49 protein-coding genes and 1 tRNA gene (2 of these 50 cut by a window edge) are annotated in these 55,623 nt (G+C 64.9%); 21 read left to right on the forward strand and 29 right to left on the reverse strand.

Translation table 11 applies throughout. The features are described 5' to 3' along the window. The 4 genes from ACQ5BL_RS02445 to ACQ5BL_RS02460 all read left to right on the forward strand — a co-directional run. Nucleotides 1–259, forward strand: the end of a protein-coding gene (locus ACQ5BL_RS02445; protein WP_243808884.1) for a DUF1302 domain-containing protein. 1,709 nt of this gene lie to the left of the window's left edge; the window shows 259 of its 1,968 coding nt (coding positions 1,710–1,968); its start codon lies beyond the left edge, outside the window; its stop codon occupies nt 257–259. A 59-nt stretch (nt 260–318) separates the two neighbouring features. Further along, on the forward strand, nt 319–1,686 hold the full coding sequence (locus ACQ5BL_RS02450; protein ID WP_243808883.1) for a DUF1329 domain-containing protein: 1,368 nt from the start codon (nt 319–321) through the stop codon (nt 1,684–1,686). Between the two features lie 274 nt (nt 1,687–1,960). Further along, complete coding sequence (locus ACQ5BL_RS02455; protein WP_243808882.1) at nt 1,961–3,043, forward strand: WD40/YVTN/BNR-like repeat-containing protein; 1,083 nt, start codon at nt 1,961–1,963, stop codon at nt 3,041–3,043. 14 nt (nt 3,044–3,057) lie between these two features. After that, nucleotides 3,058–5,439 (forward strand): efflux RND transporter permease subunit, encoded by a 2,382-nt coding sequence (locus ACQ5BL_RS02460; RefSeq protein ID WP_207884341.1) that lies wholly within the window; start codon nt 3,058–3,060, stop codon nt 5,437–5,439. Between the two features lie 229 nt (nt 5,440–5,668). Here the strand turns inward: ACQ5BL_RS02460 and ACQ5BL_RS02465 are convergent, their stop codons facing one another. After that, complete coding sequence (locus ACQ5BL_RS02465) at nt 5,669–6,475, reverse strand: cyclase family protein (protein ID WP_243808881.1); 807 nt, start codon at nt 6,473–6,475, stop codon at nt 5,669–5,671. A 116-nt stretch (nt 6,476–6,591) separates the two neighbouring features. Here ACQ5BL_RS02465 and ACQ5BL_RS02470 point away from each other — a divergent pair, with 116 nt between their 5' ends. Beyond that, nucleotides 6,592–7,008 carry a carboxymuconolactone decarboxylase family protein gene (locus ACQ5BL_RS02470; protein ID WP_243808880.1) on the forward strand — a complete coding sequence of 139 codons (417 nt, stop codon included), beginning with the start codon at nt 6,592–6,594 and terminating at the stop codon, nt 7,006–7,008. A gap of 92 nt (nt 7,009–7,100) precedes the next feature. On the opposite strand, the gene ACQ5BL_RS02475 is transcribed toward ACQ5BL_RS02470, so the two are convergent. Genes ACQ5BL_RS02475 through ACQ5BL_RS02510 form a run of 8 tightly spaced genes read right to left on the reverse strand, consistent with a single transcriptional unit; the run spans nt 7,101 to nt 16,001 of the window. Continuing rightward, a complete protein-coding gene (locus tag ACQ5BL_RS02475; RefSeq protein WP_243808879.1) occupies nt 7,101–8,180 on the reverse strand; it encodes a chlorophyllase/cutinase-like alpha/beta fold protein in 1,080 nt (359 codons plus the stop codon). A 50-nt stretch (nt 8,181–8,230) separates the two neighbouring features. After that, nucleotides 8,231–9,880, reverse strand: a complete 1,650-nt coding sequence (locus ACQ5BL_RS02480; RefSeq protein ID WP_243808878.1) for a BatD family protein — start codon at nt 9,878–9,880, stop codon at nt 8,231–8,233. Next, nucleotides 9,877–11,640 carry a VWA domain-containing protein gene (locus tag ACQ5BL_RS02485; protein WP_243808877.1) on the reverse strand — a complete coding sequence of 588 codons (1,764 nt, stop codon included), beginning with the start codon at nt 11,638–11,640 and terminating at the stop codon, nt 9,877–9,879. The genes ACQ5BL_RS02480 and ACQ5BL_RS02485 overlap by 4 nt, the downstream gene beginning before the upstream one ends. Next, the gene (locus tag ACQ5BL_RS02490) at nt 11,637–12,680 is read right to left on the reverse strand and encodes a vWA domain-containing protein (protein WP_243808876.1); all 1,044 of its coding nucleotides are present in this window, start codon (nt 12,678–12,680) and stop codon (nt 11,637–11,639) included. Before ACQ5BL_RS02490 ends, ACQ5BL_RS02485 begins: the two co-directional genes overlap by 4 nt. After that, the gene (locus ACQ5BL_RS02495) at nt 12,673–13,170 is read right to left on the reverse strand and encodes a DUF4381 domain-containing protein (protein WP_430292773.1); all 498 of its coding nucleotides are present in this window, start codon (nt 13,168–13,170) and stop codon (nt 12,673–12,675) included. The genes ACQ5BL_RS02490 and ACQ5BL_RS02495 overlap by 8 nt, the downstream gene beginning before the upstream one ends. After that, nucleotides 13,167–14,111 carry a DUF58 domain-containing protein gene (locus ACQ5BL_RS02500; protein ID WP_243808874.1) on the reverse strand — a complete coding sequence of 315 codons (945 nt, stop codon included), beginning with the start codon at nt 14,109–14,111 and terminating at the stop codon, nt 13,167–13,169. The genes ACQ5BL_RS02495 and ACQ5BL_RS02500 overlap by 4 nt, the downstream gene beginning before the upstream one ends. Nucleotide 14,112: 1 nt before the next feature. After that, nucleotides 14,113–15,072, reverse strand: coding sequence for an AAA family ATPase (locus ACQ5BL_RS02505; RefSeq protein WP_207884349.1), 960 nt, complete (start codon nt 15,070–15,072; stop codon nt 14,113–14,115). A gap of 47 nt (nt 15,073–15,119) precedes the next feature. After that, nucleotides 15,120–16,001, reverse strand: coding sequence for a DUF1353 domain-containing protein (locus ACQ5BL_RS02510; RefSeq protein WP_243808873.1), 882 nt, complete (start codon nt 15,999–16,001; stop codon nt 15,120–15,122). Between the two features lie 320 nt (nt 16,002–16,321). On the opposite strand from ACQ5BL_RS02510, the gene ACQ5BL_RS02515 reads away from it, so the two are divergent. Then, on the forward strand, nt 16,322–21,184 hold the full coding sequence (locus ACQ5BL_RS02515) for an NAD-glutamate dehydrogenase (protein ID WP_207884351.1): 4,863 nt from the start codon (nt 16,322–16,324) through the stop codon (nt 21,182–21,184). Nucleotides 21,185–21,507: 323 nt separating this feature from the next. On the opposite strand, the gene ACQ5BL_RS02520 is transcribed toward ACQ5BL_RS02515, so the two are convergent. After that, on the reverse strand, nt 21,508–22,227 hold the full coding sequence (locus ACQ5BL_RS02520) for a TetR/AcrR family transcriptional regulator (protein WP_243808872.1): 720 nt from the start codon (nt 22,225–22,227) through the stop codon (nt 21,508–21,510). A 69-nt stretch (nt 22,228–22,296) separates the two neighbouring features. Between ACQ5BL_RS02520 and ACQ5BL_RS02525 the strand changes: the two genes are divergently transcribed. Continuing rightward, nucleotides 22,297–24,237: an amidohydrolase gene (locus ACQ5BL_RS02525; protein WP_243808871.1), complete on the forward strand. Its 1,941-nt coding sequence runs from the start codon at nt 22,297–22,299 to the stop codon at nt 24,235–24,237. A gap of 159 nt (nt 24,238–24,396) precedes the next feature. On the opposite strand, the gene ACQ5BL_RS02530 is transcribed toward ACQ5BL_RS02525, so the two are convergent. Next, the gene (locus ACQ5BL_RS02530; protein ID WP_207884354.1) at nt 24,397–24,609 is read right to left on the reverse strand and encodes a hypothetical protein; all 213 of its coding nucleotides are present in this window, start codon (nt 24,607–24,609) and stop codon (nt 24,397–24,399) included. A gap of 201 nt (nt 24,610–24,810) precedes the next feature. Here ACQ5BL_RS02530 and ACQ5BL_RS02535 point away from each other — a divergent pair, with 201 nt between their 5' ends. Beyond that, entirely contained in the window at nt 24,811–25,341 is a 531-nt protein-coding gene (locus ACQ5BL_RS02535; RefSeq protein ID WP_207884355.1) for a hypothetical protein, read from the forward strand. On the opposite strand, the gene ACQ5BL_RS02540 is transcribed toward ACQ5BL_RS02535, so the two are convergent. After that, nucleotides 25,332–25,601 carry a hypothetical protein gene (locus ACQ5BL_RS02540; RefSeq protein WP_207884356.1) on the reverse strand — a complete coding sequence of 90 codons (270 nt, stop codon included), beginning with the start codon at nt 25,599–25,601 and terminating at the stop codon, nt 25,332–25,334. The genes ACQ5BL_RS02535 and ACQ5BL_RS02540 overlap by 10 nt on opposite strands. Beyond that, nucleotides 25,598–25,807: a DNA-binding protein gene (locus tag ACQ5BL_RS02545; RefSeq protein WP_243808870.1), complete on the reverse strand. Its 210-nt coding sequence runs from the start codon at nt 25,805–25,807 to the stop codon at nt 25,598–25,600. The genes ACQ5BL_RS02540 and ACQ5BL_RS02545 overlap by 4 nt, the downstream gene beginning before the upstream one ends. Nucleotides 25,808–25,930: 123 nt before the next feature. On the opposite strand from ACQ5BL_RS02545, the gene ACQ5BL_RS02550 reads away from it, so the two are divergent. After that, complete coding sequence (locus ACQ5BL_RS02550) at nt 25,931–26,344, forward strand: helix-turn-helix domain-containing protein (RefSeq protein ID WP_207884358.1); 414 nt, start codon at nt 25,931–25,933, stop codon at nt 26,342–26,344. A gap of 11 nt (nt 26,345–26,355) precedes the next feature. Here the strand turns inward: ACQ5BL_RS02550 and ACQ5BL_RS02555 are convergent, their stop codons facing one another. Next, a complete protein-coding gene (locus ACQ5BL_RS02555; RefSeq protein WP_243808869.1) occupies nt 26,356–27,237 on the reverse strand; it encodes a DUF6685 family protein in 882 nt (293 codons plus the stop codon). A 149-nt stretch (nt 27,238–27,386) separates the two neighbouring features. On the opposite strand from ACQ5BL_RS02555, the gene ACQ5BL_RS02560 reads away from it, so the two are divergent. Continuing rightward, complete coding sequence (locus ACQ5BL_RS02560) at nt 27,387–27,608, forward strand: DUF2835 domain-containing protein (RefSeq protein WP_243808868.1); 222 nt, start codon at nt 27,387–27,389, stop codon at nt 27,606–27,608. A 53-nt stretch (nt 27,609–27,661) separates the two neighbouring features. Beyond that, nucleotides 27,662–28,687: a quinone-dependent dihydroorotate dehydrogenase gene (locus tag ACQ5BL_RS02565; protein WP_243808867.1), complete on the forward strand. Its 1,026-nt coding sequence runs from the start codon at nt 27,662–27,664 to the stop codon at nt 28,685–28,687. 103 nt (nt 28,688–28,790) lie between these two features. Here ACQ5BL_RS02565 and rmf read toward each other — a convergent pair whose 3' ends face one another. After that, the gene (gene rmf / locus ACQ5BL_RS02570) at nt 28,791–29,009 is read right to left on the reverse strand and encodes a ribosome modulation factor (RefSeq protein WP_207884362.1); all 219 of its coding nucleotides are present in this window, start codon (nt 29,007–29,009) and stop codon (nt 28,791–28,793) included. Between the two features lie 486 nt (nt 29,010–29,495). Between rmf and rlmKL the strand changes: the two genes are divergently transcribed. Next, nucleotides 29,496–31,679 carry a bifunctional 23S rRNA (guanine(2069)-N(7))-methyltransferase RlmK/23S rRNA (guanine(2445)-N(2))-methyltransferase RlmL gene (gene rlmKL / locus ACQ5BL_RS02575; protein WP_243808866.1) on the forward strand — a complete coding sequence of 728 codons (2,184 nt, stop codon included), beginning with the start codon at nt 29,496–29,498 and terminating at the stop codon, nt 31,677–31,679. A gap of 113 nt (nt 31,680–31,792) precedes the next feature. Further along, on the forward strand, nt 31,793–34,207 hold the full coding sequence (locus ACQ5BL_RS02580; protein WP_243808865.1) for a sensor domain-containing diguanylate cyclase: 2,415 nt from the start codon (nt 31,793–31,795) through the stop codon (nt 34,205–34,207). Nucleotides 34,208–34,238: 31 nt separating this feature from the next. Here ACQ5BL_RS02580 and dacB read toward each other — a convergent pair whose 3' ends face one another. Then, nucleotides 34,239–35,684, reverse strand: coding sequence for a D-alanyl-D-alanine carboxypeptidase/D-alanyl-D-alanine endopeptidase (gene dacB, locus ACQ5BL_RS02585; protein WP_243808864.1), 1,446 nt, complete (start codon nt 35,682–35,684; stop codon nt 34,239–34,241). Nucleotides 35,685–35,951: 267 nt separating this feature from the next. On the opposite strand from dacB, the gene ACQ5BL_RS02590 reads away from it, so the two are divergent. From ACQ5BL_RS02590 to ACQ5BL_RS02600, 3 genes are all read left to right on the forward strand, one after another. After that, nucleotides 35,952–36,296 carry a YggL family protein gene (locus ACQ5BL_RS02590; RefSeq protein WP_243808863.1) on the forward strand — a complete coding sequence of 115 codons (345 nt, stop codon included), beginning with the start codon at nt 35,952–35,954 and terminating at the stop codon, nt 36,294–36,296. 940 nt (nt 36,297–37,236) lie between these two features. Next, nucleotides 37,237–37,863: a response regulator transcription factor gene (locus ACQ5BL_RS02595; RefSeq protein WP_207884367.1), complete on the forward strand. Its 627-nt coding sequence runs from the start codon at nt 37,237–37,239 to the stop codon at nt 37,861–37,863. A gap of 8 nt (nt 37,864–37,871) precedes the next feature. Further along, nucleotides 37,872–41,519 (forward strand): transporter substrate-binding domain-containing protein, encoded by a 3,648-nt coding sequence (locus ACQ5BL_RS02600; RefSeq protein WP_243808862.1) that lies wholly within the window; start codon nt 37,872–37,874, stop codon nt 41,517–41,519. A 3-nt stretch (nt 41,520–41,522) separates the two neighbouring features. Here ACQ5BL_RS02600 and ACQ5BL_RS02605 read toward each other — a convergent pair whose 3' ends face one another. The 5 genes from ACQ5BL_RS02605 to ACQ5BL_RS02625 all read right to left on the reverse strand — a co-directional run bounded on the left by ACQ5BL_RS02605 (nt 41,523) and on the right by ACQ5BL_RS02625 (nt 45,188). Then, the gene (locus ACQ5BL_RS02605; protein WP_243808861.1) at nt 41,523–42,854 is read right to left on the reverse strand and encodes a deoxyguanosinetriphosphate triphosphohydrolase; all 1,332 of its coding nucleotides are present in this window, start codon (nt 42,852–42,854) and stop codon (nt 41,523–41,525) included. A 70-nt stretch (nt 42,855–42,924) separates the two neighbouring features. Continuing rightward, nucleotides 42,925–44,091 carry an EAL domain-containing protein gene (locus ACQ5BL_RS02610; protein ID WP_243808860.1) on the reverse strand — a complete coding sequence of 389 codons (1,167 nt, stop codon included), beginning with the start codon at nt 44,089–44,091 and terminating at the stop codon, nt 42,925–42,927. A 75-nt stretch (nt 44,092–44,166) separates the two neighbouring features. Beyond that, a complete protein-coding gene (locus tag ACQ5BL_RS02615; RefSeq protein ID WP_207884371.1) occupies nt 44,167–44,487 on the reverse strand; it encodes a hypothetical protein in 321 nt (106 codons plus the stop codon). Further along, entirely contained in the window at nt 44,484–44,867 is a 384-nt protein-coding gene (locus ACQ5BL_RS02620) for a phage holin family protein (RefSeq protein ID WP_207884372.1), read from the reverse strand. The genes ACQ5BL_RS02615 and ACQ5BL_RS02620 overlap by 4 nt, the downstream gene beginning before the upstream one ends. A gap of 3 nt (nt 44,868–44,870) precedes the next feature. Then, nucleotides 44,871–45,188: a DUF883 family protein gene (locus ACQ5BL_RS02625; protein WP_207884373.1), complete on the reverse strand. Its 318-nt coding sequence runs from the start codon at nt 45,186–45,188 to the stop codon at nt 44,871–44,873. A 406-nt stretch (nt 45,189–45,594) separates the two neighbouring features. Here ACQ5BL_RS02625 and ACQ5BL_RS02630 point away from each other — a divergent pair, with 406 nt between their 5' ends. Then, entirely contained in the window at nt 45,595–46,803 is a 1,209-nt protein-coding gene (locus tag ACQ5BL_RS02630; protein WP_207884374.1) for an ammonium transporter, read from the forward strand. A 62-nt stretch (nt 46,804–46,865) separates the two neighbouring features. On the opposite strand, the gene ACQ5BL_RS02635 is transcribed toward ACQ5BL_RS02630, so the two are convergent. From ACQ5BL_RS02635 to ACQ5BL_RS02650, 4 genes are all read right to left on the reverse strand, one after another. Next, nucleotides 46,866–48,149, reverse strand: coding sequence for an OprD family porin (locus ACQ5BL_RS02635; RefSeq protein ID WP_207884375.1), 1,284 nt, complete (start codon nt 48,147–48,149; stop codon nt 46,866–46,868). Nucleotides 48,150–48,264: 115 nt separating this feature from the next. Next, complete coding sequence (locus ACQ5BL_RS02640) at nt 48,265–49,188, reverse strand: MBL fold metallo-hydrolase (RefSeq protein ID WP_207884376.1); 924 nt, start codon at nt 49,186–49,188, stop codon at nt 48,265–48,267. Between the two features lie 15 nt (nt 49,189–49,203). After that, on the reverse strand, nt 49,204–50,118 hold the full coding sequence (locus tag ACQ5BL_RS02645) for a pyridoxamine 5'-phosphate oxidase family protein (RefSeq protein ID WP_243808859.1): 915 nt from the start codon (nt 50,116–50,118) through the stop codon (nt 49,204–49,206). A 16-nt stretch (nt 50,119–50,134) separates the two neighbouring features. Continuing rightward, on the reverse strand, nt 50,135–50,731 hold the full coding sequence (locus ACQ5BL_RS02650; protein WP_207884378.1) for a glutathione S-transferase family protein: 597 nt from the start codon (nt 50,729–50,731) through the stop codon (nt 50,135–50,137). 145 nt (nt 50,732–50,876) lie between these two features. On the opposite strand from ACQ5BL_RS02650, the gene ACQ5BL_RS02655 reads away from it, so the two are divergent. Together ACQ5BL_RS02655 and ACQ5BL_RS02660 are read left to right on the forward strand one after the other, a co-directional pair. Continuing rightward, nucleotides 50,877–51,434, forward strand: coding sequence for a TetR/AcrR family transcriptional regulator (locus ACQ5BL_RS02655; protein ID WP_207884379.1), 558 nt, complete (start codon nt 50,877–50,879; stop codon nt 51,432–51,434). Nucleotides 51,435–51,449: 15 nt separating this feature from the next. Further along, a complete protein-coding gene (locus ACQ5BL_RS02660; RefSeq protein WP_279381555.1) occupies nt 51,450–51,689 on the forward strand; it encodes a glutaredoxin family protein in 240 nt (79 codons plus the stop codon). A gap of 152 nt (nt 51,690–51,841) precedes the next feature. Here ACQ5BL_RS02660 and ACQ5BL_RS02665 read toward each other — a convergent pair. The 3 genes from ACQ5BL_RS02665 to mobA all read right to left on the reverse strand — a co-directional run bounded on the left by ACQ5BL_RS02665 (nt 51,842) and on the right by mobA (nt 52,965). Then, nucleotides 51,842–51,918: transfer RNA gene (locus ACQ5BL_RS02665), tRNA-Pro, on the reverse strand. 145 nt (nt 51,919–52,063) lie between these two features. Continuing rightward, nucleotides 52,064–52,285 (reverse strand): YgdI/YgdR family lipoprotein, encoded by a 222-nt coding sequence (locus tag ACQ5BL_RS02670; protein WP_207884381.1) that lies wholly within the window; start codon nt 52,283–52,285, stop codon nt 52,064–52,066. Between the two features lie 92 nt (nt 52,286–52,377). Next, on the reverse strand, nt 52,378–52,965 hold the full coding sequence (mobA, locus tag ACQ5BL_RS02675) for a molybdenum cofactor guanylyltransferase MobA (RefSeq protein WP_243808858.1): 588 nt from the start codon (nt 52,963–52,965) through the stop codon (nt 52,378–52,380). Between the two features lie 70 nt (nt 52,966–53,035). Between mobA and moaB the strand changes: the two genes are divergently transcribed. Then, nucleotides 53,036–53,575, forward strand: a complete 540-nt coding sequence (gene moaB / locus ACQ5BL_RS02680) for a molybdenum cofactor biosynthesis protein B (RefSeq protein ID WP_207884383.1) — start codon at nt 53,036–53,038, stop codon at nt 53,573–53,575. Continuing rightward, on the forward strand, nt 53,572–54,786 hold the full coding sequence (locus tag ACQ5BL_RS02685) for a molybdopterin molybdotransferase MoeA (protein WP_243808857.1): 1,215 nt from the start codon (nt 53,572–53,574) through the stop codon (nt 54,784–54,786). The genes moaB and ACQ5BL_RS02685 overlap by 4 nt, the downstream gene beginning before the upstream one ends. A 136-nt stretch (nt 54,787–54,922) precedes the next feature. Here the strand turns inward: ACQ5BL_RS02685 and ACQ5BL_RS02690 are convergent. Continuing rightward, nucleotides 54,923–55,623 carry part of the coding region annotated (locus ACQ5BL_RS02690) for a beta strand repeat-containing protein (RefSeq protein ID WP_430292774.1) on the reverse strand (this coding region is incomplete at its 5' end). The annotated region continues 2,554 nt past the right edge of the window, so 701 of the 3,255 annotated nt are shown.

Raw genomic sequence — 55,623 nt, forward strand, 5'->3', positions numbered from 1 at the left:
GCTCTCGGGTACCTGGAACGACGTGTTCGCCGGCGTGAACGTCTCGCCGTACGCCGTCTACAAGGACGACTTCGAAGGCAACTCCTACCAGACCGGCAACTTCATCGAAGGCCGCAAGGCCTACACCCTGGGTGTCAAGGCCACCTACCTGAACGCCCTGGAAACCGAGCTGCAGTACACCGAGTTCTATGGCGCCGGCCAGAACAACGCTGCCCGCGATCGCGACAACGTCGGTTTCAACGTCAAGTACTCCTTCTAACGACAAGCATGCGCCGGACGTTCGAGACGCCCGGCGCGTGAATTTCACGGAGATTCACCATGCGCAACATGCGTACCCTGATCGGCGCGGCGGTGGCCCTTGCCCTGTCCGCTGGCAGTGCCCTGGCAGCGGTTTCCCCGCAGGACGCGGCCAAGCTGCAGTCGACCCTGACCCCGCTGGGCGCGGAAAAGGCCGGCAACGCCGCGGGCACCATCCCGGCCTGGACTGGCGGCATCACCCAGGCGCCGGCCGGCTACAAGCCGGGCCAGCACCACATCGATCCGTTCGCCGCGGACAAGCCGCTGTACACCATCACCAAGGCCAACCTGGACCAGTACAAGGCCAACCTGACGCCGGGCACTCTGGCGCTGTTCGCCACCTACCCGGACACCTTCCAGATGCCGGTGTACCCGAGCCGCCGCAGCGGTTCGGCGCCGCAGTGGGTGTACGACAACACCTTCAAGAACGCCACCAGCGCCAAGCTGGCCGAGGGCGGCAACGGCTTCGTCGATGCCTTCGGTGGCATCCCATTCCCGATTCCGCAGAGCGGCGTGGAAGCGCTGTGGAACCACATCGCCCGCTACCGCGGGACCTTCGTCGTGCGCCGCGCCTCGGAAGTGGCCGTGCAGCGCAACGGTGACTATTCGCTGGTGACCTCGCAGCAGGAAGCGCTGTTCAAGTACTACCTCCAGGGCAAGAGCTTCGCTGACCTGAACAACCTGCTGTTCTACTACCTGTCCTTCACCAAGAGCCCGGCACGCCTGGCCGGTGGCGCCGCGCTGGTGCACGAGACCCTGGACCAGGTGAAGGAACCGCGCCAGGCCTGGGGCTACAACGCTGGCCAGCGCCGCGTGCGCCGCGCGCCGAACCTGGCCTACGACACTCCGATCGCCGCCGCCGACGGCCTGCGTACCGCCGATGACACCGACATGTTCAACGGCTCGCCGGACCGCTACGACTGGAAGCTGATCGGCAAGAAGGAAATGTATATCCCGTACAACAACTACAAGGTCTCCAGCCCGGACGTTACGTACAAGGACCTGCTGACCCCCAGCCACCTCAATCCCAAGTACACCCGCTACGAGCTGCACCGCGTGTGGGTCGTCGAAGGCACCCTGAAGCCGGGGGCGCGCCACATCTATTCCAAGCGCGTGCTGTTCCTCGACGAAGACAGCTGGGGCGCCGCCGAGGTCGACCAGTACGATGGCCGCGGCGAACTGTGGCGCGTCTCGCTGGCCTATCTGAAGAACTACTACGAGTTGCCCACCACCTGGACCGCCCTGGACACCTTCCACGACCTCCAGGCCCGCCGTTACCACGTGCAGAACCTGGACAACGAAGAGCCGACCACCATCGACTTCAGCCAGGCGGTGCCGGACGATTCCTACTTCAGCCCCTCCGCGCTGCGTCGTCGCGGTACCCGCTGAGTTCGTCCCGCGTCTGAAAAAGCCCGCCACCTGGCGGGCTTTTTCTTGCCTGCATCCGACCGGCGGCGGGGCGAAAGTGTTACCACTCTCCCCATTGCAAGCCGCCTGCGACGCGCCTTACAGCGTTGCTGGCCAGCTGCAATCATCCTTTTGGATGAGGCCGCCGCCGCTTAACAAAAGATAACGTGCCGTTAATTGTCAGCCCTGGCAAAGGCTGGCTATATAGCGACCACACTCGATACCGCCTGCAATAAGAACAAAGAGGTAAAGGCATATGCGTGAGCCCCAGTGGCGCACTACGAGCGAGCAGTCCGTGTCGGAGACTTCGCGCTCCGTCCCGATGTCGCGCAAATCGATTTCCCTGCTCGGCGCACTTTCCCTGCTGATGCTGTCCGTCGCCCCCTTGTCCGCCGTCGCGGCGACCGAGGCGGCCAGCGACTCCAGCTCCATTCCCTCGGCCAAGGCCACCAGCAGCCTGTTGCTGGGCGTCGCCCAGGCCGGCAAGCGCCTGGTGGCGGTGGGGGATCACGGACATATCCTTTACTCCGACGACGCCGGCAAGAGCTGGACCCAGGCCAAGGTGCCGACCCGCCAGCTGCTGACCGCGGTGTTCTTCCTCAATGACAAGAAGGGCTGGGCCGTCGGCCACGACGCGCAGATCCTCGTCACCACCGATGGCGGCACCACCTGGACCCGCCAGTTCGAAGACCTCAAGCGCGAAGCGCCGCTGCTGGACATCTGGTTCCAGGACGACAACCACGGCATAGCCGTGGGCGCCTACGGCGCGTTGCTGGAAACCACCGATGGCGGCCAGCACTGGGAAGACGCCAGCGACCGCCTGGACAACGAAGACCAGTACCACCTCAACGCCATCGCGGCGGTGAAGGATTCCGGCCTGCTGGTGGTCGGCGAGGCGGGCAGCATCTTCCGCTCCAAGGACTGGGGCCAGACCTGGGAAAAACTCCAGGGTCCGTACGAAGGCTCGCTGTTCGGCACCATCGGCACCCGTCAGGCCGGCACCGCGCTGGTCTACGGCCTGCGTGGCCACCTGTTCCGCACCACCGACTTCGGCGACAGCTGGCAGCAGGTCAACCTGCCCACCGCCAACGGCGGCGAGCTGGAGTTCGGCCTCTCCGAAGGCAGCCTGCTGGATGAAGGCACCATCGTCATCGTCGGTCATGGCGGCAGCGTGCTGGAAAGCAAGGACGACGGCGCGAGCTTCAGCGTCGTCAACCGTCCGGACCGCCTGTCCCTGGCCGGCGTGAGCGCGGCCGGCAACGGCAACCTGGTGCTGGTCGGCCAGGGCGGTATCCACCTGGCTTCGGCGACCGGCGCCGAGCTGACAGAACAACAATAAGCCGGGGAGCCTGCATGAACGCTCTGAGCAAACACCAACAGGACAAGGCGACTTTCCTGGAACGCATCATCTTCACCCACCGGCCGTTCGTGATCATCGCCTGCCTGCTGGTGACCATCTTCCTCGGCTACCAGGCGACCCAGGTGCGTCCGTCCACCAGCTTCGAGAAGATGATTCCGCTGCAGCACCCGTTCATCCAGAACATGCTGGAGCACCGCAACGACCTGGCCAACCTCGGCAACACCGTGCGCATCTCGGTGGAAGCGGTGAACGGCGACATCTTCACCAAGGAGTACATGGAGACGCTGCAGAAGATCCATGACGAGGTCTTCTACATTCCCGGCGTCGACCGCTCCGGCATGAAGTCGCTGTGGAGCCCGAGCGTGCGCTGGACCGAGGTGACCGAGGAAGGCTTCGCCGGTGGCGAAGTGATCCCGCAGACCTACGACGGTTCGCCCAAGGCGCTGGAGCTGCTGCGCAACAACGTGCTCAAGTCCGGCCAGATCGGCCGCCTGGTAGCCAACAACTTCAAGTCGAGCATCGTCGATGTGCCGCTGCTGGAGGTCTATCCGGACCCGAAGGACCAGGGCAAGCTGATGAAGCTGGACTACCGCCAGTTCTCCCATGAGCTGGAAGAGAAGATCCGCGACAAGTACCAGCTGCAGAACCCCAACGTGAAGGTGCACATCACCGGCTTCGCCAAGAAGGTCGGCGACCTGATCGACGGCCTGCTGCTGGTGGTCGGCTTCTTCGGCATCTGCTTCGTGATCACCCTGGTGCTGCTGCTGTGGTTCACCAAGTGCGTGCGCTCGACCATCGCCGTGCTCTCCACCACCCTGGTGGCGGTGATCTGGCAGCTCGGCCTGCTGCACACCATCGGCTTCGGGCTGGACCCGTACTCGATGCTGGTGCCGTTCCTGATCTTCGCCATCGGTATTTCCCATGGCGTGCAGAAGATCAACGGTATCGCCCTGCAGTCCAGCGATGCGGAAACCCCGCTGCTGGCCGCTCGCCGTACCTTCCGCCAGCTCTTCCTGCCGGGCATGATCGCCATCCTCGCGGACGCCGTCGGCTTCATCACCCTGCTGGTGATCGACATCGGCGTGATCCGTGAGCTGGCCATCGGCGCCTCGGTCGGCGTGGCGGTGATCGTGTTCACCAACCTGATCCTGCTGCCGGTCGCGATCTCCTACATCGGCATCAGCAAGAAGGCGGTGCAGCGCAGCAAGGAAGACGCGGTGCGCGACCATCCCTTCTGGCGCGCGCTGTCCAACTTCGCCAGTCCGAAAGTGGCACCCATTTCCGTGGTCATCGCCCTGGTGATGTTCGCCGGCGGCATGTGGCAGGGCCATCACCTGAAGATCGGCGACCTCGACCAGGGCGCGCCGGAACTGCGTCCGGACTCGCGCTACAACCTGGACAACGACTTCATCATCCGCAACTACTCGACCAGCTCCGACGTGCTGGTGGTGATGGTGGAATCCGCCGCCGAAGGCTGCTCAACCCACAAGACCATGGCGGCCATCGACGAGCTCGCCTGGCGCCTGGAAAACACCGAGGGCGTGCAATCGGCCATCTCCCTGGTCACCGTCTCCAAGCAGATGATCAAGGGCATGAACGAGGGCAACCTGAAGTGGGAGTCGCTGTCGCGCAACCAGGACGTGCTGAACAACTCCATCAGCCGTGCCGAAGGCCTGTTCAACAGCAACTGCTCGCTCGCGCCCCTGCTGGTATTCCTCAACGACCACAAGGCCGAGACCCTCGACCGTGCGGTCGGCGTGGTCCAGGAGTTCGCCAAGGCCAACAACCAGGACGACCTGAAGTTCAAGCTCGCCGCCGGTAACGCGGGTATCGAGGCGGCCACCAACGAGGTGATCAAGCAGTCCGAGCTGACCATCCTGATCCTGGTGTACATCTGCGTGGCGGTGATGTGCCTGATCACCTTCCGCTCCTTCGCCGCCACCCTGTGCATCGTGCTGCCGCTGATCCTCACCTCGGTGCTGGGCAACGCGCTGATGGCCACCCTGGGCATCGGCGTGAAGGTCGCGACCCTGCCGGTGATCGCATTGGGCGTGGGTATCGGCGTGGACTACGGCATCTACATCTACACCCGCCTGGAGTCCTTCCTGCGCCAGGGCCTGTCCCTGCAGGAGGCCTACTACGAGACCCTGAAGTCCACCGGCAAGGCCGTGCTGTTCACCGGCCTGTGCCTGGCCATCGGCGTCGCCACCTGGATCTTCTCGGCGATCAAGTTCCAGGCCGACATGGGCCTGATGCTGACCTTCATGCTCCTCTGGAACATGTTCGGCGCCCTGTGGCTGCTGCCGGCGCTGGCGCGCTTCCTGATCAACCCGGAGAAGGTGCGGCAGAAGAAGGCGTCGATCCTGGTTCACTGATCGGCTCTCAAGCAATAAAAAAACGCGGCCCTCGGGCCGCGTTTTTTTATTGTGCCGGATCAGGGTTCGGAGCCGCCGGGGATCCATCGCGGACGGAGTCCGCTCCTACGATGCATGAGATCGCGTAGGAGCGGACTTCGTCCGCGATTGGCTTCGATCCGCCGGGTTCCCTGGTAGGAGCGGGCCATGCCCGCGATCGCGCGCATGGCGCGCTCCTACAGGTGCCGGATCACGGCAGGATGGCGAACACCCGCGCCGGGAATCCGGTGCCGCGGGCGATCTTCGGGAAGCTCACCACTGCCAGCGCGCCGGCTTCGGGCACCTTGTCGAGGTTGGCGAGCAGTTCGATCTGGTAGTGGTTGGTACCCAGGATGTAGGACTCCAGCGAGTAGTCGTCCTTGGTGGTGGCCAGACCCGGATCGGTGTCGGTGGTCTCATGGCCGGACGCGGTGATCTTGCGCGTCTCGTAGAGGTACACCAGCGCCTCCTTGCTCCAGCCCGGATAGTGGGCCACGCCCTTGGCGTCCTGGTTCTGCATCTTCGCCTGGTCCGGCCAGCGCTGGGACCAGTCGGTGCGCAGCGCGGCGAAGGCGCCCTCGGGCACCGGGCCATGCTTGGCTTCCCAAGCCTTCACATCGGCCAGGGTCAGTACGTAGTCGGGGTTCTTCGCCACCTGCTCATGGACGTCGAACACCACCAGTGGCAGGAACTGTTCCTTCACCTCCAACTGATCGACGCTGCGCAGGCCCTTGTGGAAATGCACCGGCGGGTCGACGTGGGTACCCCACTGGCCGACGTGACTGTACAGCTCCACCTGGAAGCCGTCCTTGTCCACGCTGTAGAGCGTCTTGCGGCCCATGGGCTCGAAGCCTTTCCAGTGCGGCGTGTCGTCGTCGAAGGCGTGGGTCAGGTCAACCCAAGCGTGCTGCTTGAGGCTGGCGTAGGTGTCCCACAGGCCGGGCTGGGCGGCCTGGACGGGAGCAATGAGTACGGGCAGCAGGGCGGCGGCGAAGAGCAGGGCGGGCAAGCGTTGCATGGTGTCTGATTCCTTGACGGGGATGGGATGGCGCGCCTTATCTTTCCCCAGCGCCAACCCCATCTTCCAATTCCGAATCCTGCTTTTCTTATTCCGAAACCGGTCCAGGAGTGCCCATGTCCTTGCAGCTCATCGAATACGCCGACGCCAGCCCCGAGGTCCGTGCCGTCTACGACGACATCATGGCGACCCGCAGGATCGACTGGGTGAACAACTTCTGGAAGGCCCTGGCCAACCATCCGCAGACCCTCAAGCGCACCTGGGAAAGCCTCAAGGAGGTGATGGGGCCGGGGCAACTGGACCCGCTGGTGAAGGAGCTGATCTACGTCGCCGTCAGCGTCACCAACAACTGCAACTACTGCATCGGCTCCCACGGCGCGGCGGCGCGCAAGGCGGGGATGGACGATGCGATGCTCGGCGAGCTGCTGGCGGTGGTGGCCATGGCGAACGAGACCAACCGCCTCGCCATCGGCTATCAGGTTCCGCTGGATGAGGTGTTCAAGGGCGCGGTGATGGAGGCCAATGGCGGCTAGTTGTGGCGTTTTTGTAGGAGCGCGCCATGCGCGCGATCGCGGGCATGGCCCGCTCCTACAGGGGGCGACGCACGTTGCGACGAACCGATCGATCAAGGAGCCGGCGCCGATAACCGCAGGATGGTCTTCACTGGCGTCCCATCGTTCCAGCGCCCCATCGACAACTGTGCCGCGCCACCACCCAGGGCGTAGTCGCGGTCCTGGCTGTAGAAGGCGGCGTCGCACAGGGCGTCGAACAGTTTCCAGGTGCCATACCAGTCCAGTGCGTCGGTGGCCAGCGCGTTGTGGGCCGATGGCTGGCCCTGCTTGAGGCGCTGGCGTACCCGTTCCTGCACGCGATTGAGCAGCCAGCTGGAAGAGTCGCTGGGCGGATAGCGCGGGTCGAAGCGTGGCGCGCTGGGCGCCGCGTGGTTGGCCAGCAGGGGCGGGCTGCCATGGCGGTCGCTGCGCAACAGCAGCAGGTCCTTGTCCCGCGCGGCGACCTGGGTGCTTTCCCGGTAGATGCGCCGTGCGTCGTCGCAGCCGACGCGCTCGTCCTCATCGCCACAGACGGCCAGCAGCAAGGTTCCGGCGGGAATGTTCAGCAGCGGCTCCAACGGCACCTGGCGCCAGCGTGGGCCACTGCTCTTGCCTGGTTCCACCGCCATCAGCGCGTGCGGCTTCGGGATGTCCAGGCGCTGCCAGGAAGCGGCGAGCCCGCTGGCGATCAGGCCGCCGGCGGAGTGTCCGAGGTAGGCCACATGCGCAAGCTCCGGCTTCACTCCGAGCCTTCCTGCCTGCAGGTCGCGGACGGCATGGCGCACCGAGTCGGCGGCATTGGGCAGGAAGTCCGCGGCGGGTGTCTTCAGGTTGGCCTGGTAGCGCGGGTAGATGATGATTGCGCCGCGGCGGACGATGTGTTCGATCCAGGCGCGGTACAGGTCCGGTTGCATCACGCTCCAGCCGTGGGTGAAGACCACCAGCGGCGCGCTTTGCGGCTGCGGGCGGGCCGGGGTGAAGACCCAGTATTCGTTGCCGTCGGCGTTGAAGTGCCATTGGCGAACGTCGGCGTGGCTGTAGGCCGAGCCGCCGGGCCCCTGCAGCGGCTGTGTCGGCGGCAGGGCGGGCTCGGCGCGTGATGTGAGTGTCAGCGAAAGGCCGACGAACAGGGCGCAAAGGCTGGCGCGGGGCATCTGGGTGCCTCTTGGCGGGGCTCGCCAGCAAGCATAGCCCCGCCGTTGCGTCAGCGCGGGTAGAGCGGCGGCAGGCTGCCCGGATCGGCGGCGGGAGCGGCTTCCGGATCGGCGCCCGGCAGGCTGCGCACGGCGCGCCAGAGGTCCTCGCCCTGCCAGTTGCGGCCACCTTCGCTGTCGCTGTACAGCGCGCCATTGAGGCTGTCCAGGGCGTCGGACAGCGGCACGAAGCGCGCCGCCATGTCCGCCAGGGTCTCCGGTTGCTGGCGTGCCCAGGCGTCCAGCGCCTGGCGGGTGGCGTGCGGGTCGTTGGCCTGGCAGGCGCGGCGCAGTTCGTCGAGCAGGGTGCGCGCGCTGGGGCCGGCGACCGCGGCGCGGATCACTGCGGGCAGCCGGCGCGCGCGCCACCACAGGCCGAATCCCAGCAGTGTGGTGAAGGCGAGGATGGCGCAAGCCAGCTGCCAGGGCCACAGGCGGGCCTGGGGTTGCAGCAGGGCGTCGGTGGTGGGGGTGGCGGATGCGTCGGCCGGGGTTTCCAGCTGCGGGTTGGCGGCCACCGTCAGGGTGCGCGCCGGCAGGCTGGTGCGCTCGACGCGATTGTCCCGGGTATTCCACCAGACCACTTCGACGGGCGGCAGTTGTACCTGGCCGGCGTGGTCGGCAATCAGCGCCTCGCGCTCTTCGCGGCTGCCGATCATGCCTTGTTCGGTGCCCTGGTTGGCCAGTTGCGGCTGGTCGGGGTAGTGGCGCAACTCGCCCGGCAAGGTCTGCGGCAGCGGCGGCAACTGGGCGCTGGAGAGCCCCTCCACGCGCAGCATGATATTGCGGGTCAGCGCTTCGCCGGCACGGGCCTGCTCCGGTTGCGGGCTCCAGGTTTCGCTCAGGCTAAGCGACCGGGCCGGCAGCCAGGGGGCGTCGGCGGGGTAATCGGCGGGCTTGGGTTTGATCTGCAGCGGGATGGTCGGCGAGACCACCCGGATCTGCTTGCCCGGCGGCGGCCCGAAGGGACTGTCGTCGGGGCTGCGCTGCTGGGAGGCCTGGGTGGCATTGAAGGTCTGCCCGGGGATTTCCAGGGGACCGCTCTTCTGCGGGAAGATCGCGTAGCGAACTTCGATGACCCCATGGCGCACGCCGTTGATTTCCTTCTCGTAGGTGCGCGCCTCGCCCAGCGGTTCGACGCGGGCGTCGGCGATCTGCAGGGGCGTGAGGCTGCTGTCGTCGTAGAGCGACACCGAATGGTAGATGCGCAGGGTCAGGATCACCTGCGCCTGCACATAGCTTTCCTCCTGGTCCACGCTGGCGTCGATGAACACGGGGGCGAGTTTCTGGCTGCTGGCGCTTTGTTCGGCCTTGAGGACGTGCAGGCTGATCGACTCGGTCGTATTGCCGCCCAGGTGGATCGGCGGAATCACCACCGTGCCTTCATTGCGTGGCTGCAAGGTGACGATCCAGCGGGTGGTGGCCTGGGTCTTGCCGTTCAGGGTGGTGAGACGGTTGACCTGGCGGGTGCCGAGCACCACGAACTGATCGTCCAGGGGCTTCAGGTCCGGCTTGCCGAACAAGGTCGGGTCGTCGGACTCCAGTGTCAGGTCGATGCTTTCGCCTTCGTTCAGGCGCGTGCGGTCGACACTGGCGGTGAAGCTGGCCTCGGCGCGGACGGCGGCGAGGCAGAGCAGGGTCAGGCAGATCAGCCTTTTCATTGCGTGGGTTCCTGGCGCTGCTGCTGTTGCTGGTACCAGAACTTGCGGCGCAGCAGTTCGGAGGGATCGTCGGGAATCTGGCGCAACCATTGTTCCAGGGCCTGGCGGCGCTCGTCACTCAATGGACCGGTGCTCGCCAGGTTGGTTTCGCCTTCTTCGACATGGGAACTTTGCGGCGGGATGCTCTGGCTGGCGGCGGGCTTGTCGGCGTCGCGCTGTTCCGGCGTCTGGGCCGAAGGGGTGGGCTGCGAGGCCTGTTCCTCGGACTGCTCTTCCTTGGGTTTCGACTCCCTGGGCTGTAGCGGCTGGGGTTCGCTGGTTTCGCCCTGGGACGGATTCTGCTGCGGGGAGGACTGGCTTGCTTCGTCGCCGGACGCTTTCTGCCGCTGACGCAGCAGCTCCTCCAGCAACGCCTTGTTGCGTTGCGCGGCGGCCAGGTCGGGTGCGCGCTCCAGGGCCTGGTCGTAGGCGTCGATCGCGGCTTCCAGCTCGTTCTGCCGGGCGAGGGCGTTGCCACGGTTGTAATGGTCGGCGGCGCTGTCCCCCTGGGAGAAGGCCCGCGCGGCGTCGGCATAGTCGCCGGCTTCAAAGAGGGCCAGGCCCCGCCAGCGGAAGTCCTCGAAGCGTTCGGCGGCTTCGGCCGGTTTCTGCGCTTCGAGCAGGCGCTGGCCCTGCTGGTCGGGGGTCAGCCAGAGGTCGGCGAGTTCGAAGGCATTGGCGCTCTGCGGCGTCGACCACAGCAGCGGCAACAGCAGCGGCAGGCTGAACAGCCAGCCCCGGCGACCGGCGCAGGCGGCGAGCAACAAGAGCGGCAGCAGCAGCCAGTAGCCCTGGTCGGCCCAGCGTTGCAGGCGCAGAATGGCGTCGTCCTCGCTGGCCTGCAGGCCCTGGGTGTTGTTCAGGAGGCCTAGCGCGCGCAGGTCGGCGTTGCCCGGACGCAGACGCTGGAAGCGTCCGTCGAGGTCGGTGGCGAACTGGCGAAGGGTGTTTTCGTCCAGCCGCGGCACCAGGATGTTGCCTTGCTCGTCCTTGAGGAAGGTGCCGTCTTCCTGGGCGATCGGCGCGCCGCCGGGGGTGCCGATGGCGAGCAGCAGCAGGTCCTTGCCCTTGCCCTTGAGCGCCTTGCGGATGCCCTGGCGTTCCTGCGCATCCAGGGCGCTGGCGATCAGCAGGATGTGGCCGTTGCCTTCGGCACCGTGGTTCAGCAACTGGCGCGCCTGCTCGACGGCGAGGTCGGCGCGGCGGCCCGGCGCCGGCATGATCGAGGGCTTGAGCGCGTCCAGCAGGTTGCGCGCGGTGCCCAGGTCATTGGACAGCGGCACCAGGGTGTGAGCGCTGCCGGCGTAGACGACGATGGCGGTCTGTGCGTCGCTGCGTGCCCGCAACAGGTCGAGCACCTTGCGCCGTGCCTGCTCCAGGCGGCTGGGCGGCAGGTCGGTGGCGAGCATTTCCGGCGTCAGCTCGAGGACCACCACCAGCGGATCGCTGCGCTCCATCGCCGGTTGTTCCAGGTATTGCCAGCTCGGGCCGAGCAGCGCGAGCACTGCCAGCAGCCAGGCCAGGCCGAGGAATATCCACGGACGTCGTTCGTGGCGGCCGTGACCGCCGGACAGCATCCAGGGGTGGAAGGCCGCCGGCAGCAGCAATTGCCAGCGGCCGGCGCGGCGCTGGCGGTGCCAGAGCTTCCACAGCAGCCAGCCGAGCAGCGGCAGCAGGAGCAGCGACCAGGGGCGCAGCAGGTGGGGCCAGAACGCGCTCATGGCTGCCGCTCCCGGCGCAGGCGTGCCAGCCAGGCCGGGCGGGCCGGCCAGCGCCAGTCCTCCGGCGGCCAGAGTTCGCGGACCACCAGTGTCACGCTGATCAGCAGCGCAAGGAGCAGCGGCCAGCTGTAGAGCGCCAGGGCAGGGCGCGCCTGGGTGGGGTTCTGTTCCACCGGCTCCAGGGCGTCGAGGCTGTCGGAGATGCGTTGCAGCTCCTCGCCGTTGCGGGCGCGGAAATATTCGCCGCCGGTGATTTGCGCGATGGCCTTGAGCGTCGGCTCGTCCAGGTCCAGGCCGGGGTTCAGGCCGAACAAGCCCTTCACTCCACCCTGCTGGGGATCGGCGCCGATGCCGATGGTGTAGACCTTCACCTGCTCCTCGGCGGCGAGGCGGGCAGCGGTCTGCGGATCGATCTCGCCGGCGGTGTTGGCGCCGTCGGTGATCAGCACCAGTACGCGGCTCTGTGCCGGGCGTTGGCGCAGGCGCTTGACCGCCACGCCGATGGCATCGCCCAGCGCGGTATCCTTGCCGGCGATGCCGATCATGGCCTCGTCGAGCCAGACGCGCACGGTGTCGCGGTCGAAGGTCAGTGGCGCCTGCAGGTAGGCGCGGGTGCCGAAGAGGATCAGGCCGACGCGGTCGCCACGGCGTGCCTCGATGAAGCCGCCAAAGAGCTTCTTCACCAGTTCCAGACGGCTGATGTCATCGTCTTCCCAGCGCATGTCGGCGTAGTCCATGGAACCGGAGACATCCACGGCGAGCAGCAGGTCGCGACCGCTGGCGGGAATCGGCAGCGGGTCGCCGACCCACTGCGGGCGCGCCGCCGCCATCAGCAGGCAGAGCCAGAGCAGGGCGAAGGGCGCCTGCTGGCGCCAGGCCGGCAGACGGGCGCGGGCTCGGCGGCCGGCGAGGCCTTCGAGCTCCTGGAGGAAACTGACCTTGAGTGCCGCCTCGCCGCTGTCCGCCGGCGGCAGGATAAGGCGCATCACCCAGGGCAGGGGCGCGAGCAGGAAGACCCAGGGCCAGGCGAGCTCAAACATGCTTGCGTACCCAGGTTTCCACGGCGGCGGCGAGGCCGTTGATGGCCTTGTCGTCGAGCTGGCATTCGGCGCGGTAGCCGCCCTCCACCAGGATCATCCAGCGGGTCAGGCCGGCGGCGGGGCAGCGGTTGTCGAGGAAGGCCAGCCAGGCGCGGCCGCTCAGGGTATGGCTGTGGCTGTCGGGCCAGCGCGCCCGCGACACGCGCTTGAGCAGGCCGTTGATCGCCTGCAGCCAGGGGCCGGCGGGAGCGCGGTCATAGGGTCGCGGCAGACGCGCCAGTTCTTCCAGCGCCGCCTGGCGCAAGGGATCGAGTGGGACTTCGGCGACTTCCTTCGGCTTGCGTCGTGGCTGCCAGTGCTGGCGCGTCAGCCAGAGCCCCCACAGCGCTATCGGAATCAGGGCGGCGACCACCCACCAGCCGGGGGCGGGCGGCCACCAGGCGACGGGCGCTGGGGCGATCAGGGGTTCCAGCTGGTCGAGCGGGTTCATGGTGCGTACCCCGGCTGGTGCTGTTCCAGCAGGTTGCGCAACTGTTCCACCAGTTCCTCCTGGGTGGACAGCGGCAGCAGCGGTACGCCCAGGCGCTGGGCCAGGCGTGTCCAGCGTTCGCGGCGGGCCTGCCCCAGGGCGCGGTAGGCCAGGCGCTGCTCGTCGATGTGGGTGTCCAGTTCCAGCTGCGCCGGGCCTTCGGCGAAGCGCAGCAGTCCGGCTGCCGGCAGGGCGTGGTCGAGCGGGTCGGACACCGGCAGCAGCACCAGGTCGGTATGGCGCGCCAACAGCGACAGTTGCTGCTCGGCCAGATCGCCCAGGGCGCGCTCGTCGCACACCACCAGGATCAGGCTGCCGGGGCGCAGCACTTCGCGGGCGCGGCGCAGTGCCATGCTGAAACCGTCGCCGCCATGGCCGAGGCCTGCGCCGGCGAGCAGGCCGTGGTTGGCCCGCACGACCAGGTTGAGCAGCTGCAGCAGGCTCTGCTTGCTGCGCCGTGGCTTGATCTCCTGGCATTCGCTGTCGGTGAACACCAGCCCGCCGATACGGTCGTTGTGCGCCAGCGCGGACCAACCGATGAAGGCGGCGGCGCGGGCCGCCAGGACCGACTTCAGGCACAGCCCGGAGCCGAAGAACAGCCGCGTGCTCTGCTCGACGAGGACGAACACCGGCCGCTCGCGCTCCTCATGGAACAACTTGGTGTGCGGTTCCTGGGTGCGCGCGGTGACGCGCCAGTCGATGGTGCGCACGTCGTCGCCGGCCTGGTAGACACGCACCTGGTCGAAGTCCACGCCTCGCCCACGCAGGCGCGAATGGTGCAGGCCGATCAGCGGGCTGCGCCGCGACGGCGTGGAGAACAGCTGGGCTTCGCGCAGGCGGTGGCGGATCTCGATCAGCTCGCCGAGCGAGACGGCTACGCCTGGCGCCAGGACGTTGTGCATGTCAGGCGACGGCGACCACGTCGAGGATGCGCTGGACCACGCGGTCCTGGTCGATCCCGGCGGCTTCGGCTTCGAAGGACAGGATCAGGCGGTGGCGCAGCACGTCGAACAGCATCGCCTGGATGTCCTCGGGGCTGACGAAATCGCGGCCGGCCAGCCAGGCATGGGCGCGCGCGCATCGGTCGAGGGCGATCGAACCGCGCGGGCTCGCCCCGTAGGACAGCCATTCGGCCAGCTCGGCGTCGTACTTGGCCGGGTTGCGGGTGGCCATGATCAGTTGCACCAGGTACTCCTCCACCGCGTCGGCCATGTACAGGCCGAGGATTTCCTTGCGGGCGGCGAAGATCGATTCCTGGGTCACCTGGCGCTCGGGCCGGGTCTCGCCATGCAGGGCTTCGCCACGGGCCTGCTGGAGGATGCGGCGTTCCACGGAAGCCTCGGGGTAGCCGATCTTCACGTGCATCAGGAAGCGGTCGAGCTGGGCTTCGGGCAGCGGGTAGGTGCCTTCCTGCTCGATGGGGTTCTGCGTGGCCATGACCAGGAACAGCGGCGGCAGGTCATAGGTGCTGCGGCCCACGCTGACCTGGCGCTCGGCCATGGCTTCGAGCAATGCCGATTGCACCTTGGCCGGTGCGCGGTTGATTTCGTCGGCCAGCACCAGGTGGTGGAAGATCGGCCCCTGCTGGAAGACGAAGGTGCCGTTCTCCGGACGGTAGATCTCGGTGCCGGTGATGTCCGCCGGAAGCAGGTCGGGGGTGAACTGGATGCGGTGGAACTCGGCCTCCAGGCCTTCGGCCAGGTCCTTGATCGCCTTGGTCTTGGCCAGGCCCGGAGCGCCTTCCACCAGCAGGTGGCCGTCGGCGATCAGGGCAATGAGCAGGCGCTCGATGAGCTTTTCCTGGCCGAGGATCTGGCTGGAGAGGTACTGGCGCAGCGCAAGCAGCGACTCACGATGTTCCATCGCGTGGGGTTCCTGGACGAGGGTGGGGCTGTGTCGGGGCCCATACTTTACTGCATCGGCAGTTCCGCGTGGAGCGCCGGGGTTCTCACCTGGGGCAGAGCGGCCTGCGACGCCGGGTCGCCGGGCAGCGGCGTCAGGCAGCGCAGCGGGCTGTTCGGGTTGCGCACATGGCGCATCTCGCGGGCGCCGCCGTGGACGACAGCGAAGCGGTAGACCCAGGCGACCAGGCGCGGCATGCCGGCTTCCAGCAGCATGCGATGGAACAACTCGTCCGCCTCGGCCTTGGTCACCGGGGCGACGTTGAGAAACTGATACAGCGCGTCGTGCACCAGGCTCGCGTGGTGGGCTACCGGCCAGAACATCAGGCGCTGCTTCTGCTCGCCGTGGCACAGGGACTGCACCGGCTCCAGGTGGTCCCACCAGTCGGGCGTGCCGAAGGTGGCGATCCAGTAGAAGGGCACCTTGGGCGAGCAGCCGTCCCAGGCGTAGGTGCGTTGGCAGGACAGGTCGTAACTCACGGTGCCGGCGACCAGGTCCACGCGGGCCGGGCCAGGGTTGATGATGATGCGCCCGTCGTGCACCACCAGCCACTCGCTATAGAAGAAGCGACCGTTGAACACGGCGTCTTCGCGCACCAGCGGGAAGTCGATGTAGTTGATCCACGGCCCGTTGCGGTCCCGGCTACAGAAGCCCCACTCGCGGATCGAACGCTCCCGTGCCAGTCGTACCCGGTGCAGGCGCTCACGGCGGCCGATGCAGCGCGGCAGCAGCACGCCGAGGTAGACCGGTACGGCCCCCAGCAGGAGCGGGCGCACGGCTTGATCGAGGAACAGCCAGGCCAGGGCGACCAGAGCAACGCCGAGCAAGGTGACCAGCAGGTTGTCCAGGTGGCGCAGCAATGGGCGGTGCAGGGGCGGGCGGCGTTGCATGGCATCCATTCCAGGCGGGCATTCCAGGCGAAGTAAGATGCATGGTAGCGCTTTGCTATCTCCTGCGTCAGCGGCCATCCAAGTATTTCGGTCATGACCCAATGGACTCCCCGGCGTCCGTCCGGAGCAAGCCGTTGAACGAATATGTCGCAGCCCCGTAAGCGCTCGGTAGTCCACTCCCGATAAGCTCGGCGGACCGGTGACCGTCCGGTCGGGACGGTCAATCGAGGGTCACACTGCCCAATTACATCCGTGACCTGCCCAAGACGCACAAGCGAACTACGCTCAATCCAATAATTCGAGCCCAGCGGAGTAACACCATGGCGTTCTTCACCGCAGCCAGCAAAGCCGACTTCCAGCAACAACTGCAGACGGCCCTGGCGCAGCACGTCGACGAAAAGGGCATGCCACAAGTGGCCCTGTTCGCCGAACAGTTCTTCGGTTTCATCTCCCTCGACGAATTGACCCAGCGCAGGCTGTCCGACCTGGTCGGTTGCACCCTGTCGTCCTGGCGCCTGCTGGAGCGGTTCGACCCCGCGCAGCCCGAGGTGCAGGTGTACAACCCCGATTACGAGAAGCACGGCTGGCAATCCACCCATACCGCCGTGCAGGTGCTGCATCCGGACCAGCCGTTCCTGGTCGACTCGGTGCGCATGGAACTGAACCGCCGTGGCTACAGCATCCACACCCTGCAGACCAACGTGCTGAGCGTGCGTCGCAACGCCAAGGGCGAGCTGCTGGAAATCCTGCCCAAGGGCACCCATGGCAAGGACGTGCATCAGGAATCGCTGATGTACCTGGAGATCGACCGCGCCTCCCATGTCGGCGAACTGCGCACGCTGGAGAAGAGCCTGCTCGAAGTGCTGGGTGAGGTTCGCCTGGCAGTGGCCGACTTCCCGGCCATGCGCGCCAAGGCCGAGGAGCTGCTGGCCTGGCTGGGCAAATCGAAGTCCAAGGCCCGCGCGGAAGAAACCGCCGAAGTGCGCGCCTTCCTCGAATGGTTGCTGGACAACCATTTCACCTTCCTCGGCTATGAGGAGTTCACCGTCGCTGACGAGACCGATGGCGGTCGCATGGTCTACGACGAGAAGTCCTTCCTCGGTGTGGCCAAGCTGCTGCGCACCGGCCTCAGCCAGCAGGAGCTGCACATCGAAGACTACGCGGTGGCCTACCTGCGCGAGCCGCTGCTGCTGTCCTTCGCCAAGGCCTCGCATCCCAGCCGCGTGCATCGCCCGGCCTACCCGGATTACGTATCGATCCGCGAGATCGACGCCAAGGGCAAGGTGCTGCGCGAGTTCCGCTTCATGGGCCTGTTCACGTCGTCGGTCTACAACGACAGCGTGACCCAGATCCCGTCGATCCGCGGCAAGGTGCTCGAAGTCGAGCGCCGCTCCGGTTTCGATGCCAATGCCCACCTGGGCAAGGAACTGGCCCAGGTGCTGGAAGTGCTGCCGCGCGACGACCTGTTCCAGACCTCGGTGGACGAGCTGTTCGCCACCGCCATGTCCATCGTGCAGATCCAGGAACGCAACAAGATCCGCCTGTTCCTGCGCAAGGACCCCTACGGCCGCTTCGCCTACTGCCTGGCGTACGTGCCGCGCGACATCTATTCCACCGAGACGCGCATCAAGATCGAGCAGGTCCTGCGCGATCGCCTGAAGGCCAGCGACTGCGAGTTCTGGACCTTCTTCTCCGAGTCCACCCTGGCGCGCGTGCAGTTCATCCTGCGCGTCGATCCGAAGAACCGCATCGACGTCGACGCCGCCCAGCTGGAGCAGGAAGCCATCCAGGCCTGCCGCTCCTGGCAGGACGACTACGCCGCGCTGGTGCTGGAAAACTTCGGCGAAGGCCAGGGCAACAACCTGCTGGAAGACTTCCCCAAAGGCTTCCCCGCCGGCTACCGCGAGCGCTTCGCCCCGCACTTCGCGGTGGTGGACCTGCAGCACCTGTCCAGCCTGTCCGAGAACCGCCCGCTGGTGATGAGCTTCTACCAGCCGCTGGCCCAGGGTGAGCAGCAGCTGCACTGCAAGCTGTACCACGCCGATTCGCCGCTGGCGCTGTCGGACGTCCTGCCGATCCTGGAGAACCTCGGCCTGCGCGTACTCGGCGAGTTCCCCTACCGCCTGCGCCACAGCAACGGCCGTGAGTACTGGATCCACGACTTCGCCTTCACCTACGCCGAAGGCCTGGACGTCAACATCCAGGAGCTCAACGAGACCCTGCAGGACGCCTTCGTCCATATCGTCAACGGCGACGCCGAGAACGACGCCTTCAACCGCCTGGTGCTGACCGCCGGCCTGCCGTGGCGCGACGTGGCGCTGCTGCGTGCCTACGCCCGCTACCTCAAGCAGATTCGCCTGGGCTTCGACCTCGGCTACATCGCCAGCGCGCTGAACGCCCATGTGGACATCGCCCGCGAACTGGTGCGCCTGTTCAAGACCCGTTTCTACCTGGCCCGCAAGCTCACCGCCGAGGATCTGGACGACAAGCAGCAGAAACTGGAGCAGGCCATCCTCACCGCGCTGGACGATGTCCAAGTGCTCAACGAGGACCGCATCCTGCGGCGCTACCTGGACCTGATCAAGGCGACCCTGCGCACCAACTTCTATCAGCCGGATGCGGCCGGGCAGAACAAGGGCTACTTCAGCTTCAAGTTCAATCCCAAGGCCATTCCGGAAATCCCGCGGCCGACGCCGAAGTTCGAAATCTTCGTCTACTGCCCGCGCGTGGAAGGCGTGCACCTGCGCTTCGGCGACGTGGCCCGTGGCGGCCTGCGCTGGTCCGACCGCGAGGAAGACTTCCGCACCGAAGTGCTGGGCCTGGTGAAGGCGCAGCAGGTGAAGAACGCGGTGATCGTGCCCACGGGCGCCAAGGGCGGCTTCATCCCGCGTCGCCTGCCGGTGGGTGGCACGCGCGATGAAATCCAGGCCGAGGCCATCGCCTGCTACCGCATCTTCATCTCCGGCCTGCTGGACGTGACCGACAACCTCAAGGAAGGCAAGGTCGTGCCGCCGGCCAACGTGGTGCGCCACGACCCGGACGATCCCTACCTGGTGGTGGCGGCCGACAAGGGCACCGCGACCTTCTCCGACATCGCCAACGGCATCTCCGCCGAGTACGACTTCTGGCTGGGCGACGCCTTCGCCTCCGGCGGCTCCGCCGGCTACGACCACAAGGGCATGGGCATCACCGCCCGTGGCGGCTGGGTCTCGGTGCAGCGTCACTTCCGCGAGCGCGGCATCGACGTGCAGAAGGACAGCGTCACCGTCATCGGCATCGGCGACATGGCCGGCGACGTGTTCGGCAACGGCTTGCTGATGTCGGACAAGCTGCAGATGGTCGCGGCCTTCAACCACATGCACATCTTCCTCGACCCCAATCCGGACCCGGCGGCGAGCTTCGCCGAGCGCCAGCGCCTGTTCAATCTGCCGCGCTCCAGCTGGGCGGACTACGACGCGTCGCTGATCTCCGCCGGCGGCGGCATCTTCCTGCGCAGCGCCAAGAGCATCACCCTGACCCCGGAAGTGCGTGCGCGCTTCGACATCGACGCCGAGCGTCTGACCCCCACCGAGCTGATCAACGCGCTGCTCAAGGCGCCGGTCGACCTGCTGTGGAACGGCGGCATCGGCACCTACGTGAAGTCCAGCAAGGAAACCCATGCTGACGTCGGCGACAAGGCCAACGACGGCCTGCGCGTGGACGGCCGCGACCTGCGGGTGAAGGTGGTGGGCGAGGGCGGCAACCTGGGCATGACGCAGCTGGCGCGGGTCGAATTCGGCCTCAATGGCGGCGCGTGCAACACCGACTTCATCGACAACGCCGGTGGTGTGGACTGCTCCGACCACGAGGTGAACATCAAGATCCTGCTCAACGAGGTGGTGGCCGCCGGTGACATGACCAGCAAGCAGCGCAACAAGCTGCTGGCGGAAATGACCGACCAGGTCTCCGGCCTGGTGCTGGGCAACAACTACAAGCAGACCCAGGCGCTGTCCCTGGCCGAGCGTCGCGCCCGCGAGCGCATCGCCGAGTACAAGCGGCTGATGAACGACCTGGAAGGTCGCGGCAAGCTGGATCGCGCGCTGGAGTTCCTGCCCACCGACGAAATGCTCGCCGAGCGTATCGCTGCTGGCCAGGGCCTGACCCGCGCCGAGCTTTCCGTACTGATTTCCTACAGCAAGATCGATCTGAAGGAACAGCTGCTGGGTTCTCTGGTGCCGGACGACGACTACCTGACCCGCGACATGGAGACGGCCTTCCCGCAGACCCTGGTCGACACCTTCGCCCCGGCCATGCGCAAGCACCGCCTGAAGCGCGAGATCGTCAGCACGCAGATCGCCAACGACCTGATTAACCACATGGGCATCACCTTCGTGCAGCGCCTGAAGGAGTCCACCGGCATGACGCCGGCGAACGTGGCCGGCGCCTACGTGATCGTGCGTGACGTCTTCCACCTGCCGCACTGGTTCCGCCAGATCGAGGCGCTGGACTACCAGGTGCCGGCGGAAGTGCAGCTGACCCTGATGGACGAACTGATGCGCCTGGGCCGCCGCGCGACCCGCTGGTTCCTGCGCAGCCGCCGCAACGAGCAGGATGCCGCCCGCGACGTGGCGCACTTCGGTCCGCGTATCGCCGCCCTCGGCCTGAAGCTCAACGAGCTGCTCGAAGGGCCCACCCGCGAGCTGTGGCAGGCGCGTTACCAGGGCTACGTCGATGCCGGCGTGCCGGAGCTGCTGGCGCGCATGGTCGCCGGTACCAGCCACCTCTACACCCTGCTGCCGATCATCGAGGCGGCGGACGTCACCGGCCGCGACCCGGCCGACGTGGCGCGCGCCTACTTCGCCCTGGGCAGCGAGCTGGAACTGACCTGGTACCTGCAGCAGATCAGCTCGCTGCCGGTGGAAAACAACTGGCAGGCGCTGGCCCGCGAAGCCTTCCGTGACGACCTGGACTGGCAACAGCGCGCCATCACTGTGTCGGTTCTGCAGATGCAGGACGGCCCGGCGGAGATCGACGCCCGCGTGCTCCTCTGGCTGGCGCAGCACGCGCCGATGGTCGAGCGCTGGCGCACCATGCTCACCGAGCTGCGTGCATCCAACAGCACCGACTACGCGATGTACGCCGTCGCCAACCGGGAGCTGCTGGACCTCGCGCAAAGCAACCAGCACGGCGTGTGCATCCCCTGATGCGCACCGCCGGTTAAACCTTTGATGCTCCAGCCCCGCCTAGTGCGGGGCTTTTTTTCGGGTGTGGATTCGTGCGGGAAGGAAGGTATGCAGAATCGTCAAAAGCATCGCGGAGAAGCTCCGCTCCTGCGAAAGCCGCGCAGGGTTCAACCTGTAGGAGCGGACTCTGTCCGCGATCCGGCGATTATCGTAGGGCGTATAACGTTCGACGTTATACGCCGCTTGGCCTTGGTTTCAGGGCGCTCCGGGCCTGGCCCCGGAGACGGTGACGGAGGCAGGGTGTAACGGCGTACAACCGCGAACGGTTGTACGCCCTACCTGTGTCAAACCTGCAGCTCGCGCTCGAATTCGGCCGCGCCCTGGGTGCTGACGGCCAGCCGCAGCAGCCGGTACTGCCATTTCTGATGCGCACGCCACATCAGCCCGCTCGCGTCGCCTTGTTCGATACTGCCCTGCTTGACCACATCCCAGGTGCGATACAGGTAGCGCAACAGTTCCGTCAGCTCTTTCTCCGGCCACTGGCAGCCATGCTTTCTCAGCAGTACCCGCATGTTGTCGAGCTGGAAGGTCTCATGCTCCACCTCGAGGTCGTACAGCTCCGGAATCACATCCATGGCCTGCCAGAGTGCGCCGTAACCGGAGTACTCCTGCTCGATCTCGTCGATCATCTCACCCAGCGCATCCCAGGTTTCGATCAGGCCCAGCCCGCCGTCGAAGATCGCTTTTTCCCGGCTGCGGATCGCATCCAGCCATTGCTGCCCGAGGCGATACACGATCGCTTCCTTGTTCGGGAAGAAGCGGTAGAGCGAACTGATGTCGACGCCGGAGCGTTCGGCAATGGCGTTGGTGTTCAGCAGGGTCATGCCACCCTCCTTGAGTAACGCCAGCGTCGCTTGCTCGATCTTCCTGATGATCTCCAGGGTGCGCTGCTGGCGCGGCTCGCGGCGCATCTTCAAATCGTGCGGAATCATCCAGTGCCCAGCCTCATCGTTCGGTGCTGCGCATTTCACATTGACCAGCCCGAGGGAGTCAAACCGCAGCAATTGACGCCCCGGAGCATCGCTGGTAGAAATCTAAATTACAGTAAATACTGTAATTTAATTGGAGAATTTATGCGGCTCAAACCAAAACAACACCTGACGCTATCCTCCCTCGTCCTGCTTTCCGGGCTTGCCGGATGCAGCCAGACGCCAGCGCCGGGCATCGATAACAGCGACAACACGGTGTACCTGAACGGCCAGTTCTATACCCAGGATGCCCAGCGCCGAAAGGTCGAGGCCATCGCCGTGTCGAACGACAAGTTCGTCTATGCCGGTAACCGCGAAGGCGCGGAAAGCTACATCAACCAGGGTTACCGCGTGGTCGACCTGGGCGGCAAGATGGTCCTGCCGGGCCTGCACGACAACCACATCCATGTCATGGGCGTGGTCCCGCTGGATGTCTGCGACCTCGAAGGCAAGGGGGTGAACCTCGATCAACTGGCCAGCAAGGTGAAGGAGTGCCTGCCGCGCTACGCCAGCGAGCCCGGCGCCTGGCTGAAGATCGAACAGTGGGTGCCCTATGAGAACAACGAGCCCACCAGCAACTACAAGACCATCCGCCAGGCCCTGGATGCGGTGGCCGACGGCCACCCAGTCGTTCTCTCCGGCGTGGACGGCCACGCCAGCGCCTATAACTCGAAAGCCCTGAGCATGGCCCAGGACGACAGCGGCAAGGTCGTTGGCTTCGATGCCAAAAGCCTGGGCAAGGGCGGCGTGTTTGCCGAGCTTGCGCCCTACGTCAGCCTGGACAGCGGCGTAGTCCGCGATGCTGCCAAGGAGAAGATTCCGGTCGGCAGCTTCGACATGTTCGCCCAGGAGGTGGGCGATCCGCGCGGCGAAGCCGTTTATGGCGCCATCCTGCCGAAAGTCGCGCAGGTCATGGCGCAAAGCGGCATCACCAGCATTCAGGATGCCTGTGCCAATGATTTCATCCGCGAACAATTGCTGAAGATGCAGCAGCAGAACCTGCTGAACATGCACGTCACCGCCGCCACCTGTTTCATCGCCGATGACTACAAGGGCAAGGTGGATATCGCCGGTCACCTGAAGAAGGCCCGGGAAGTCCGCGCCGAGTTCGCCGGCAATCCGCTGATCAAGGCGGATGCGGTGAAAATCTTTGCCGACGGCGTACTCGAAGGCGACCCCTTCAGCAAGCCGCCGTTCTCGCCTAACGCCGGGATGCTGCACCATTACCAGAAACCCCATCTCAAGCAGGATGAAGAGACCGGCGCCGTCACCGTCATCCGGGACAGCGAGGAGACGAAGAACAACGGCATCGTCAATTACAAGGCAGAGGACTTCAAGAATTACGCCACCGCGCTCGATGCCGATGGCTTCAGCATCCATGTCCACAGCGTTGGCGACCGTGCCACCCGCGTGACCATCGATGCACTGGAAGCGGCCCGCCAGCGCAACGGCGATCGCCATATCCCGCACACCATCGCCCACCTGCAGATGGTCCACCCGGACGACCAGAAGCGTCTGGGCGAACTGGGCACCTACCTCACCTACACCTACGCCTGGATCAACGAGCAGCCCGAATACGACGTCCTGATCACTCCTTTCCTCGAACCGAGCAAGAAAGGCCAGGACATCAACGACCTGCTCTACAACCCGAAGAACTACACCTGGGGCGCCGTCTACCCGGTGGGTAATACCGCCAAGGCCGGTGCCGTGCTGGTGGCAGGCAGCGATGCTCCGGTCGACACGCGGGACCCGCGGCCGTTCGTGAACATCGCAGCCGGCATCACCCGCGCCATCCCCGGCAAGCCGGCCTACAACCCCGCGCAGAGCGCAACGCTGGAGCAGATGCTGGACGCCTACACCATCAACGGCGCCCGCGCAGTTCGCCAGGAGAAACTCATGGGTTCGATCGAGCCGGGCAAGTCCGCCGACTTCATCGTCCTGGACCGTAACCTGTTCGATCTGGTCCAGCAGGGCACGCCTGAGAAGATCGCCGAGACCCAGGTCATGCAGACGGTGTTCCGCGGCAAGACTGTCTACAGCCGATAGATCGGCGTAGGCATGGGCCCTTTGCGGCTGACGTCAGGGATAAATCTCCGGACTCGACGTTGACCGCATGAAATCAAAAATCCGATGCCAGCACTGGCATCGGATTTTTTATGTGCAGGTCCTGCTCATCCGAACACGCGGGTGTTCGCCGCGGTCTGCTCAGCTCCCGCTGCGCCCATCCTGGTGCGGCTCGGTCAGGGCGCGGCGGTACTTGGCGTAAAGATCGTCGGACATGTTGCTGGCGCCCAGGATCTTCAGCCCGAAGGACTTCACTTCAGCATCGCTATAGGGTTGCTGCGACGCCGGCTGGCTGCTGCAGCCTGCCAGCCAGAGAGGCGTGATCAGGGTGAGGAGGGCGAGAGCACGGTTCATGGTTTTATGCACGCAGGGAAGTTCGGAATGGATATCAGCCTAGCAATCGCACGGATCGAGCAGAAATCATCCCGTTTGATAGTGAGTATCGTTATGGCGACTTCCGACCGATCAGTCTGTCAGAAGGTTCCCTGACTACGGCGTTTTTTCGCGATTGCGGATATCCTTCGCGGCTGTTCATCTTTTTCTCAGGACTCCCCCATGAAAGCGCAACTCGTCGAACTCCTCACACTGATCAGCTCGGGCTGCCTGGGCGAGGCGGAGATCGAGCAGATCGCCGACGAGGCCGCCCAGGCCTATGCCGATCCGGAGGCTTTCCACGCGGCCAATCCGGAAATCAACTACGACGAAAGCTTCCCGATTCCCCTGGGCGAATGGGTCGTGGTGGGCAGCCTGCCGGAAATCGTGCTGTTCCAGGGCGACAGCTTCGAGGAACTGTTCGGGGAGATTCGCGCGTCCTTCGACCCCAGCGTCAACTTCATCCTGCAAGCCAAGCAACTGCGCAAGACCGAGCCGCTCACCGCGCTGAACCGCATCCAGACCCAGCTGGGCGCGCTTTATCCGGAGAAGGGTGGCTATGTGCTGGTGGACTTCAGTGAGCCGCTGGATGACGAACTGCAGTGCGTGCTGGTCTACCGCGAGGACCTTGCGCGTGTCATGGAGCTCTGCGTGGAGATCGGCATTCCCGCGGCACCGGCACTGCAGGCTGCGCAGGAAGCCGCTCAGGAGTGATCGAAGTCCTTGCCTGACGGACGAAAGCTGCCGATGTGGGTCGGCAGCCAGCGGTAATAGAAATGGAAGGCGAACAAGCGGGGATGCCGGCAGGTGCAGAGCGTGGCCTGCCGGCCGAGCTCCGGCGCCTGCATGTGCAGCAGGCCGATGCGCTGCAGATCCCGCAGGGCATCACATTCCTCCCGCGCGAGCAGCACCTGCTTGCCGCGCGCCAGGTCGGCGGCGTGAAGGCAGAGCCGCGGCAACAGAGGCAGGCTCATCGTTGTGGATCGGTACGTCTGAGCAGGGCGCCGAGGTCCACCAGGAGCTGGCCGCCGATCATCCGCGACGGCACCTCGCCGAGGTCAATCCAGCGTTGCACCACGGCCAGCCGGTCGCCCATGCCGATCAATCGTGCAAAGCGCTCCGGCGTCAGGTAGTACTTGCCCGCGATGAGGTCCGGGGAGAACGATTCTTCCACTTTCATGCTGCATCCTGCACCATCGGAAATCGCTCGAAACGACAGGTTCGAGCCCCTGTTGAAGTGGGAATTTATCCTGATTGTTAGGACTTTATAGCCGGACTTCGCAGTCTCGGACACGGATGACACATGGTGAAGAAACGTTTCCTGTTCACTGCAGGAGAAAGACTACGGGCGCTTCGTTCGCTGACTGGCCTGTCGCGCCGCGCATTTGCCGAAACCGTCGGTATGAAAGAGAAAGATGTGGAGAACATCGAGTACGGCAACCAGCGCATGCGTGACGAAGACTTCCAGAAAGTCTGCAGCGAATACGAGGACTTCAGCCGCTGGATCACCTACGAGGGACCGATCGATTCCACCGAGGTGACCTGGAAGGTCGCCGATTCCGCCCAGCGCGCGGCGGTCTATCTGGTCAAGCGTCATCCGCAACTGCTCGACAGCAGCGATCTGAGCCTGGAGGAGTGGCAGGCGCGCCATCGCGAGGTGCTGGACAGCCTGTGCGAGGAGGAGCGGCGGCTGCGCGAGGAAGACGCCGACCTGTAGTGCGGCGGCTGTCAGTCCGTGTTGCCGGTGCGCCGCAGATAGCCGATGACGTCGGGCGCACCCGCCTCCCGCAAGCCCTGGCCGAAGGTGTCGGACTGCGGATGATCCTTGGGCAGTAGCAGGCTTTCCGGGGTTTCCGTATTGAACAGGCCGAAGCGGGCATAGGGCATGCCGGTTTCCAGCAGCAGCCCCATGAACGCCGGGTCGCTCCAGGCCTGCGCCGGCATCGCCAGCATGTGGAAGTCGCGATCCAGTTCGTCCAGTACCGCCGTGCGCAGCTCGAAGCTCTGAATGATCGCCGGCAGGCTGATCTCCAGTCCGCGCCGCCGGGCATAGACCACCGCGCTGGCCATCTCGTAGGCGTGATTGTCGTCATTCCAGAACAGCCGCTTGCCATGCCAGCTGGCGCGTCGCAGCTGCAAGGTAGCCCGGCGTTCGAAGCCCGGCAGCGCCTGGCCGAGCACCCGGGTGAAGTCGTTGTAGCTGATGATCCGCACCTTGCGGCCATTGTCGCTGTGCGCCAGCTCCTCCAATGTTGCCAGCGGGCTGTCCTGCAGGCCTCGCTGGCACAGGCCGTCGAGCGAGCGCAGGTCGAGGGACGGCTGCTCGTCGCTGTGGCTGCCGACCAGGCGCTTGAGCACGGCGTGAATGCGCGCCTTGTCTTCCTGCACCGGTCCGGAGAGGGCGCCGCGTGGCAGGTCGATCAGACGGTGCAGCGGTGTTCCGGACTGCCAGCCGATGCCGCTGGCGCAGGCTTCGAGGGTCTTGAACGGCAGGGACAGCGTGCGGCTGCGTTGTGCAAGGTTATGGGCATCGGCACCACCAAGCCCCAGGCGCTGGGCGAGGGAGGCCAGGCGGCTGCTCATGCTGCGGTGGCGAGGCGGCTGACTCATGTGCGACGCAAGACTCCCGATGGCCGGACGGTCAGTGCAGGAAGCGCCGGAGAGGATGCACGGCGAATTGCCCTAAGCATAGAAAACCCTGGCGCTGTTTGGCGCATGCGTTGTGGCAAAATTCTTCCCTTCACTCGGGGGAGGCCTCCATGGCTTGCGTAGTGCTGGACATCTGCCTGCCTGCGGACAGGTTGCAGGCAGTCTACCGCGGGGACGCCAACCGTGTGCTGGTGACCAGCCGCGACGGTCGCCGGGTCAACCTGCCGGCCCATCATCTGCGCCCTTTCATCACGCATGCGGGCGTACAGGGTAGCTTCGAACTGGAATTCGATGATGCCGGGCGGCTATTGGCGCTGCGTCGCCTCGCCTGAGCGAGGTGCGGCCGGCTATAATAACGCCCCATTTTGCCGACCGATGCCCGACCATGTACAGCCTGGCCCGTGAGCTCCTGTTCAAGCTATCCCCGGAAACGTCCCACGAATTGTCCATCGACCTGATCGGTGCCGGTGGCCGCCTTGGCCTCAACGGCCTGGTCACCAAGGCCCCGGCGAGCCTGCCGGTGAAGGTGATGGGCCTGGAGTTCGCCAACCCGGTAGGGCTGGCGGCCGGCCTGGACAAGAACGGCGATGCCATCGACGGCTTCGCGCAACTGGGCTTCGGTTTCGTCGAGATCGGTACCGTCACCCCGCGTCCCCAGCCGGGCAACCCCAAGCCGCGACTGTTCCGCCTGCCGCAGGCCACCGCGATCATCAACCGCATGGGCTTCAACAACCATGGCGTCGATCACCTGATCGAGCGGGTCAAGGCGGCTAAGTACCGGGGCGTGCTGGGCATCAACATTGGCAAGAACTTCGACACGCCGGTCGAGCGCGCGGTGGACGACTATCTGATCTGCCTGGACAAGGTCTATGCCCACGCCAGCTACGTGACGGTCAATGTCAGCTCGCCCAATACGCCCGGCCTGCGCAGCCTGCAGTTCGGCGACTCACTCAAGCAATTGCTCGAAGCCCTGCGCCAGCGTCAGGAAGACCTGGCCACGCAGCATGGCCGCCGTGTGCCGCTGGCGATCAAGATCGCCCCGGACATGAGCGACGAGGAAACCGCCATGGTTGCCGCTGCGCTGATCGAATCGGGCATGGACGCGGTGATTGCCACCAACACCACGCTGGGCCGTGAAGGTGTGGAGAACCTGCCGTTCGGCAATGAGGCGGGCGGCCTGTCCGGTGCGCCGGTGCGCGAGAAGAGCACCCACATCGTCAAGGTGCTGGCCGGTGAGCTGGGCGGGCGCCTGCCGATCATCGCCGCGGGCGGAATCACCGAGGGTATCCATGCGGCGGAGAAGATCGCCGCCGGTGCCAGCCTCGTGCAGATCTACTCGGGCTTCATCTACAAGGGCCCCGCGCTGATTCGTGAGGCGGTGGATGCCATCGCTGCGGCCAAGCGGGGCTGAGCAAGAGCAGGGAAATAAAAAGGGCTCCTTTTCGGAGCCCTTGGGCTTGCGCCCTTTTCCGCCCGGATGGGGCGGCTTGGGGAAGTCGGTGTGGTCCGTCGATTCAGCCGGTCGCGTGCTGCATCTGGTTCAGACGTTGAATACCGGCGGTGCCGGTCAAACCATCCCAGTTGTCGCCACGGCCCTCACGCCAGCCATTGAGCCAGGATTGCCGGGCAGTGGGATGAGTAAACGGACAGAGGTCGCGAGATTTTCCAGTAATGCCGTGCTGATAACCGCGCAAAAAGGCTCTTTCCAACGGATCACGCTTAAGTCTTCTCATAGGGTGTTGCCCTCACTTGTTGACTGTTATGTCCCGTTGGCCCCCCCTGGGAGGCCGGGCGGAAAATTCCGCCAATGGGGCGCATTGCCGGCGTGACACGCCCCGCCCGTCATCGTTGCGATAACGGATTAAGCTGAGTTCTAACCAATGCCTTGGGGCCTGTGAACGACCAATTTGTCATAAAGACTTAACGCTTATGGAATCAAGCCATAAGAGTTGGCCCGGTTTGGAAGTGCCATCATCGCGTAACCCACCAGGGGCGCGGGGTTGTACCGGGTCAAGGAGAAAGTGTGTCTAATTGCGACTTTCTCTCATTCCGACGAGTGGGCCGGTGAGATGCGACTCGAGGTCGCAGACGGATTGAACTTCCGTCCCGGAGAATGAACACCGATTGCTGTTCGCGGAAAACCAAGCGCGCGGATGGCCGACGAGGCTCCCTGGTGGAGCTTCCTGAAAAAGAAAGGGCCGCGGCCCGGGAAGATTGACATGGCGGAACACTACGAACTTTTCCTCACCTGCCCCAAGGGGCTCGATGGCCTGTTGCTGGACGAAGCCCAGGCGCTGGGCCTCGAGGAGGCGCGCGCGCAGGTGTCGGCGGTGCGCGGGCGGGGCGACCTGGAGACGGCCTATCGCCTGTGCCTGTGGTCGCGCCTGGCGAACCGGGTGTTGCTGGTGCTTTCGCGCTTCCCGGTGAACAACGCCGAAGACCTTTACATGGGCGTCAATGCCGTTCAATGGAGCGATCACCTGGACGCAGGCGGCAGCCTGGCGGTGGAATTCAGCGGCAAGGGCTCGGGCATCGACAACACCCACTTCGGCGCACTGAAGGTGAAGGACGCCATCGTCGACAACCTTCGCGCCGAGTTCGGCAAGCGCCCGACCGTGGACAAGGTCAACCCGGACATCCGCGTGCACCTGCACCTTGATCGTGGCCAGGCCGTGCTGTCCCTGGACCTCTCCGGCCACAGCCTGCACCAGCGCGGTTACCGCCTGCAGCAGGGCGCCGCGCCGCTGAAGGAAAACCTCGCCGCTGCCGTGCTGATCCGCGCCGGTTGGCCAAAGATCGCCGCTGAAGGCGGTGCATTGTCCGACCCCATGTGCGGCGTCGGCACCTTCCTGATCGAGGCCGGCCTGATCGCCGCCGACATCGCGCCGAACCTCAAGCGCGAGCGCTGGGGTTTCAGCAACTGGCTGGGCCATGTGCCGGCCATCTGGAAGAAGCTGGTCGAAGAAGCCCAGCGCCGGGCTGACGTCGGCCTGTCGAAGACCCCGTCGTGGATTCGCGGCTACGAGGCCGACCCGCGGCTGATCCAGCCCGCGCGCAACAACATCGAACGTTCCGGGCTGGCCGAGTGGGTGAAGATCTACCAGGGCGAACTGGCCACCTTCGAGCCGCGTCCGGACAAGGGCCAGAAGGGTCTGATCATCTGCAACCCGCCCTACGGCGAGCGCCTGGGTGACGAAGCCAGCCTGCTGTACCTCTACCAGCACCTGGGCGAACGTCTGCGCCAGAGCTGCCTGGGCTGGAGCGCCGGCGTCTTCACCGGTGCGCCGGAGCTGGGCAAGCGCATGGGTATCCGCAGTCACAAGCAATACGCCTTCTTCAACGGCGCGCTGCCCTGCAAACTGATCATGCTCGACGTGGAGCCGCGCCAGTTCGTGACCGGCGATCGCGGTGAGCGCAGCGAGTCGGCGCCGACCCAGGGCGCTGCGGTAATCGAGCAGGCACGCCTGAGCGAAGGCGGGCAGATGTTCGCCAACCGCCTGCAGAAGAATCTCAAGGCGCTGGGCAAGTGGGCGCGCAAGGAAAAGATCGAGTGCTACCGGGTGTATGACGCTGACATGCCCGAATACGCCCTGGCCGTGGACCTTTACCGCGACTGGGCGCACGTGCAGGAGTACGCCGCACCCAAGTCCATCGATCCGGAGAAGGCCCAGATCCGTCTGCTCGACGCGCTGGCCGCCCTGCCGCAGACGCTGGGGATTCCTACCGAGCGCATCGTCATCAAGCGCCGTGAACGCCAGACCGGCAAGAAACAGTACGAGCGGCAGAACGCCGAAGGCCGCTTCATGGAAGTGGAAGAGGGCGGCGTAAAACTGCTGGTCAACCTGACCGACTACCTCGATACCGGCCTGTTCCTCGACCACCGCCCGATGCGCTTGCGCATCCAGCGCGAGGCCGCAGGCAAGCGCTTCCTCAACCTGTTCTGCTACACCGCCACGGCCACCGTGCATGCGGCCAAGGGCGATGCGCGCAGTACCACCAGCGTCGACCTGTCGAAAACCTATCTCGACTGGGCGCGGCGCAATCTGTCGCTCAACGGTTTCTCCGACAAGCAGCGCCTGGTGCAGAGCGATGTGATGGAGTGGCTGCGCGAAGATCGCGGCGAGTACGACCTGGTGTTCATCGACCCGCCGACCTTCTCCAACTCCAAGCGCATGGAAGGTGTGTTCGACGTGCAGCGTGACCATGTCGAGCTGCTCGACCTGGCCATGGCGCGTCTGGCCAAGGGCGGGGTGCTGTACTTCTCCAACAACTTCCGCAAATTCGAGCTGGACGAAGGGCTGGCCGCGCGTTACCAGGTCGAGGAAATCAGCGCCCAGACGCTGGACCAGGACTTCGCCCGTAACAGCAGAATCCACCGCGCCTGGCGCATTACCGTGCGCTGATGCCAACTGGTGCACGGCCTTGCAGGCCGTGCGTCGAGTGGTTTCTGGGCAATCTGCCATCATCTGCTATAAGAACTGGGTACCCTGTCCGCAGCCCTGACGCGGGAGTCCCCATGACTCAGTTGCCGGCCTATGAGCAATTGCCCGCCGCTCAGGGAATCGTTCGCCAAAAGAAGGTGTTACGCGCAGCCGGCCTGGTGCTCGTCGCGGGGGTTCTGCTGACCGGGTTGTTGGGCTGGAATGTCTGGCGCAACGCACGCACGGCGCTGGAGCAGCAGTTCGCCCTGGCGGCCAACGAGCGGGTCGACCGGGTGCGCGAGCGGCTGTTGTTGCAGCGCAGCGAGCTGGAGTCCATCCAGCGCTTCTTCGAGAACTCCAACGATGTATCGCGCGAGGAGTTCGAGCGTTTCGTCGGCCCCTTGCTGGGAGACGCCCTGGGATACGCCTGGCTGCCCAGGGTCGAGCAGGCTGAGCGAGCGACCTTCGAAGCGCAGGTCCAGGCGTCCGGAATGCTCGACTATCTGATCCACGATCTCGACCCGCAGAACCATCCGGTTCCCGCGCAAGCGCGTGAGCGCTACTTCCCCGTGCTGTACGGGGCCTCCGAATATCTGCAGGAGTTGCCGCTGGGGCTCGACCTGAGTTCCACCCTGCCGGGGCGCGACCTGACACAGCGGGTGCTCATCAGCCGGCAGTTGACTGCGTCGATGCCGGTGGTCCTGCCCGGTGCGCCGGCGGAGGATGCGGCCGGTGTCCTGCTGGCCGCGCCATTCTACCGGGGCAGCGTGACGACCAGCCCTGGGGAGGAAAGCCTGGGCGGCCTGCAAGGCATGCTGGTTGCCGCGATCAGCTACCGCCTGCTGATCGAGCAGGGAATGGATGTGGACAGCCTGGCGCAACTGGCGATCACGCTGCGCGATAGCGCCGAGCCGGGGGCGGACCTGCCGATGTACCGCAGTGCGGTGTCGGCCGCGCAGGGTTCCGGTCTGGTGGCGGAGCGGCACCTGGATTTCGCCGGGCGCGACTACCTCGTCCGCATCGAGCCTTCCCGCGACTTTCTGCAGCGCAACGAGGGACATCCGCAGCTGTGGGTGGTGCTGGGCGGGTTATTGACCTCATTGCTGCTGGCCGGTTACGTGCTGGCGCTGCTGGGGCAGCGCCAGAGGGCGCTGCAACTGGTGGAGGAGCGTACCGCCGAACTGCGTGCCAACCAGCTGGAGCTGCAGGAGAACCAGGCTCGCCTGCATTTCGCGATGGACAGCGCCGGCCACGGCGTGTGGGACTGGAACGTCGACTTGGGCAAGGTGTTCTATTCCCACGCCTGGAAGGCCATGCTGGGGTTCCGCGATGCGGAGATCGGCGCGGGCCCCGAGGAGTGCACGCGCCGGATTCATCCCGATGATCAGGTCGCGCGCAACGAGGCGTTGCAGCGGCACCTGCGTGGCGAGTCCTCTCTGTACCAGAGCGAGCATCGCCTGCGCTGCAAGAGTGGCCGCTGGTTATGGGTGCTGGACCGGGGGCAGGTGGTGGAGCGGGGCAGCGATGGCGCGGCGCGGCGCATGATCGGCACGCAGACCGATATCAGCTCGCGCAAGGCGGTGGAACTGGAGCTGGGCGAGGTCAACAGTCGCCTGCATGGACTGCTCGATGCGGCGACCCAGGTGGCCATCGTGTCCACCGATCTACGGGGTTATGTCCGCAGCTTCAACGTCGGCGCCGAACGCCTTTTCGGCTACAGCGCGCGGGAGGTGCTGGGCCGGCCAGTGCCGGAGAGTATCTTCGTCAAGGAGGAGATCCGCCGCCGTGCGCATGACCTGTCTATCGTGCTCGGGCGTGAGATCCGGGGATTCGAGGTGGTCGGTGCGCTGGTCGGCGAAGGGCATGAGGAGTACGAGTGGACCTGCATTCGCCGCGACGGTCGGCAGCTGAAGATCAATCTGATCATCACCGGCGTGCGGGATTCGTCGGGCGTGATGACCGGTTATCTGGGCATCGCCACCGACATCACCCGACGCAAGGAGGCGGAGCTGGAGTTACGGCGGCTTTCGGTGACCGATGCGCTGACCGGGGTGCACAACCGGCGCTACTTCAAGGAGCAGCTGGAGCTGAGCATGGCGCGCTGCTCGCGCAGCGGCGAGCCGTTGTCGCTGGTGATGTTCGACGTCGATCACTTCAAGAGCATCAATGATCGTTTCGGCCATGAGGCGGGTGACACGGTGCTGGTCACGTTGTGCCAGCGGGTTGCCCAGCGCTTGCGCAAGGCCGATGTGTTTTGCCGCGTCGGAGGAGAAGAGCTGGTGGTGCTGTGCCCGGGCAGCTCGGTGGAGCAGGCCATGCAACTGGCCGAAGCGCTGTGGCAGGCACTGCGCAGTCAGCCCATGGAGGGGGTTGGCGTGGTGACCGCGAGCTTCGGGGTGGCCGCCTGGCGCCTCGGCGAAACGGCCGACGATCTGATGTGCAGGGTGGATCGGGCGGTTTACCGGGCAAAGCGTCTGGGGCGGGATCGCCTGGAGTGTGCGGAGGAATGAGGGCCCCGGTCGGTGCCGGGGCCCTTGTTCATCATTCGCCGACGCGCTTGGTGGTGCTGTATAGGTCCAGCAGTACCTGGTCGAGGATGGAGGATGCCCCCCACGGCCGATTGCTGTTGAGGATCGCCACCACTACCCAGGTGCGGCCGTTGGCGTCGCGGCTGAAGCCCGCCAACGCGCGTACGGTGTTCAGGGTGCCGGTCTTGACGTGCGCCTCGCCGGCCATCGGTGTGCCGCGCAGGCGTTTGCGCATGGTGCCATCCTTCGCCACGATCGGCAGCGAGGAGATGTATTCGGCGGCGTACGGGCTGTGCCAGGCGGCTTGCAGCATCGCGGCCATCTCGCGGGCGCTGACGCGCTCATCGCGCGACAGGCCGGAGCCGTTCTCCATCACCAGGTGAGTGGCGGTGATGCCCTTGCGCGCCAGCCATTGGCGAATCACGCGTTGTGCTGCCTGGGCGTCATCGGCGTCGGCGCCGTTGCGGAATCGCGCGCCCAGGGACAGGAACAGCTGACGCGCCATGGTGTTGTTGCTATACTTGTTGATGTCGCGGATGACTTCCACCACGTCCGGCGAGTCCGCGCGGGCAACCAGCTTGGCGCCTTTCGGCACGCTGCCTTCGCGATCCTTGCCCATGATGGTGCCGCCCAGTTCCTGCCAGATGCCCCGAACGGCGCCGGCGGTATAGCCCGGATGATCGAGCAGCGACATGTAGGTCTGCGCGCTGCAGCCCTGCGGGATCTGGCCGGTCGCTACCAGCGAGGTGCCGTCGAACTGGGTGACGGGATTGAAGCGCAGTTTCGGCCATGCGGGGCAGGGCGCGGCCTTGCTGACCTGGATCTGGTTGTCGATACGCACGTTGGCCAGTGGCGGGTCCATCAGCACGCTGGCCTTGCCTCCGTCGGAGCGCACCACTAAACGCACGCTCTTGAGGTTGACCAGCAGCGAGTCGGGGCCGACCAGGAAGGGCTTGTTGTCGTCGCCGCCGTCGTCGTTGAACACCGGCAGCTGCGGAATGTTGAAGTAGCTGCGGTCCAGCACCAGATCACCGGTGACCTTGCTGACGCCATTGGCGCGCAGGTCGCGCATGAGCAGCCAGAGCTTCTCCATGTTCAGCTTGGGATCGCCACCCCCCTTGAGGTAGAGGTTGCCGTTGAGCACGCCATCCTTGAGCTGGCCGTCGGTGTAGAACTCGGTCTGCCACTGGTAGGTGGGGCCGAGCATCTCCAGGGCGGCGTAGGTGGTGAACAGCTTCATGGTCGACGCCGGGTTCACCGAGACGTCGGCATTGAAATAGGTGGCGTTGCCGGGACCCTCGAGGGGAATCATCACCAGCGACAGGGCGTCATTGGTCAGTTTGCTGGCCTTCAGGGCCTTTTCGACGCGATCGGGCAGGGTGGTGTTGATCTGGGCCAGGGCTGGCACGGTGAAGGGCAACAATGTGGCGAAGGCGAGAACACGCAGCGATTTGAACATAGGAAAGATGACATCCCAGTGGTCGGGCATTGAACTGAAAAATGAAAAGATGAAACGCAACAATACGAATGAACGCTCCTTGTTCCCCCGGAGCTGCCGACATTATGCCGCAAGCTGCCGCGTGTTGCGCTGGGCAACGCATGCCAGTTGTCATGGGCGAGGGCGGTGGAGCTGTTAAAGTTGTGGATGACCTGTCCGGATCGCGCCGGACAGTTGGAATAATCACGATGAGGTCGAATTGTCGCCTTGTCCGCCGGAGATTGTCAGATGGCCACCCATCGTTCCCGTCGTTTGCGCAAGAAGTTGTGTGTCGATGAATTCCAGGAGTTGGGGTTCGAGTTGAGCTTCCAATACAGGGAAGGGGTAGAGGAAGCGGCGATCGCCGCGTTCATGAAGCGCTTCGCGGCCGAGGCGGTGGAGCCCAATGACCTGGTATACGGCGGGTGCGACGAGTACGGTTTCATCTGCCTGGCGCACCGTGGCTCGGTCAGTGAGGAGCAGCGCGCCATCGTCGACGGATGGCTCAAGCAGCAGTCGGAACTCGCCGGTTTCACGGCGGGGCCGCTGATGGATGCCTGGTATCCGGATCAGCCCATCAACGCCAGGGTGTAGTCGTGGTGTGCCCGGTATGCACCTGCTGCTGAGGGCGGCGGTGCATCCGGGTGGTCTCGTATTTTCCTGAACAGTATCGCCCGCCGTATTCCGCCGCTTTGTGCCAACTTGCCCGGCAGCTCTATGCCGTTGATGCCCGGGAAATTTATGTCGCCCAATCTCAGGTCGAAGGGCAATCCGCGCTGCGCGCAGTCTTCCTGCTCTACCCATACAACTTGTGCTGGCTCGAGTTGCTGGTTCGAAGTTGTGCCGGGTTGTAAATATAGTGTAGTGGTGTTGGGGTTTTGCTATTTCGCCAAGTGTGTGTCTTGGCGGTGTTTGAGGTTTGCGGGTAATTTGATATTTGGCTGGGGAGGGCTGGAAAAGAATGTCTTTATAAGGCCGGATTTATTATGTCGGGTGAAATGGTGCAGGGAAGTTTGTATATCGCAGGCTCATTGGGCGATTCCTAGTTTTCGATCTGTTTTTCCAGTATTGACAGACCGTCTGGCTGGCCAGTCTTTCCCAGTGCTTCAAGTTTGTACGGATTGGCCAGGTGCGATATCGCGGTGGCGCTTCTGCACGCCCAGCAGCCGGCTGGCGGCATGATGGGCAGGGGTTTCAGGGGAGGGCCGCTGCTTTCTGAAGTGGATCCCTCAGCAGGGAAGCGGCCATCCCGGACTCTGTCGGTCGTGTTACTGGTCCTGTCCAGAAAGCGATGTCAGGGCTTCGCCGTTTTGCATCAGAAAGTTCTTATGCGAAATCAGACTTTTGCATAGGGATTTGCTTTTTTACGCGGTGCGTAAATCCGTGTTTTGACGGTTTTGTAGGATATATACGCTTGTTGCGTAGGAATATCCTTGGTCGTCAAATATCGAGGGGGTCTCATCTCGACAGAATAAGCTCAGAAGATATCTTACCGGCAGATATTTCACTTGATGAAAACTGTCGGAGGGATTCCGTGAGCAAGGTACTTATTGTCGATGACCACCCGGTAATCCGCATGGCAATGCGGGTATTGCTGGAAAAAGAAGGCCATGTCGTCGTGGGCGAGACGGACAACGGCGTGGACGCGCTCTCCTTGGTCAAGGACCTGGTTCCGGATCTGGTTGTCCTGGACATCGGAATCCCCCGCCTGGATGGCCTGGAAGTCATCAGCCGAATTTCCGCCTTCGAGCTGCCACTGAAAATCCTGGTGCTGACCGGGCAGAGCGCCTCGTTGTTCGCCATGCGCTGCATGCAGGCCGGCGCCTCGGGGTTCGTCTGCAAGCAGGGCGGGCTCGCCGAACTGGTCAGCGCGGTCAGCGCCGTGGTCGCGGGATACAACTACTTCCCCAGCACGGCCATTCGGCAAACACGCAGAAACAGCGGGCAGATGGATGACCAGGAGCTTATCCAGCGTCTCTCCGACCGCGAGATGGCCGTGCTCCAGTACCTGGCGAATGGCTACTCGAACAAGGAAATCTCCGAGCAGATGTTCATCAGCAACAAGACGGTCAGTACCTACAAGACCCGGTTGCTGCTGAAGCTGAATGCTCATTCCCTGGTCGACCTGATCGAATTTGCCAAGCGTAATGCCTTGGTCTGAGGTGGGTGATGTTCAACTGGCGTAGGCACCTTCGCATTGCACTTGGCGCGATACTGCTGCTGGGATGCCTGGGTGCCGTGGGTGAGGAGTCCCCTTCCTGGTCTTCCATGAATCTGTTGGCGCGCGCTTCGGACGTACCGGTCAAGGTTCATCTCGACGAGGCGGACTGGCAGTGGCTGCGCAGCAAGCGCACCCTCGTGCTGGGGGTGACGGCACCTGACTATGCGCCGTTCGACATCACTGCCAGCGGCACGGACCTTGAAGGTGTCACCGCCGATTACATGGGCGTGCTCGCCGACGCGTTGAACGTTCGTGTCGAAGTGCGCCGGTACGCCGATAGAAAATCCGCGATCGACGCACTCCAGCACGGTGAGATAGACCTGCTGAGCCGTGCGACCCATTATGAGTCGAGCGCCCCCGGAATCAGCCTGTCCCAGCCTTACTTCACCAATCAGCCGATCGTCGTCGGTCCGCAGGGCGTGCGCCTGGACAGCGGGGAGCAACTGCTGGGCAAGCGGATTTCGGTGGTCAGCGATTACTTCTCCAGCGAAGAGATCGCGAGGTACTTACCCAAGGCCACGATCATGCCTTTCCAGTCCGTGCGACAGGCGCTCGAGGCGGTCGCATTCGGCCAGGCGGATCTTTTCGTGGGGGACGCGTTCAGCGCGCAGTACCTGATCAGCCAGGGCTATCTTTCCAATCTGAAGTCGCTCAACTTCACCGGTTTCAACGGCGCAGGATTCAGCTTTGCCGTCAGGAGCTCCGACGATGTCTTGCTGAGAGTTCTGGATCACGCGCTGGCAGCCACGCCGCAACAGCTCGACAACAGCATCCAGCGACGCTGGAGTCCTGGCGGCGCCTATTCCATCGCCAACCAGCGACTGATCCTCACGCCCCAGGAGCAGCGCTGGATGGAGCGCAACCCGCACCCGGTACTGGTAGTCGATCGCGCGTTGGCCCCGATCTCCTTCTTCGATTCGCAACAGAACTTCCGCGGGATTACGGCGGACGTGCTGGGCCTCATACACGCGCGGACGGGACTCAGCTTCGACGTGCAGCCCGAGCCTGGCGTCGCCGCGATGCTGGAGGACGTCAGGAATGGCAGGGCGAAGGCGATTGGCGCGCTGACGCCGACCGCGGACAGGGAGGAGTGGCTGACCTTCACCCGCCCTTACATGACCGCGTCCTTTGTCGTGGTGGTGGCGAAGAACGCCGAGTGGTTCCATTCCCTGGCCGATCTTCGTGGGCGGCGAGTGGCCGTGCCCAAGGGCTCGGTTCTGGAAAGCTTCATGCGTGAGCGGCACCCGGAGGTGCAACTCGTCCTCGTGGAGAACAATGTCGATGACCTGCCGATGATCAGCGAGGGCAGGGTGGATGCAGGCATACACCTGTCGACATCGGCGAATTACCTGCTTTCTCGCTATTACCGCGACCTGCGAGTGGCGGCCTCCCTAGATCGGGAGCCGGGCCAGTTCTCCATCGCCGTTTCCCAGGCGGACCCGGAACTGCTGAGCATCCTGAACAAGGCAATACTGGCGATTTCTCCGGATGATATGGCCAACGTCATCGGCCGCTGGTCCGCGAGCGCCGAAAATCCCGACAGCATCTGGGATGGCTACCGCAGCCAGATCATGCGACTGGTCTGGGGCGGCATCGGGCTGCTCTTGGTGGTGTTGCTGTGGAACTGGCGCTTGCAGGTGAAGGTCCGCCGCCGACAGCTGTCGGAGAAGGAGCTCAGTTATCGGCTCGGGTTCAAGCGCGCGATGATCGATGGCATTCCCCACCCCGTCGCAGTGCGAGATCGGGAGGGGCGGCTGATTACCTGCAACCGCAGCTTCCTCGAGGTGACGGGCATGAGCCGCGATGCCGCGCATGGCAGCCGTCTCACCGATTGCGACTGGCTGCCCGCCGAGGACGCCAGGGCGCTACATGAGGAGCTTCTCCAGGCCATGGACCAGGGGACGGCATTGACCGCGGACCGGATTTTCCGACTGCACGGCAATGAAATGGAAATCTACCACTGGGCGACGCCTTATCGCGGAGCAAAGGGCGAGGTCCTGGGGGTGGTGAGCGGCTGGCTCGATGTCACCGAGCGCGAGCGTCTGCATCATCAGTTGCAGGCCGCCAAGGATCAGGCCGAAGAGGCCAACCGCGCCAAGAGCACCTTCCTGGCCACCATGAGCCATGAAATCCGCACCCCGATGAATGCGGTGATCGGCATGCTCGAACTGGCGTTGACGCGCGCCGATCATGGCCATTGGGAGCGCGAGCCGGTCGAAGTCGCCTATGACTCGGCCAGATCGCTGCTGACCCTGATCGGTGACATTCTCGATGTCGCCAAGATCGAGTCCGGGCGCTTGACCCTGATGCCGGAACGGGCCCGGCTGCGCGAACTGGTCGAGTCCATCGCCAGGGTGTTCGATGGCCTGGCGCGACAGAAGGGGCTGGAGCTCAAGGTCGAGATAGAGGCGGAGGCTGCCGTCGATGTGCTCATCGACCCGCTGCGCTTCAAGCAGATACTGTCGAACCTGGTCAGCAACGCCATCAAGTTCACCGACAAGGGCCAGGTGCGGATCCGGGTACGCGGGGAGCGCCTCGCCGGGGAGCGCATTGCGCTGAATGTTTCGGTTCAGGATAGCGGTATCGGGATATCCGCCAGCGACCAGGCCCAGCTCTTCGAACCCTTCAGCCAGGCCTCGCAGAACAGCCATGCCTCGCGTGGCGGGACTGGCCTAGGGCTCACCATCTGCCGCAAGCTGGCGGAAATGATGGATGGCAACGTGTGCCTGGAAAGTCAGCCGGGGCAGGGGACGCAGGTCTCGGTGAGTCTGTTGCTGCAGGTGCTGGAGCCGTTGCCTGAAGAGACGGTGGCTCCCAAGGCTGCACCTCAGGCGCGGGGCCGCTCGCTCCGGGTGCTGGTGGTAGATGACCATGCCGCCAACCGACTGCTGTTGAGCCAGCAGCTTGAGCACCTAGGCCATCAGGTGGACGTGGCATCCGATGGGGCTCAGGCATTGCAGATCTGGCATCCCGGTGATTTCGATCTGGTGATCACCGACTGCAACATGCCGGTGCTCAACGGCTACGACCTGGCGCACCGCATTCGTGAGCTGGAGACGGAGATGGACGGGGAGCCCTGCGTGATTTTCGGCTTTACCGCCAATGCCCAGCCGGACGAGGTGGAGAACTGTCGTCGTGCCGGTATGAACGACTGCCTGTTCAAACCCATTGGCCTTGAGAACCTGCGCAAGCGTCTGGAGTCGGTCCCCGGCATCGTGGCTGGCACCGAGGAAGAAGCGGCGCAAGGTGTCGATCTGCGATTGCTGGAGGAAATGACGGAAGGGAACCCCGTCCTGATCCGCCGCCTGCTGGAGGAATTGCACAACAGCAACGATGCCGACATCGAGCAGGTAGGCCCCTTGCTGGAGGCGCGGGACTGGAAGCAACTGGGGGACCTGGCGCATCGCATGAAGGGCGCTGCACGCCTGGTGAGTGCAGCTGCCTTACAGGAAGGTTGCGCCAGGCTGGAGACCGCCTGCCGCGATCATCCTGACCTGTCGGAGATCCGCGCGTGGGTATCGATCGTCATCGCGGCGATGGACGATCTGCAGCGGGGGCTCAACGCGCAACTGTCCCGGTCAGGGCGGGTGGCTTAAGGCTCAGCTCGGGCTGGAGCGCCCGGTCATTTCCCTCGCGAGTTCCGTGGCATAGCTATCGGTCATGCCGGAGATGAAGTCGATAACGCGCAGGAAGGAACGGTATAGCGTCCAGCTCGGGTCCGGTGCGTTATGTCCGAGCAGGTCGAGGATTCGCCGGTGCTTGAAGGATGGCGTGCGTCCGCCATGCTGCTCCAGGGCCGCGCCGCAGAAGGAGTTGAGCAGGATTTCCAGGGTGGTGTAGGCGCCGATTTCATGGAGCGTCTTGCGCTTGTCCTGGAAGATTTTCTCCCGTGCCATGGCCTTTGCCCGTTGCACGCAGCGCTTGGCGGGGCCGTGCATGTGTTCCACCAGGTCGCCGGTCAGCTGCCCGGCCAGCAGCGCCGGTTCCTGCTCGACGAAGGCCCGTGCCGCGGCATTGGTCAGGTGCTCGATGGCTTTGCCCCGGAGGATCGCCAACCGGCGTCGACGTGAGTCATTGGGACCCAGCTGGCGGTAGGTTTCCGGCAGGTCGTCACCGACCAGGTCGAGCAGCAGCGCTTCGACTTCGGCGTAGTTGAGCAACTCCATTTCCAGGCCATCTTCCAGGTCGATCAGGCCGTAGCAGATGTCGTCCGCAGCCTCCATCAGGTAGACCAGTGGATGGCGCGCCCAGCGCTCGGCCTCCAGCTGCGGCATGCCCAGCTTCTGGGTGATCTGTTCCAGCAGTGGCAGTTCACTGCGGTAGCAGCCGAACTTGTGTTTCTTGTAGCCCAGCGAGTCGGCGTGGCGGGCGGTCCAGGGGTATTTCAGATAGGTGCCGAGGGTCGCGTAGGTCAGGCGGGTGCCGCCGTCGAACTGGTGGTATTCGAGTTGGGTGAGTACCCGGAATCCCTGGGCGTTGCCTTCGAAATGCAGGAAGTCGGATCTCTCCTCGTCGTGCATGTCGTCCAGCCAGCCACGTCCGGCGGCATGCTGGAACCAGTGGCGGATCGCGTCTTCGCCGGAGTGGCCGAAGGGCGGGTTGCCGATGTCGTGGGCCAGGCACGCGGACTGCACGATGACACCCATGTCCGCCGGGTCGCACCATTCAGGCAGGCGGTCGCGAAGGATTTCACCGACCCGCATACCCAGCGAGCGGCCGACGCAGCCGACTTCCAGCGAGTGGGTCAGGCGTGTGTGGATATGGTCGTTGCTCGACACCGGGTGTACCTGGGTCTTGCGGCCCAGGCGGCGGAAGGCACCGGAGAAGATGATACGGTCGTGGTCCTTGTGGAAGGCGCTGCGACCGAGTTCGGCGCTGCTGTGTACCGGTTTGCCGAGGCGTTCTCGGGGGAGCAGGGTGTGCCAGTCCATTCGTGGTTCCGCGATCGTGAAGAGTTACCGGCAACGCTAGCCGTTCGCGCCGGCAATCTCAATCGCGCGGCTACAGGCCTTCGGCATCGATGTCGATGAGGAGCAGGCGTCGGCCCTGGTCGATGAACTGGCCGGCGGTCATGCAGTACTGGTTGGTGGTGGCGTCGCGGTAGGTGTTGGACAGCATCAGGCGACGCTCTTCCCAGCCTTCGGCCAGCAGTTGGTAGAAGTATGGGCGCCAGGACCAGTTGTGGCCCAGGTAACGCCGGTCTTCCTTCCAGAACAGGCCGTTCCACTCCAGGTTCGGTGAGGTCTGGGTGCCGTGGCGGTCGCACTGGTAGATGCGCAGCAGGCGGGTGAAGGATTCCGGTGCTGGAGGCAGGCTGCTGAGGATGGCGCCGCTCTCGGCCCAGGGGCGCAGCATGTCCGCCAGCTCGGCGAGTTGCCGGCGCAGCTGGATAAGGCTGGCGCGTTCCTGCAGCTTGCGGCGCACGTAGCGATCCCGATGTTGGGCGAAGGCGTCACGGAAAGCTTTGCTGGCCGGGAAATCCAGTGCGGGCCTGGCGAACAGGTAGCCCTGCACGTAGCGCGCGCCGCACTCCAGGGCGAAGTCCATTTCTTCCTCGGTCTCCACGCCTTCGGCGATGATCCAGCAGCCGGTCTTCTCGGCCATCTGCGCCAGGGCTTTCACCACGTCGCCGCTGGGCCCGCCGCGGGCGGCCGCCTGGAACAGGCGCATGTCGAGCTTGAGGATGTCCGGCTGCAGCGCCAGTACGCGGTCGAGCTGCGAGTAACCGGCGCCGAAATCGTCGATCGCAATGCGCGCACCGGCTTCGCGGTAGCGCGCTACCACCTCCGGCAGACGCTGCTGGCCGCCGCCCAGTTCGGTGATCTCGAAGACCACACGCTTGGGCGGCACGCCTTGCTGCTCCAGCTGCTTGAGGCTGGGGAGCGGCTGGTTCGGGCGCAGGCGGCCAATCCAGCGCGGCGAGATGTTCAGGCTGAGGAACCAGTCCGAGGGGGCTTCGTGGATACGCGCCAGGGCCGCATCGCGGATCTGCCGGTCGAGCCGGCGCAGTTCGCTCAGGCCCACCCGCGGGTTGACGAACAGCGGGCCGACCGACAGCAGTTCTCCATTGTCCTGGCGCAGGCGACCCAGGGCCTCGACACCTGCGACCAGGCCGGTCGCGGTGTCGATGAAGGGTTGGAAGCAGGCGAGTGGTTGTCCTTCGGTCACGGGGCACATCCTTGATGGGGGTGACAGCAAGCGCCAACGGCGCGGGTAACTGTCATGTAGCAAGAATGTGGCCACTCAGGGCGGCGGCGGTGTTTCGCTCCGCGGTTTGCGCAGTTGCAGCAGAAGGGGCGCAAGGGCAATGCCAATGCGCAGCAGGCGAATCCACCGACGCTTGCCGAACAGCAATGCCAGGGCCGCTGCGCCGCCGGCACCGGCCCATAGCGGTGTGCTGCCGCGCAGGCTCTGGCCGATCTCGCGGGCATGCTTGAGCGGATGCAGCAGCAGGTCGCTCTCGCGCTTGAGCTGCTGGCGCTGCATTTCCAGGCGCAGTCGTACGATGGCCTTGCGCAATTCTGCCCGTGACAGGTTGCGTGCAGATTCCGGCAGTTCGCTCATGGCAGCAGGCGCTCCCGGTCTCGGGCCAGTTCGTCGAGCGTCGCACTGAAGGGCGAGCTCTCGTCGCTGAGCAGTTGGTACAGGCGCCAGGCGCACAGGGCGCCGCCCGCGATATAGAAGAGGCAGAGGCCGGTGGCCGCCTGCAGCCGATAGCTGTCCCAGAACAGCAGCAGGATCAGCGTCGACAGGCCGATCAGCAGGAGCAGTGCGAACACCAGGGCAAGCCCTGCCAGCAGCAGGAGCTGTACGGTGCGTGCCTTCTGCTCCTGCAGTTCGATGCCCAACAGTTCGACGTGCCCATGCAGCAGCCCGAGGAATGCGGCGCCCAGGCGCCGCAGGGAAGGGGAGTTGGCCTTGTCGGCATCCGTTCCGTCGCTCATGGATCAGCGCCGGCTTACCAGAAGGCCGAGCAGGAAACCAATGCCGGCTGCGATGCCCACGGCCTGCCACGGATGCTCGTTGACATACTCCTCGGTGGCATCCGCCGCAGCCTTGCCCTGGTCGCGTACGGCGTCCTTGGTGGAGTAGATGGCTTCACGGGCGCGCTTGAGGCTGGAGTTGATCTGGTCGCGCATCTGATCGGCTTCGGCGCCGGCCAGGTCGGCGGAGCTCTGCAGGAGTTTCTCGGTATCGCTGACGAGGGCCTGGAATTCCGCCAGGAGTTCTTCCTTGGCGGCGTTCACTGCGGTCTTGCGAGGCATGTGATGCTCCTTGATCGAGTTGAGGTTCTGTAGTTTTCGAGCCCCATAGTCCGGGGAAGTTTCTCATAAGTTGCGTACCCGGCGATGCCGAAGCCACGGGCTAAAGCCTAGCCGCTGATTTTTTCTGCGGATGGTATGCCGCTTGCATTTCACTGGTGCGCAAGGAGAGCGGAGTGCCCCGTCGCGGGGCGCTTCCGGAGTGATGGAAAGCCGGAGGAATCCGCTCAACACACTGAAAAACAAAAGGAAGTACAGGAAATTGCCTGGCCTGCCCAATCGCCTGTGAGCGAATCCGGGGCGGCAGTCGGCTCCCGCTTGGTGCATCGCTGCTTCAGGGTGGTGCGGGGTGTGGTGGTCGCGGGCCGTTTTGGTGCTTTCCCCTTGACCTTCGGGGCTGCCTGTAGCGATGGAAAACCTCAATAGCGCCGTGGAAACCCTGGTCCACGGCTCCAACACGCTGTTCATCCTGATGGGCGCGGTCATGGTCCTGGCCATGCATGCCGGCTTTGCGTTCCTCGAAGTCGGCACGGTGCGCCTGAAGAACCAGGTCAATGCGCTGTCGAAGATTCTCTCGGACTTTGCCATTTCGACCCTGGCCTACTTCTTCGTCGGCTATTGGATCGCCTACGGCGTGAACTTCCTGCACCCGGCGGCGACGCTTGCGACGGAGAACGGTTATGCCCTGGTGAAGTTCTTCTTCCTGCTGACCTTCGCCGCTGCGATTCCGGCGATCATCTCCGGAGGCATCGCCGAGCGCGCGAAGTTCGGCCCGCAGTTGTGCGCCACGGCGCTGATCGTGGCGTTCCTCTATCCCTTCTTCGAGGGGCTGGTATGGAACGCCAATTTCGGATTCCAGGACTGGCTGAAGGCGGAGTTCGGCGCGACCTTCCACGACTTTGCCGGCTCCGTCGTGGTGCACGCCTTCGGCGGCTGGCTGGCGTTGGCGGCGGTGCTGCTGCTGGGGCGGCGCAATGGCCGCTATCGCGAGGGGCGCCTGGTGGCCTTCGCGCCGTCGAACATCCCGTTCCTGGCGGCGGGTTCCTGGGTGCTGATCGTCGGCTGGTTCGGCTTCAACGTGATGAGCGCACAGACCCTGGTCGGTGCCAGCGGGCTGGTGGCGGTCAATTCGTTGCTGGCGATGGTCGGCGGCACCGTGGCGGCGCTGCTGGTGGGGCGAAACGACCCGGGCTTCCTGCATAACGGTCCGCTGGCCGGACTGGTGGCGGTCTGTGCCGGCTCCGACCTGATGCACCCGATCGGTGCGCTGGTCACCGGCATGCTGGCGGGGGCGCTGTTCGTCTGGGCCTTCACCGCGACCCAGGTGCGCTGGAAGATCGACGACGTGCTCGGTGTCTGGCCGCTGCATGGCCTGTGTGGCGCCTGGGGTGGCATCGCCTGCGGGATCTTCGGCCAGTCAGCGCTGGGCGGCATCGGTGGCGTGAGCCTGGCCAGTCAGCTCGTCGGAACCTTGACCGGGGTGACCCTGGCGTTCGCCGGCGGCCTGCTGGTCTATGGCCTGATCAAGACTGCGGTGGGAATCCGCCTGACCCAGGAGCAGGAGTACTACGGCGCCGACCTGTCGATCCACAAGATCGGTGCGATCAACCAGGACTAGGTGGCGCGGTATGAAAAAAGCCCGGCATGTGCCGGGCTTTTTTTTGCGTTCCGCTGCCGGGGTTACCAGAGCGGCATGGTGTAGCTGACGATCAGGCGGTTTTCGTCTGCGTAGTTGCTCGACGCGGTGTTGGCGGCATAGTTGCTGCGGGTGGTCGCGTTACGCCATTTGACGCCGAGGCCCTTCAGCGCGCCGTCCTGGAACACATAGGCGATGTCGGTATCGCGCTCCCACTCGCGGCCTTCCTCGGTGGTGTTCAGGCGATCGATGTCGGTGCCCTTCACGTAACGGGTCATGAAGGTCAGGCCGGGGATGCCGAGACCGGCGAAGTTGTAGTCGTAGCGGGCCTGCCAGGATTTTTCGTCCTTGTTGGCGAAGTCCAGTATCTGCACAAAGTTGACCAGGTAGGGATCGGTGCCGTTGACGTAGGCGAAGCCGGTGTCGCCGCTCATCTTCTGGAAGCCCAGGCCGAAGGCGTTGTAGCCCAGGTTGTAGGTGACCATGCCGTTGATGGCCTTGTTGTCGACGTTGCTGCCGCCGTCGTCGGTGGACTTGGCGTAGCGCAGGTCGGTCTTCAGCGACTGGCCGTCGGCGATCGGCAGGGTCCAGCCCATGGTCACGAAGTGCTGCTTGTAGAAGTCGCTCAGCTCGCCGTAGTGGTAGCCGGTGCTGAAGTTCTTGGTCCAGTTGTAGGTGCCGCCGCCGTAGTAGAACTCGTTGCTGGTCAGGCCCTTGGTGACGGCGATGTTCTTCTTGCCGCCGGTGGTGAGGGTCATCTCCTGGTAGTTGGAGGAGTCGCGCAGGTTGGTCTGGTTCAGGCGGCCGGCGTCGAAGGTCAGGCCGTCGAGTTGGGTCGAGTTGACACCGGTACCCACGAAGACTTGCGGCAGCAGGCGGCTGTCGTTGGACACGATGACCGGCAGCTTCGGAATCAGGGTGCCGGTCTTCAGCACGTTCTTCTCGTAGCGAAACTTGGCGGTGGCCCCCAGCTTGCTGTAGTCATCCGGAGCGGAGCCGTCGGCCTGCTTGGGTAGCAGGCCGGTGCCGGTGCGGTCCGGGCTGGAGTCCAGTTTCAAACCGAGCATGCCGATGGCATCCAGACCCACACCGATAGTGCCCTCGGTGAAGCCCGACTCGTAACGCAGAATGAAGCCCTGCGCCCATTCCTCGGCCTTGCTCTGCTGGGCCGGGGTAGAGCTACGGAAGTCGCGGTTGAAGTAGAAGTTGCGCATCTCGACGCTGGCTTTACTGTCCTTGATGAACTCAGCGTGGGCAATGCTCGGAACGGTAACGCTGGTACCCAGCGCGGCCAGGGCCACGGCACGGGCGATCGGGGTCTTGCTCATTGTTATTGTCTCCTCGAGCGCTTGGGGCAGGTCGGTGATGCCGGATGGGGTCGGCATGTCGAACTGTTACAGCCTACCTACTAAATCATTACAAATAGTTGACGACTCTTAGACCTTAGTCGTTGATTAGTGAGCTGGCTATCGAAGCGCCGGGCGGCGTGGGTCGTGGGTTTGCCTCTACCCAGTGCGGGTAGTAGCCGAGGCGGTCCTGCACCTGGGCGTCGTGGGCGGGGATGACGGTCAGTTCCGGGTGCGAACGCATCAGCAGGTGCACATGCGCCACTTCCGCCAGGGTGCGCTCGCGGTCGTTGTCCACCAGCTTGCTGCTGATCCAGAACTTCTCGTGAGGCCCGGTGAAGCCGGAGAGCCGCCAGGTGGTGTCGCCGGTGAAGAAGAAGCGCCGACCGTCGTCCAGGGTGATGAACAGGCCTGCCGCACCGGGCGTATGGCCGCGCATGGGCACCAGCACCAGGCTGCCGTCGCCGAACAGGTCGAGGCTCTCGTCATAGCCCATGAAAGGCTTCGGCTCGAACTGATAGGGCACCCACTTCACCGGGTGGCGGAACTGGCTGGGGAAAACGGCCGGCGGCTGGGCGATGTGGGCGTAGTTGATCTCCTCATAGGGCGCCCAGACCGGTACGTCGGGGAAGTCCGACAGGCCGGAGGCATGGTCCCAATGCGCATGGGACAGCAGGATGCGGTCGATACGGATGCCGCTGCCCTGCAACTGATCGCGCACCGGGTTCAGCCCCTCATAGCGGAACAGTGGCTTGTCCCACCAGGGCATGTCCTGCTTGAACTGCGCGTCCGCCTGGCTGCCCAGGCCGGTGTCGAACAGCAGCGTCGCGGCGTGGTGCTGGATCAGCACGGCGGTGTGGTTGACCGGTACCGGGCGGGTCCAGTCGCCGCCGGCGACGGTGAAGGCCTCCAGGGTGGTCACGCCGGCGGTGCGGACCAGCGCGAAGCGCAGATCGGCCGCGGTGGCATTCAGGCAGGCGAGGGCGAGCGCCCCGGCCAGCAGCAGGGAGAACAGACGCATGGGACGGATTCCTTTTCAGTCAGCGGTCGGCAGGAAGGGTGAGTACTGCAATTCGGAGAAGCCCAGGGGTAGACGTGCGCGCCGCAGGCACCAGGCGCCGGGTTGCAGGCTGAGCATGCGTTGGGCTCCGGGTGCCCAGTTCGGCGTACCGTCCTGTGGCCAGTGGATGCGTGCGGTCGCTTGCAGGTGCAGCAGGTCACCGCTGTCAAAGTCGATCAGCAACAGGGCACAGCGCGGCTCCAGCGCCAGGTTGCCAAGGGTGTTGAACAGGTTGTTGCCGGCGTAGTCCGGCAGCCAGAGCAGGCCGTCTTCGCCCAGCCGCAGGAAGCCCGGCGGGCCTCCGCGGTGGGAGATATCGACGCCGCCGTTCTCGCCGGCATGGCGGCTGGCAATGAACAGGGTGTCGCTGCGGGTCGCCAGCGCTACCCAGCGTGAGTCGAGTCCGACGCCACCCAGACTCGGCCCCGGCGTGCGTGGCAGGGCCTGCCAGTGGCGCGACTGGATATACTTCGGACAATTGCCGAAGGACTGCATCGCGCGAACGCTGAAGCCTTCGTCGTCCACGGCCTCCACCCGGCCGTTGAGGCGGTTGCGCCGCCGGGTCGGCAGTTCGAGTCCGAGCAGGCCCAGCTGGGCGTCTTCGCGCAGGTTGGCGTGCAGCGGGTCGTCCGCTTCGGCCAGGGCATCGATGCGCAGGCGCTCCGGTTCCGGGGAGTGGGCGAAGCCGGGCGGGCCCCAGAGCACCGAGGCCTGGGGCTGCCCGTCAGGATCGACACTACCGACCAGCAGCCACGGCAGCAGGGCGAAGAACTCGCGGTGCTGGTCCGGCATGAAGCTGCGGACCACCCGGCTACCGAACTCGGCGACCTTCTCGCGTACGCCGGCCTGCTCCTGAATCGCCAGTTCACCGGGGTGGAAGGGCGTGTCCATCGAATACCTCCGGGCCTTACAGCCGAGGTTGCGGTACGTAGCCGGGCAGCGCGCGGACGCGGGCGAGCCAGTCCTGTACATAGGGATAGCCGGAAAGCTCCAGGCCGCCTTCTTCCGCCAGCGTCACATAGGGATAGACGGCAACGTCGGCGATGGTCGGTTCCTGGGTCTGCGCCAGCCAGCGATGCCCGGCGAGGGTGGCGTCGAGCAGTTCCAGCGCATGGCGACCCTTGGCCTGGGCGGCGGGCAGGTCGCCGGGGCGCTTGAACAGCAGGATCACGCGCGCCTGCGCCAGGCCATGCTGCACTTCGTTGGCGGAAAAGCTCAGCCAGTGGGCGATGCGCCCCTGCGTCACCGCGTCCTGCGGGTTCCAGCGCGGCTCGGCGTATTGCCGGGCGAGATAGACAAGGATGGCGTGGGAGTCGCCCAGGCGCAGCTCGCCGTCCTCCAGCGCCGGCACCTGGCCGCGCGGGTTGATCGCGAGGAAGGCCGGGCGCTTGTGCGCGCCACCGACGAGGTCGACCGGCACCAGTTCGGCGGGTTGACCGATCAGCCCGAGGAACAGGCGCACCTTGTAGCAATTACCGGAGAGCGGGACGTCGTGCAGTTTCATGGCGAATTCCTTTGCGTTGATTGTTGTGGCGACTGCGGAATGGATAATAGACAGACAGGTCTGTATAGTTCAAGCGGAAAGATTGCCCGTCGGTCGCGCCACAGGCCCACGGCTCGCGCATAATGTCGGGTCAGGAGGTAATTCCATGGCATCCAGCAAACGCGAACTGCTGCTCAGCACCGCCCAGGACCTGTTCTACCGCGAGGGTTACCACGCCACCGGCATCGACCGCATCCTCGCGGAGTCCGGCGTGGCGAAGATGACCCTGTATAAACACTTCAAGTCGAAGGACGAGCTGATCATGGCGGCGCTGGAAGAGCGCCACGCCCGCATGGCCGAGCGCATGAGTGTCGCCGAACGGCACATGGAGCCGCGCGCGGCGATCCTGGTGACCTTCGACGCTTTGCAGGACATGCTCGGCGCGGAGGGCTTCTGCGGCTGCGCCTTCATCCACGCCGCCGGCGAGTTCCACGACCGCGATCATCCGATCCACCGCCAGGCTGCGGAACACAAGGCTTTCATCGAGCGCTACTACGTTGCCCAGCTGGAGCGCCTGGGGGTTATCCAGCCGCAGGTGCTGGCGCGGCAGCTGCAATACCTGCTGGAAGGCGTGCTGGTGATGGCGCACATGCAGGGGCCGGCGAACCAGGCCCTGGAAGCCCGCGCGGCGGCCGACGCGCTGCTGCAACACGCCGGAGTCTGAACCATGGAGTCGAACATGCCCCCCGAATGTCAGCTCTTCGGCACCCTGGGGTGTCATCTGTGCGAAGTGGCGGAAGCGGTGCTGATGCCCTTCGTCGAACACGGCCTGATGGTCGAACTGGTGGACATCGCGGACCGCGAGGAGTGGGTCGAGCGCTATGGCCTGACCATCCCCGTGCTGCGTCGCTGCGATAGCGGCGCCGAACTCAACTGGCCCTTCGATACCGAGCAGGTCGCCAGCTTCCTCAGTAGTTGAGTGCGCGTGTCGACGGGCAACTCCGGGCCGCCGGGATCCGCTCATGAAAAAGCCCGTCCATTGGACGGGCTTTTTTGTGCCTGCGGATTCTTCCTGGGATGAAAAAATCGCAGGCAATAAAAAACCCGCCGTTAGGCGGGTTTTTCGGGATTTGGTCGGAGCGACTGGATTCGAACCAGCGACCTTCTCGTCCCGAACGAGACGCGCTACCAAGCTGCGCTACGCTCCGTTTGATGGCGCGCATTCTACCGAAAAACTTTTGATGCACAAGGGGTTAGCGAAAAATTTTTCAGAAATATTTTTCGCTCCCCGTAAAAAAGCGAACGCCCCGCAGACCGGCCAGGGCCTGCAGGGCGTTTTCATGCACGGGGAACTCAGAGCTCTTTGACGGTCCGCACCTGATCCTTGTTCACGCGGATGGATTTGCCATCCAGCTGTTCGAACTCATAGAAGCCGGATTCATCATCGAACTTGGGCTTGTCGACCGATTGAATCTCGCGGCCGTCGTTCAGCGTGATGACGGACGGTGTGGAGCAACCTGCAAGCACGCCAATGCCCAGGGCGAGCAGGAAGGCGGGAAGCATCCGGTTGGTCATGGGGTGAATCTCCTGATGAGCGAACAAAAATGTACGACGGTTCCGACAGGGATTTTTCCGTCAAAGTTCCCGGAATTTTTTCGAGATCGTCGCTAGCGGGCGTCGTAGAGCAGTTCGGGTGTATTGAGGTTCGCCAGGCGCGGGTCGGCGACAGGGCAGTCCACCGCCTGCAAACCCAAGTGCGAGAAAACATGGCGGGGGCTGCGGTCGCCGCGCTGCCAGGCCTCTTCTATCTGCGGCCGCAGGGCAGTGGGGATGACGCAGAACAGCGGTTCCCACTGCTCGCCGGCGCGCAGCATCTGCACCTCGCGCGGCGATGCGGCCGCGGCTTGCAACAGCCGCTCCAGCAGTGCGCGGTCCAGCAACGGCGCGTCGCAGGGCAGCACCAGCAGATGGGCGTGCCGCGCCACGGCGAGCCCGGCGCGAATACCGGCCAGGGGGCCAGGGAAGTCGGGGCTGTCGTCGTGCACCAGGCGGTCCGCGTAGAGCGCGTACTCGTCCGGATTGCGGTTGCAGGAAATGATCAGGTCGTCGCTCAGCGGGCGGGCGAGGGCGGCGGCATAGCTCACCAGCGGCCGGCCCTGCCAGGGCAGCAGGCCCTTGTCCTGCCCGCCCATGCGTTGACCACGGCCTCCGGCGAGGATCAGCACGGAACAGGGCGGCAGTGGGGCGTGTGGCATGTCAGGGTCTCCAGGGCGGGCCTGTGATATAACACCGCGCATTCCAACCTCACAAGCAAGGGCCCTCATCATGAGCCACAAGGCCGAGCAGCCATTCGTCCCGCTGAACATCGCCGTCCTCACCGTCAGCGACACCCGCACCCTGGAAACCGATACCTCCGGCCAGCTGTTCGTCGACCGACTGAAGGCCGCCGGGCACAACCTCGCGGCGCGCGTCCTGCTCAAGGATGACCTTTACCGCATCCGCGCCCAGGTGGCGACCTGGATTGCCGAGGATGAAGTGCAGGTCGTGCTGATCACCGGCGGCACCGGCTTCACCGGCCGCGACAGCACCCCGGAAGCCGTGACCTGCCTGCTGGACAAGGTGGTGGATGGTTTCGGCGAGCTGTTCCGACAGATTTCCGTGGCCGACATCGGCACCTCCACCGTGCAGTCTCGCGCGCTGGCGGGCCTCGCCAACGGCACCCTGGTCTGCTGCCTGCCGGGCTCCACAAACGCCTGCCGCACCGCCTGGGATGGCATCCTCGGCGAGCAGCTCGATGCTCGTCATCGCCCGTGCAACTTCGTGCCGCACCTGAAGAAGGCGGCGCCCTGCGAGAGCCGCGGATGAGCGGCTGCGACAAGCCCGGCCTGCTGCCGGTCGAGGACGCGCTGGCACGTCTGCTGACCCTGGCCGAGCAGTCGCCGATCGAGGAAACCGAAACCCTGCCGCTGGCCGAGGCGGACGGCCGTGTGCTGGCCGAGCCACTGCTGGCCGGGCTGGACCTGCCGCCGTGGCCGAACAGCGCCATGGACGGTTACGCGCTGCGCCTGGCCGACTGGCAGGGCGAGCCTTTGCCGGTCAGCCAGAAGATCTTTGCCGGCCAGGCGGGTGAACCGCTGCAGCCGGGCACCTGCGCGCGCATCTTTACTGGCGCGCCGGTACCGGCAGGCGCCGACTGCGTAGAGATGCAGGAAAACGCCGAGGTGCTGGACGATGGCCGCGTGCGCTTTCTCGGAGCGCTCAAGGTCGGTCAGCACATCCGTCCGCAGGGCCAGGAAACCCGCAAGGGCGACTGCGTGCTGCCGGCCGGCACGCGCCTGGGGCCCATCGAGATTGGCCTCGCCGCTTCACTCGGCGAATCCGAACTGAACGTGCGCCGCCGCCCACGCGTGGCGCTGCTGTCCACTGGCGATGAGCTGGTCGAACCGGGTAAGCCGCTGGCGCTCGGGCAGATCTACAACAGCAACCGCCACCTGCTGCGCACCTGGCTGCAACGCTTCGGCTGCGAGGTAGTGGACGCGGGCATCCTGCCGGACGATCTCGAACTCACCCGCCAGGCGCTGGCCGGGTTGTCGAACGTGGACCTGATCCTCTCCACTGGTGGCGTGTCCGTCGGCGAGGCGGACTTCCTCGGCGCCGCCCTGCGCGAGGCGGGCGAACTGGCGCTGTGGAAGCTGGCGATCAAGCCGGGCAAACCGCTGACCGTTGGGCATTACCAGCAGGTGCCGGTGATCGGCCTGCCGGGCAATCCCGCGTCCACCCTGGTAACTTTCGCACTGCTGGCGCGGCCTTATCTGATGCGCCGACTTGGCATGCAGAAGGTCGAGCCGCTGCATGTGCAGGTGCCCGCCGGGTTCAACTGGACCAAGCCGGGCAACCGTCGCGAGTACCTGCGCGCGCGTCTGGAGAATGGCCGCGCGGTGCCCTATGCCAACCAGAGCTCCGGCGTGCTGCGCAGCGCAGCCTGGGCCGAAGGCCTGGCGGAAGTGCGCGAAGGGACGACCCTGGCCGAGGGCGACTCGCTGGCCTTCATTCCCTTCAGCGAATTGCTCGATTGATCCGCTCGCAGGCTGTTTTGTAGGCGCGAGCTTGCTCGCGAACGCCGCATCGTTCCGATGCGCCGGCTCTTGGCCGGAAAAAAACGGGGCCGCAATTTGCGGCCCCGTTTTTTAGTGCTGACGGATCAGCAACGGCTCAGGCGATATCGGTCGTCGAGAACGCATTCGCCGCATTTACCCCGGTCAGAACGATCAGGGTGTCGCCGGTATCAACGGAGTGGTTCTGGTTCTCGTCGATGACCAGCCAGCCATTGCCGGAGCCCGCTGCGTTCCAGGCCATGTAGGCGCCGTTGGTCGCAGAGCCGCTTGCCATTACGGTGTTGGCGGCAGCGACGAAGGCATTGAAGTCAGCCAGCCCCGAGCCATTGGCGATGGTGACATTACCTGCGTTCAGCGAGGTGACGATGGTGTCGTTCGCCGAGTTGAAGTCGCCGATGGTATCCGCGGTGGCCAGGGTGATGCCGGTGTCGCCGGTGGAGAACACGAAGGAGTCGTTGTCCTTGCCGCCATACAGCAGATCGACGCCGGTGCCGCCGTAGATCTCGTCGTCGCCGTCCTGGCCGAACACGGTGTCATTGCCCGACCCCGCCACGATGATGTCGACGTTCTGCCGGCCATAGATGACGTCGTCGCCGGAGCGGAAGTCATAGCCACCGCCGGGCAGGCTTTCGGTCCCGGCATTGGTACCGGTGACGATGCTGAAGGTTTCGTTGTAGGTGGCCTGCGCGCTTCCCGTGCCCTGGCTTGCCTGGACGGTCACTTCGTAGATGGTGCCGGAAGCGAGCCCAGTCGGGGTACTGAGCGCGCCAGCGGCACTGACGGCGAACTGCGCGCTCG

Origin of the sequence: Pseudomonas sp. B1-22 (genome assembly GCF_050474425.1) — a bacterium.
In the GTDB taxonomy this organism is placed as follows: Bacteria; Pseudomonadota; Gammaproteobacteria; order Pseudomonadales; family Pseudomonadaceae; genus Pseudomonas.

Excerpts from the sequence above, each read along its gene's own strand:
- ACQ5BL_RS02450 (WP_243808883.1), top strand. The coding sequence starts at position 319 with ATGCGCAACATGCGTACCCTGATCGGCGCGGCGGTGGCCCTTGCCCTG.
- ACQ5BL_RS02455 (WP_243808882.1), top strand. The coding sequence starts at position 1,961 with ATGCGTGAGCCCCAGTGGCGCACTACGAGCGAGCAGTCCGTGTCGGAG.
- ACQ5BL_RS02460 (WP_207884341.1), top strand. The coding sequence starts at position 3,058 with ATGAACGCTCTGAGCAAACACCAACAGGACAAGGCGACTTTCCTGGAA.
- ACQ5BL_RS02465 (WP_243808881.1), bottom strand. The coding sequence starts at position 6,475 with ATGCAACGCTTGCCCGCCCTGCTCTTCGCCGCCGCCCTGCTGCCCGTA.
- ACQ5BL_RS02470 (WP_243808880.1), top strand. The coding sequence starts at position 6,592 with ATGTCCTTGCAGCTCATCGAATACGCCGACGCCAGCCCCGAGGTCCGT.
- ACQ5BL_RS02475 (WP_243808879.1), bottom strand. The coding sequence starts at position 8,180 with ATGCCCCGCGCCAGCCTTTGCGCCCTGTTCGTCGGCCTTTCGCTGACA.
- ACQ5BL_RS02480 (WP_243808878.1), bottom strand. The coding sequence starts at position 9,880 with ATGAAAAGGCTGATCTGCCTGACCCTGCTCTGCCTCGCCGCCGTCCGC.
- ACQ5BL_RS02485 (WP_243808877.1), bottom strand. The coding sequence starts at position 11,640 with ATGAGCGCGTTCTGGCCCCACCTGCTGCGCCCCTGGTCGCTGCTCCTG.
- ACQ5BL_RS02490 (WP_243808876.1), bottom strand. The coding sequence starts at position 12,680 with ATGTTTGAGCTCGCCTGGCCCTGGGTCTTCCTGCTCGCGCCCCTGCCC.
- ACQ5BL_RS02495 (WP_430292773.1), bottom strand. The coding sequence starts at position 13,170 with ATGAACCCGCTCGACCAGCTGGAACCCCTGATCGCCCCAGCGCCCGTC.
- ACQ5BL_RS02500 (WP_243808874.1), bottom strand. The coding sequence starts at position 14,111 with ATGCACAACGTCCTGGCGCCAGGCGTAGCCGTCTCGCTCGGCGAGCTG.
- ACQ5BL_RS02505 (WP_207884349.1), bottom strand. The coding sequence starts at position 15,072 with ATGGAACATCGTGAGTCGCTGCTTGCGCTGCGCCAGTACCTCTCCAGC.
- ACQ5BL_RS02510 (WP_243808873.1), bottom strand. The coding sequence starts at position 16,001 with ATGCAACGCCGCCCGCCCCTGCACCGCCCATTGCTGCGCCACCTGGAC.
- ACQ5BL_RS02515 (WP_207884351.1), top strand. The coding sequence starts at position 16,322 with ATGGCGTTCTTCACCGCAGCCAGCAAAGCCGACTTCCAGCAACAACTG.
- ACQ5BL_RS02525 (WP_243808871.1), top strand. The coding sequence starts at position 22,297 with ATGCGGCTCAAACCAAAACAACACCTGACGCTATCCTCCCTCGTCCTG.
- ACQ5BL_RS02530 (WP_207884354.1), bottom strand. The coding sequence starts at position 24,609 with ATGAACCGTGCTCTCGCCCTCCTCACCCTGATCACGCCTCTCTGGCTG.
- ACQ5BL_RS02535 (WP_207884355.1), top strand. The coding sequence starts at position 24,811 with ATGAAAGCGCAACTCGTCGAACTCCTCACACTGATCAGCTCGGGCTGC.
- ACQ5BL_RS02540 (WP_207884356.1), bottom strand. The coding sequence starts at position 25,601 with ATGAGCCTGCCTCTGTTGCCGCGGCTCTGCCTTCACGCCGCCGACCTG.
- ACQ5BL_RS02545 (WP_243808870.1), bottom strand. The coding sequence starts at position 25,807 with ATGAAAGTGGAAGAATCGTTCTCCCCGGACCTCATCGCGGGCAAGTAC.
- ACQ5BL_RS02550 (WP_207884358.1), top strand. The coding sequence starts at position 25,931 with ATGGTGAAGAAACGTTTCCTGTTCACTGCAGGAGAAAGACTACGGGCG.
- ACQ5BL_RS02555 (WP_243808869.1), bottom strand. The coding sequence starts at position 27,237 with ATGAGTCAGCCGCCTCGCCACCGCAGCATGAGCAGCCGCCTGGCCTCC.
- ACQ5BL_RS02560 (WP_243808868.1), top strand. The coding sequence starts at position 27,387 with ATGGCTTGCGTAGTGCTGGACATCTGCCTGCCTGCGGACAGGTTGCAG.
- ACQ5BL_RS02565 (WP_243808867.1), top strand. The coding sequence starts at position 27,662 with ATGTACAGCCTGGCCCGTGAGCTCCTGTTCAAGCTATCCCCGGAAACG.
- rmf (WP_207884362.1), bottom strand. The coding sequence starts at position 29,009 with ATGAGAAGACTTAAGCGTGATCCGTTGGAAAGAGCCTTTTTGCGCGGT.
- rlmKL (WP_243808866.1), top strand. The coding sequence starts at position 29,496 with ATGGCGGAACACTACGAACTTTTCCTCACCTGCCCCAAGGGGCTCGAT.
- ACQ5BL_RS02580 (WP_243808865.1), top strand. The coding sequence starts at position 31,793 with ATGACTCAGTTGCCGGCCTATGAGCAATTGCCCGCCGCTCAGGGAATC.
- dacB (WP_243808864.1), bottom strand. The coding sequence starts at position 35,684 with ATGTTCAAATCGCTGCGTGTTCTCGCCTTCGCCACATTGTTGCCCTTC.
- ACQ5BL_RS02590 (WP_243808863.1), top strand. The coding sequence starts at position 35,952 with ATGGCCACCCATCGTTCCCGTCGTTTGCGCAAGAAGTTGTGTGTCGAT.
- ACQ5BL_RS02600 (WP_243808862.1), top strand. The coding sequence starts at position 37,872 with ATGTTCAACTGGCGTAGGCACCTTCGCATTGCACTTGGCGCGATACTG.
- ACQ5BL_RS02605 (WP_243808861.1), bottom strand. The coding sequence starts at position 42,854 with ATGGACTGGCACACCCTGCTCCCCCGAGAACGCCTCGGCAAACCGGTA.
- ACQ5BL_RS02615 (WP_207884371.1), bottom strand. The coding sequence starts at position 44,487 with ATGAGCGAACTGCCGGAATCTGCACGCAACCTGTCACGGGCAGAATTG.
- ACQ5BL_RS02620 (WP_207884372.1), bottom strand. The coding sequence starts at position 44,867 with ATGAGCGACGGAACGGATGCCGACAAGGCCAACTCCCCTTCCCTGCGG.
- ACQ5BL_RS02625 (WP_207884373.1), bottom strand. The coding sequence starts at position 45,188 with ATGCCTCGCAAGACCGCAGTGAACGCCGCCAAGGAAGAACTCCTGGCG.
- ACQ5BL_RS02630 (WP_207884374.1), top strand. The coding sequence starts at position 45,595 with ATGGAAAACCTCAATAGCGCCGTGGAAACCCTGGTCCACGGCTCCAAC.
- ACQ5BL_RS02635 (WP_207884375.1), bottom strand. The coding sequence starts at position 48,149 with ATGAGCAAGACCCCGATCGCCCGTGCCGTGGCCCTGGCCGCGCTGGGT.
- ACQ5BL_RS02640 (WP_207884376.1), bottom strand. The coding sequence starts at position 49,188 with ATGCGTCTGTTCTCCCTGCTGCTGGCCGGGGCGCTCGCCCTCGCCTGC.
- ACQ5BL_RS02645 (WP_243808859.1), bottom strand. The coding sequence starts at position 50,118 with ATGGACACGCCCTTCCACCCCGGTGAACTGGCGATTCAGGAGCAGGCC.
- ACQ5BL_RS02650 (WP_207884378.1), bottom strand. The coding sequence starts at position 50,731 with ATGAAACTGCACGACGTCCCGCTCTCCGGTAATTGCTACAAGGTGCGC.
- ACQ5BL_RS02655 (WP_207884379.1), top strand. The coding sequence starts at position 50,877 with ATGGCATCCAGCAAACGCGAACTGCTGCTCAGCACCGCCCAGGACCTG.
- ACQ5BL_RS02660 (WP_279381555.1), top strand. The coding sequence starts at position 51,450 with ATGCCCCCCGAATGTCAGCTCTTCGGCACCCTGGGGTGTCATCTGTGC.
- ACQ5BL_RS02670 (WP_207884381.1), bottom strand. The coding sequence starts at position 52,285 with ATGACCAACCGGATGCTTCCCGCCTTCCTGCTCGCCCTGGGCATTGGC.
- mobA (WP_243808858.1), bottom strand. The coding sequence starts at position 52,965 with ATGCCACACGCCCCACTGCCGCCCTGTTCCGTGCTGATCCTCGCCGGA.
- moaB (WP_207884383.1), top strand. The coding sequence starts at position 53,036 with ATGAGCCACAAGGCCGAGCAGCCATTCGTCCCGCTGAACATCGCCGTC.
- ACQ5BL_RS02685 (WP_243808857.1), top strand. The coding sequence starts at position 53,572 with ATGAGCGGCTGCGACAAGCCCGGCCTGCTGCCGGTCGAGGACGCGCTG.